This is a genomic window from Afipia dichlorophenoxyacetatis (genome assembly GCF_055386385.1).
On the sequence record NZ_AP029250.1, the window covers coordinates 1,193,049 to 1,250,719 of the forward strand.

At 58.0% G+C, this 57,671-nt stretch carries 50 protein-coding genes and 1 tRNA gene (1 of these 51 only partly in view); 34 read left to right on the forward strand and 17 right to left on the reverse strand.

Annotated features, from left to right (window positions below):
* The 5 genes from ACZ5C3_RS05555 to ACZ5C3_RS05575 all read left to right on the forward strand — a co-directional run.
* Positions 1-984, forward strand: the 3' portion of a protein-coding gene (locus ACZ5C3_RS05555; RefSeq protein WP_464038264.1) for a dihydrolipoyl dehydrogenase family protein. It extends 567 nt beyond the left edge of the window; only the last 984 of its 1,551 coding nucleotides appear in the window; its start codon lies off the left edge, out of view; the stop codon is at positions 982-984.
* A 257-nt stretch (positions 985-1,241) separates the two neighbouring features.
* Positions 1,242-2,165: a YeeE/YedE thiosulfate transporter family protein gene (locus ACZ5C3_RS05560; RefSeq protein WP_464035899.1), complete on the forward strand. Its 924-nt coding sequence runs from the start codon at positions 1,242-1,244 to the stop codon at positions 2,163-2,165.
* 230 nt (positions 2,166-2,395) lie between these two features.
* Entirely contained in the window at positions 2,396-4,006 is a 1,611-nt protein-coding gene (locus ACZ5C3_RS05565; RefSeq protein ID WP_464035901.1) for an OprO/OprP family phosphate-selective porin, read from the forward strand.
* A gap of 345 nt (positions 4,007-4,351) precedes the next feature.
* The gene (locus ACZ5C3_RS05570) at positions 4,352-4,711 is read left to right on the forward strand and encodes a hypothetical protein (RefSeq protein ID WP_464035902.1); all 360 of its coding nucleotides are present in this window, start codon (positions 4,352-4,354) and stop codon (positions 4,709-4,711) included.
* Positions 4,712-4,792: 81 nt separating this feature from the next.
* Positions 4,793-5,950, forward strand: a complete 1,158-nt coding sequence (locus tag ACZ5C3_RS05575; protein ID WP_464035904.1) for a patatin-like phospholipase family protein — start codon at positions 4,793-4,795, stop codon at positions 5,948-5,950.
* A gap of 166 nt (positions 5,951-6,116) precedes the next feature.
* Here the strand turns inward: ACZ5C3_RS05575 and ACZ5C3_RS05580 are convergent, their stop codons facing one another.
* The 3 genes from ACZ5C3_RS05580 to ACZ5C3_RS05590 all read right to left on the reverse strand — a co-directional run bounded on the left by ACZ5C3_RS05580 (position 6,117) and on the right by ACZ5C3_RS05590 (position 8,361).
* A complete protein-coding gene (locus ACZ5C3_RS05580; protein ID WP_464035906.1) occupies positions 6,117-6,704 on the reverse strand; it encodes a hypothetical protein in 588 nt (195 codons plus the stop codon).
* A 417-nt stretch (positions 6,705-7,121) separates the two neighbouring features.
* A complete protein-coding gene (locus tag ACZ5C3_RS05585; protein ID WP_464035908.1) occupies positions 7,122-7,433 on the reverse strand; it encodes a hypothetical protein in 312 nt (103 codons plus the stop codon).
* A gap of 139 nt (positions 7,434-7,572) precedes the next feature.
* Entirely contained in the window at positions 7,573-8,361 is a 789-nt protein-coding gene (locus tag ACZ5C3_RS05590) for a hypothetical protein (protein ID WP_464044592.1), read from the reverse strand.
* 600 nt (positions 8,362-8,961) lie between these two features.
* Between ACZ5C3_RS05590 and ACZ5C3_RS05595 the strand changes: the two genes are divergently transcribed.
* The 5 genes from ACZ5C3_RS05595 (at position 8,962) to ACZ5C3_RS05615 (ending at position 20,268) form a co-directional block, all read left to right on the forward strand.
* Entirely contained in the window at positions 8,962-10,695 is a 1,734-nt protein-coding gene (locus ACZ5C3_RS05595) for a trypsin-like peptidase domain-containing protein (RefSeq protein WP_464035911.1), read from the forward strand.
* A gap of 15 nt (positions 10,696-10,710) precedes the next feature.
* Complete coding sequence (locus ACZ5C3_RS05600; protein WP_464044593.1) at positions 10,711-12,144, forward strand: hypothetical protein; 1,434 nt, start codon at positions 10,711-10,713, stop codon at positions 12,142-12,144.
* On the forward strand, positions 12,134-15,223 hold the full coding sequence (locus tag ACZ5C3_RS05605; RefSeq protein WP_464044594.1) for a virulence factor SrfB: 3,090 nt from the start codon (positions 12,134-12,136) through the stop codon (positions 15,221-15,223). Before ACZ5C3_RS05600 ends, ACZ5C3_RS05605 begins: the two co-directional genes overlap by 11 nt.
* A 16-nt stretch (positions 15,224-15,239) precedes the next feature.
* On the forward strand, positions 15,240-17,858 hold the full coding sequence (locus tag ACZ5C3_RS05610) for a virulence factor SrfC family protein (protein WP_464035916.1): 2,619 nt from the start codon (positions 15,240-15,242) through the stop codon (positions 17,856-17,858).
* 697 nt (positions 17,859-18,555) lie between these two features.
* Positions 18,556-20,268: a BACON domain-containing protein gene (locus tag ACZ5C3_RS05615; protein WP_464044595.1), complete on the forward strand. Its 1,713-nt coding sequence runs from the start codon at positions 18,556-18,558 to the stop codon at positions 20,266-20,268.
* 193 nt (positions 20,269-20,461) lie between these two features.
* On the opposite strand, the gene ACZ5C3_RS05620 is transcribed toward ACZ5C3_RS05615, so the two are convergent.
* Positions 20,462-21,313 carry a hypothetical protein gene (locus tag ACZ5C3_RS05620; protein WP_464035920.1) on the reverse strand — a complete coding sequence of 284 codons (852 nt, stop codon included), beginning with the start codon at positions 21,311-21,313 and terminating at the stop codon, positions 20,462-20,464.
* A gap of 421 nt (positions 21,314-21,734) precedes the next feature.
* Here ACZ5C3_RS05620 and ACZ5C3_RS05625 point away from each other — a divergent pair.
* Positions 21,735-21,821 (forward strand) — tRNA-OTHER (locus tag ACZ5C3_RS05625).
* Between the two features lie 97 nt (positions 21,822-21,918).
* On the opposite strand, the gene ACZ5C3_RS05630 is transcribed toward ACZ5C3_RS05625, so the two are convergent.
* A complete protein-coding gene (locus ACZ5C3_RS05630) occupies positions 21,919-22,173 on the reverse strand; it encodes a hypothetical protein (RefSeq protein ID WP_464035922.1) in 255 nt (84 codons plus the stop codon).
* Between the two features lie 187 nt (positions 22,174-22,360).
* Here ACZ5C3_RS05630 and ACZ5C3_RS05635 point away from each other — a divergent pair, with 187 nt between their 5' ends.
* From ACZ5C3_RS05635 to ACZ5C3_RS05685, 11 genes are all read left to right on the forward strand, one after another.
* A complete protein-coding gene (locus tag ACZ5C3_RS05635) occupies positions 22,361-22,591 on the forward strand; it encodes a hypothetical protein (RefSeq protein ID WP_464035924.1) in 231 nt (76 codons plus the stop codon).
* A gap of 590 nt (positions 22,592-23,181) precedes the next feature.
* Positions 23,182-23,682: a hypothetical protein gene (locus ACZ5C3_RS05640; protein WP_464035925.1), complete on the forward strand. Its 501-nt coding sequence runs from the start codon at positions 23,182-23,184 to the stop codon at positions 23,680-23,682.
* Positions 23,683-23,716: 34 nt separating this feature from the next.
* Positions 23,717-24,700 carry a formylglycine-generating enzyme family protein gene (locus tag ACZ5C3_RS05645; RefSeq protein ID WP_464038265.1) on the forward strand — a complete coding sequence of 328 codons (984 nt, stop codon included), beginning with the start codon at positions 23,717-23,719 and terminating at the stop codon, positions 24,698-24,700.
* A 23-nt stretch (positions 24,701-24,723) separates the two neighbouring features.
* On the forward strand, positions 24,724-25,227 hold the full coding sequence (locus ACZ5C3_RS05650; RefSeq protein ID WP_464035927.1) for a hypothetical protein: 504 nt from the start codon (positions 24,724-24,726) through the stop codon (positions 25,225-25,227).
* On the forward strand, positions 25,224-25,688 hold the full coding sequence (locus ACZ5C3_RS05655; protein WP_464035929.1) for a YidH family protein: 465 nt from the start codon (positions 25,224-25,226) through the stop codon (positions 25,686-25,688). Before ACZ5C3_RS05650 ends, ACZ5C3_RS05655 begins: the two co-directional genes overlap by 4 nt.
* A 170-nt stretch (positions 25,689-25,858) precedes the next feature.
* Complete coding sequence (locus ACZ5C3_RS05660) at positions 25,859-27,406, forward strand: arylsulfatase (protein ID WP_464035930.1); 1,548 nt, start codon at positions 25,859-25,861, stop codon at positions 27,404-27,406.
* 64 nt (positions 27,407-27,470) lie between these two features.
* Positions 27,471-28,394: an HAD family hydrolase gene (locus tag ACZ5C3_RS05665; RefSeq protein ID WP_464035932.1), complete on the forward strand. Its 924-nt coding sequence runs from the start codon at positions 27,471-27,473 to the stop codon at positions 28,392-28,394.
* A 4-nt stretch (positions 28,395-28,398) separates the two neighbouring features.
* Entirely contained in the window at positions 28,399-28,761 is a 363-nt protein-coding gene (locus ACZ5C3_RS05670; protein ID WP_464035934.1) for a DUF1622 domain-containing protein, read from the forward strand.
* 96 nt (positions 28,762-28,857) lie between these two features.
* Positions 28,858-29,103, forward strand: coding sequence for a DUF3302 domain-containing protein (locus ACZ5C3_RS05675; RefSeq protein WP_464035936.1), 246 nt, complete (start codon positions 28,858-28,860; stop codon positions 29,101-29,103).
* Positions 29,100-30,041, forward strand: coding sequence for an HlyD family secretion protein (locus ACZ5C3_RS05680; protein WP_464035938.1), 942 nt, complete (start codon positions 29,100-29,102; stop codon positions 30,039-30,041). Before ACZ5C3_RS05675 ends, ACZ5C3_RS05680 begins: the two co-directional genes overlap by 4 nt.
* Positions 30,042-30,111: 70 nt before the next feature.
* Complete coding sequence (locus ACZ5C3_RS05685) at positions 30,112-32,226, forward strand: adenylate/guanylate cyclase domain-containing protein (protein ID WP_464035939.1); 2,115 nt, start codon at positions 30,112-30,114, stop codon at positions 32,224-32,226.
* 102 nt (positions 32,227-32,328) lie between these two features.
* On the opposite strand, the gene ACZ5C3_RS05690 is transcribed toward ACZ5C3_RS05685, so the two are convergent.
* Complete coding sequence (locus ACZ5C3_RS05690; RefSeq protein WP_464035940.1) at positions 32,329-32,772, reverse strand: DUF2147 domain-containing protein; 444 nt, start codon at positions 32,770-32,772, stop codon at positions 32,329-32,331.
* Positions 32,773-32,836: 64 nt separating this feature from the next.
* Positions 32,837-33,541, reverse strand: coding sequence for an MgtC/SapB family protein (locus ACZ5C3_RS05695; RefSeq protein ID WP_464035941.1), 705 nt, complete (start codon positions 33,539-33,541; stop codon positions 32,837-32,839).
* Between the two features lie 258 nt (positions 33,542-33,799).
* Here ACZ5C3_RS05695 and ACZ5C3_RS05700 point away from each other — a divergent pair, with 258 nt between their 5' ends.
* The 5 genes from ACZ5C3_RS05700 (at position 33,800) to ACZ5C3_RS05720 (ending at position 40,167) form a co-directional block, all read left to right on the forward strand.
* Positions 33,800-35,530, forward strand: coding sequence for a cation:proton antiporter (locus ACZ5C3_RS05700; RefSeq protein ID WP_464035942.1), 1,731 nt, complete (start codon positions 33,800-33,802; stop codon positions 35,528-35,530).
* A gap of 126 nt (positions 35,531-35,656) precedes the next feature.
* Entirely contained in the window at positions 35,657-36,532 is an 876-nt protein-coding gene (locus ACZ5C3_RS05705; protein WP_464035943.1) for an intradiol ring-cleavage dioxygenase, read from the forward strand.
* Between the two features lie 205 nt (positions 36,533-36,737).
* A complete protein-coding gene (gene ribB / locus ACZ5C3_RS05710) occupies positions 36,738-37,814 on the forward strand; it encodes a 3,4-dihydroxy-2-butanone-4-phosphate synthase (protein WP_464035944.1) in 1,077 nt (358 codons plus the stop codon).
* 108 nt (positions 37,815-37,922) lie between these two features.
* Positions 37,923-39,137: an acyl-CoA dehydrogenase gene (locus tag ACZ5C3_RS05715; protein ID WP_464035946.1), complete on the forward strand. Its 1,215-nt coding sequence runs from the start codon at positions 37,923-37,925 to the stop codon at positions 39,135-39,137.
* A 100-nt stretch (positions 39,138-39,237) separates the two neighbouring features.
* Positions 39,238-40,167: an MBL fold metallo-hydrolase gene (locus tag ACZ5C3_RS05720; RefSeq protein WP_464035947.1), complete on the forward strand. Its 930-nt coding sequence runs from the start codon at positions 39,238-39,240 to the stop codon at positions 40,165-40,167.
* Here ACZ5C3_RS05720 and ACZ5C3_RS05725 read toward each other — a convergent pair.
* Positions 40,140-40,988, reverse strand: a complete 849-nt coding sequence (locus tag ACZ5C3_RS05725) for a DUF1499 domain-containing protein (protein WP_464035948.1) — start codon at positions 40,986-40,988, stop codon at positions 40,140-40,142. The two genes, ACZ5C3_RS05720 and ACZ5C3_RS05725, sit on opposite strands and share 28 nt — an antisense overlap.
* A 304-nt stretch (positions 40,989-41,292) precedes the next feature.
* Complete coding sequence (locus ACZ5C3_RS05730; protein WP_464035950.1) at positions 41,293-42,921, reverse strand: fatty-acid--CoA ligase; 1,629 nt, start codon at positions 42,919-42,921, stop codon at positions 41,293-41,295.
* A gap of 69 nt (positions 42,922-42,990) precedes the next feature.
* Here ACZ5C3_RS05730 and ACZ5C3_RS05735 point away from each other — a divergent pair, with 69 nt between their 5' ends.
* On the forward strand, positions 42,991-43,881 hold the full coding sequence (locus ACZ5C3_RS05735; protein WP_464044596.1) for an extensin family protein: 891 nt from the start codon (positions 42,991-42,993) through the stop codon (positions 43,879-43,881).
* Positions 43,882-43,947: 66 nt separating this feature from the next.
* Here the strand turns inward: ACZ5C3_RS05735 and ACZ5C3_RS05740 are convergent, their stop codons facing one another.
* Both ACZ5C3_RS05740 and ACZ5C3_RS05745 read right to left on the reverse strand, forming a co-directional pair.
* Positions 43,948-44,631 carry a L,D-transpeptidase gene (locus ACZ5C3_RS05740; protein ID WP_464035952.1) on the reverse strand — a complete coding sequence of 228 codons (684 nt, stop codon included), beginning with the start codon at positions 44,629-44,631 and terminating at the stop codon, positions 43,948-43,950.
* Between the two features lie 274 nt (positions 44,632-44,905).
* The gene (locus tag ACZ5C3_RS05745) at positions 44,906-45,580 is read right to left on the reverse strand and encodes a L,D-transpeptidase (protein ID WP_464035953.1); all 675 of its coding nucleotides are present in this window, start codon (positions 45,578-45,580) and stop codon (positions 44,906-44,908) included.
* A 397-nt stretch (positions 45,581-45,977) separates the two neighbouring features.
* Here ACZ5C3_RS05745 and ACZ5C3_RS05750 point away from each other — a divergent pair, with 397 nt between their 5' ends.
* A complete protein-coding gene (locus ACZ5C3_RS05750; RefSeq protein ID WP_464035955.1) occupies positions 45,978-46,952 on the forward strand; it encodes a magnesium transporter CorA family protein in 975 nt (324 codons plus the stop codon).
* Here the strand turns inward: ACZ5C3_RS05750 and ligD are convergent, their stop codons facing one another.
* A complete protein-coding gene (gene ligD / locus ACZ5C3_RS05755; RefSeq protein WP_464035957.1) occupies positions 46,953-49,661 on the reverse strand; it encodes a DNA ligase D in 2,709 nt (902 codons plus the stop codon).
* Between the two features lie 105 nt (positions 49,662-49,766).
* On the opposite strand from ligD, the gene ku reads away from it, so the two are divergent.
* Positions 49,767-50,642 (forward strand): non-homologous end joining protein Ku, encoded by an 876-nt coding sequence (gene ku / locus ACZ5C3_RS05760; protein WP_464035959.1) that lies wholly within the window; start codon positions 49,767-49,769, stop codon positions 50,640-50,642.
* Between the two features lie 78 nt (positions 50,643-50,720).
* On the opposite strand, the gene ACZ5C3_RS05765 is transcribed toward ku, so the two are convergent.
* Positions 50,721-51,215, reverse strand: a complete 495-nt coding sequence (locus ACZ5C3_RS05765; protein ID WP_464035960.1) for a MarR family winged helix-turn-helix transcriptional regulator — start codon at positions 51,213-51,215, stop codon at positions 50,721-50,723.
* A 177-nt stretch (positions 51,216-51,392) separates the two neighbouring features.
* Here ACZ5C3_RS05765 and ACZ5C3_RS05770 point away from each other — a divergent pair, with 177 nt between their 5' ends.
* Complete coding sequence (locus tag ACZ5C3_RS05770) at positions 51,393-51,818, forward strand: organic hydroperoxide resistance protein (protein ID WP_464035962.1); 426 nt, start codon at positions 51,393-51,395, stop codon at positions 51,816-51,818.
* A 51-nt stretch (positions 51,819-51,869) separates the two neighbouring features.
* Here the strand turns inward: ACZ5C3_RS05770 and ACZ5C3_RS05775 are convergent, their stop codons facing one another.
* On the reverse strand, positions 51,870-52,634 hold the full coding sequence (locus ACZ5C3_RS05775; protein ID WP_464035964.1) for an SDR family NAD(P)-dependent oxidoreductase: 765 nt from the start codon (positions 52,632-52,634) through the stop codon (positions 51,870-51,872).
* 45 nt (positions 52,635-52,679) lie between these two features.
* Positions 52,680-53,321: a pyridoxamine 5'-phosphate oxidase gene (gene pdxH / locus ACZ5C3_RS05780; RefSeq protein ID WP_464035966.1), complete on the reverse strand. Its 642-nt coding sequence runs from the start codon at positions 53,319-53,321 to the stop codon at positions 52,680-52,682.
* A 180-nt stretch (positions 53,322-53,501) separates the two neighbouring features.
* Between pdxH and ACZ5C3_RS05785 the strand changes: the two genes are divergently transcribed.
* The 3 genes from ACZ5C3_RS05785 to ACZ5C3_RS05795 all read left to right on the forward strand — a co-directional run bounded on the left by ACZ5C3_RS05785 (position 53,502) and on the right by ACZ5C3_RS05795 (position 56,183).
* A complete protein-coding gene (locus ACZ5C3_RS05785) occupies positions 53,502-53,870 on the forward strand; it encodes an RT0821/Lpp0805 family surface protein (RefSeq protein ID WP_464035967.1) in 369 nt (122 codons plus the stop codon).
* A 121-nt stretch (positions 53,871-53,991) separates the two neighbouring features.
* Complete coding sequence (locus ACZ5C3_RS05790; protein ID WP_464035969.1) at positions 53,992-54,987, forward strand: DnaJ C-terminal domain-containing protein; 996 nt, start codon at positions 53,992-53,994, stop codon at positions 54,985-54,987.
* A gap of 320 nt (positions 54,988-55,307) precedes the next feature.
* Positions 55,308-56,183, forward strand: coding sequence for a DMT family transporter (locus ACZ5C3_RS05795; RefSeq protein ID WP_464035971.1), 876 nt, complete (start codon positions 55,308-55,310; stop codon positions 56,181-56,183).
* Between the two features lie 33 nt (positions 56,184-56,216).
* Here ACZ5C3_RS05795 and ACZ5C3_RS05800 read toward each other — a convergent pair whose 3' ends face one another.
* Together ACZ5C3_RS05800 and ACZ5C3_RS05805 are read right to left on the reverse strand one after the other, a co-directional pair.
* Positions 56,217-56,987: an anti-sigma factor family protein gene (locus ACZ5C3_RS05800; protein WP_464035973.1), complete on the reverse strand. Its 771-nt coding sequence runs from the start codon at positions 56,985-56,987 to the stop codon at positions 56,217-56,219.
* Positions 56,988-57,017: 30 nt separating this feature from the next.
* Positions 57,018-57,509: a sigma-70 family RNA polymerase sigma factor gene (locus ACZ5C3_RS05805; RefSeq protein WP_464035975.1), complete on the reverse strand. Its 492-nt coding sequence runs from the start codon at positions 57,507-57,509 to the stop codon at positions 57,018-57,020.
* Positions 57,510-57,671 lie beyond the last annotated feature (162 nt).

The following is a 57,671-nucleotide window of genomic DNA, read 5'->3' on the forward strand; positions in this document are numbered from 1 at the left end:
GTCGGCCGTGAGGTCGTGATCAACGTTGGCTCCCATGCCGCGATCCCGACCATTCCCGGACTCGAAAGCGTTCGTGCTCTAACGCACATCGAGGCTCTTGAGCTTGATTATCTGCCCACTCATCTCATCGTCTTGGGCGGCGGTTACATCGGAATAGAGATGGCTCAAGCTTTCCGACGTTTTGGTAGCCGCGTGACAATCGTTGAGCCTGGGCGACAGCTAATGGGCCGCGAGGATGCGGACGTGGCCGAGGAAATGCGGCTGCTGCTCGAAGCGGAGGGCATTGACGTCGTTGTCGGTGCGCGCCCCATAAATGTCAGCGGCTTATCCGGCGATGCAGTGACCGTGGCGATTGAAGATGCTGACGGTAAGCGCAAGATCGATGGCAGCGATCTGCTCGTCGCTGTCGGACGGGTGGCGAATACGTCTGATATCGGTCTTGAAAAGACAGGTATTGAGCTGGATGCTCGCGGCTTTATCCAAGTGGACGAACACCTGAAAACAACCGCTGCTGACGTATGGGCCATTGGCGAATGCGCAGGCAGCCCGCAATTTACGCACGTGTCGGTGGATGACTTCAGGATCGTTCGAGACAACATGGTCGGCGGCAAGCGACGTACCGATGAGCGCGTCATTCCATACGTGATGTTTACCGACCCACCTTTGGCTCGCGTTGGCGTCTCGGAAGATGAAGCGCGGCGGCTCGAGATTCCGGTCCGTGTGGCCAAGCTGCCTATGCACAACGTGCTTAGGACTGAGGCTACCGATGAAACTCAAGGATTTATGAAGATCCTCGTCAGGACGACGGATGATCGGATTTTGGGCTTTTCGATGATTGGCTCGGAAGCGGGTGAGGTTATGGCTGTAATACAAACCGCTATGCTCGCGGGCTTACCCTATACTCAGCTACGCGACGCGCCGTTTGCTCATCTGACGATTGCTGAAGGCCTTGGGCAACTCCTGGGCAATGTCTCCCCTCGCTGAGCGTAGGCTTTGGCAGCGCCTTCGACGCCGGCGCTGATACATTTATCGTTTTCGGGAGTAGGGCCCGCGGCGCAAAAAAAATACGCCGGCTCCTGACGTTCGCTGCATCCCGCCCTGCCACCGGCGAACGTACGGGCCCATTCCCCTTTATTGAGTCCAGGAGGGTCTGCGGAACAGATAAATCTTCAAAGCGCAATAAAGCGACCGGCAGCGCGAGAACAGACATTGGAAAACAACTTCCAGGTCGGGGCAGCTAGATGAGCATATCTTCCTTTTTCATCGCTCTTGCGGCCGCCGGAATTGTCGGTTTCGCCAACCAGCGCGGTGGCACCTGTGCCGTAGCAGCGATCGAGGAGATCGTAGAAAGGCGGCGGTTCACTCGGCTGCTGGCACTTTTGGAAGCATCCCTCTGGGTAGGGGCCGGACTTCTTCTCATGAATGCGATTAGTGTTTTGCCGTCCGTGCCACCTGGCTATGAGCCCGGCCGCTCGACAATCGCCGGTGGAATCCTCTTCGGGCTCGGCGCTTTTGTGAATCGCGCGTGCCTCTTTGGGACGATAGCGCACCTCGGTAACGGCGAGTGGGCTTACATAGCTACGCCGGTTGGTCTGTTTGTGGGAAGTCTCGTGATGTCCGGGGTGGTCTGGGTTACCCGGCTCGATGGACCGTCTATTGCTCTCGCTGCCTCTATGCTCGGCGTCCCAGCTGCCCTTTTGTTTATCTCCGCGAGACTTGCTGCGCATGGTATCGCGATCAAGAAGCTCAATCGCCCGATACTTGATTATATATGGTTGCCGCACGTGGCCACCACGATCATCGGCTTATCTTTTTTTACGGCCTTCGTTTTTATCGGCAACTGGGATTATGCGGACTTTCTATCCGATCTTGCGCGAGGAAAGAGCACTGACTGGGTACCCAAGGCTTTGCTTGCCTCTGCACTCGTGGTTGGCGCGATCATCGGTGGCTGGACCGCAGATCGGATCAAGCCAGGTGTTCCTCACCCGTCCAAGTTTGTCAGGCATTTCTCGGGCGGATTATTGATGGGAGCCGGTGCAAGCTTAATTCCCGGCGGAAATACCGGACTGATTCTTATTGGTATGCCGATGTTGTGGACGTACGCCTGGCTCGGGTTCGTGACGATCTGCATAACGATCTACGCTGCCATTCGACTGACCCGCTAACCTGCGCGGCATCTTAGCTCTTGTGCGACAGCGAGTGCTGCATAACGCCAAGTTATCCAATCGATAAGCTTTCGGCACAAACGGAGCAGGTCGTCAGATGATAAGGAGATGATCGACGGGCAAGACGCGCGATAGGAAGACTATTGGAGCACAGCTCAAATAGCTCTGCAGACGTCGTCTCAAGTATGGCCCATGAGTTCTGACATAGACGGTCTAAAACGGAGTCTCCAATGCATATCGATCGCTTCGCTCCTGCTGCGTTGCTCGCGGCAACGGTATTCGCTGCGGTCATGATTCAGCAAGCGCACGCAGAGACCGCTGGGAGCAGCGATGCCGAGATCGCACTTTTGAAGCAGCAGCTGCACCTGCTTGAAAGCAAGCTCGACAAACTCCAGAAACAGACAACCGCGAATAAAGTGGCAACCGCGAGCGCTAAGGCCGAAGCAAAAGCAGAGGCGAGAGCCGAAGCAAAGACAGCGATCGCTAACGCCAATGCCGCCATATCGACGAAAGCTCCAGCGGTATCGTCTGGCGCGGTTGTGTCGATGCCGAACAACAGACCAACCATCTGCACCGCAGACGGCGAGAACTGCATCGGGATCACGAGCCGGGTACACTGGGACGTGGGCGGGTACGACTTTCATCCCAATACGGCGGCGACTTCGCCGCAGCGGCTTAACTCTGGTGACAACCTGCGCCGCGCGCGCATCGGCGTCATCGGCAAATTCTTGAACGACTGGAATTTTGCGCTGATCTATGACTTTGGCGGCTCGTCCGACGGCTTTGGCGGTGCAGCGGCAGGGTCTCTTCCGGGGGGCGGCGTTTCGGGCGTCGAGAATGCCTATCTAAGCTACACCGGTCTCAAGCCGTTTGGTGGCAAGATGGCGATCGAGGGCGGTATAATGGACTTGCCTTGGACGATCGACGAAGCCACGAGCTCAAATGACATCACGTTCATGGAGCGCTCCTCAGCTCAGGTCATCGCAGTCAATATTGCCGCCGGCGACTTTCGCTCGACCTTCGGTACGCGTTGGTGGAATGATGCGTTCTGGGTAGGTGGTTATGTCACCGGTCCAACTGCTGGCGCCATTCATTCTGCATCTAGCGCGACGCCAAATGGCTCGACTGAACAGTATGGTGCTGTGGCTCGCGTCGCGGGCCAACTTGTCAGTGGAAAGGATTACTCGCTGCATATCGGCGCCAACGCCGAGTGGCTGGTGCAGCCATCGCGTAATTTTGTGACCAATGCGCAGACAGTGTCGCTGAGCGATCGCCCGGAGTTGCGGATTGACCCCACCACTCTGATCTCGACTAACGCAATCGCGAACACATCGGGCGCGCAGGTTTATGGCGTCGAAGCTGCGGGCACGTACGGGCCTCTGTTCTTCCAGGGCGAATACTATTGGTTTAACGTCGACCGTGATGCTTCGACGGGATTGGCCCCAATCGGTGCACCAAGCCTGCAGTTCCAGGGCGGCTATGCGCAGGCGAGCTACGTGTTGACCGGCGAAACACGCACCTACAATACATCAACTGCCGCATATAACGGCGTCAAGCCGGCGAACCCATTCTCGCTTCAAGGCGGCGGTTGGGGCGCGTGGGAAGTCGCGGGTCGTTTCTCGACGATCGACCTCAATGACAAGCTTGCGACCGCAACAGGTGTGGCGGGCGGCAGGCAGACCGTCTACACGGCGGCCCTGAATTGGTACGTCAACGGAAACCTCCGCTTCATGCTGGACTATTTGCACGGTGATATCGCCAAACAGGCATCGCCGACCTCGACGGTGAATACCGGTTCGACGTTCGACGCAGTGGCGATGCGCACTCAGTTTGCGTTCTAAACCGACAGCACAACGCGCTTCACGGCCACGAACGTTAGCGACGATCCTGGTCCTGCTGTCGCTTGTGTGTGCGTCTACGAACGAATTCAATCTCGCCGGAGTTTCGCATCCGCGATGTTGCATTCAAGGTGCACTCAAAAGCTAGCAGTTACGCCGCTGTCGATTGGCCAATCAGGCTCTTGGCGCCAAGGCGATATCAAGTGAAGGCAATAGCAACACCTAAGCTTGGCGGATGAAGTGAGACGATTGGGCATTTTATTGGGTTTTTATGGCATTAATGATGTCAAATGACGCGTTATGGTGAGACCTATCGATCGTTTCCTCTTTCAACCAAGGAATGTCACCATGTCTCGGATTTCATCTCGCTCTCACAACGCCGGCGCAGCCCTGATTGCGGTCGCTCTGATCGTTGGATCGGCGGCACAAGTACTCGCTGCGGACCGTAACAGCGCATCGACCATGGTGGTGGCTGATACTCAAGCGAACATTGCAGCGGAAGAGAATGGCGCCAGCGCGCAGCATCTTTCCCGTAACGATCTTGCAAGCCGAAATCCCACCCGGAAGCCGTGGCCGGCACCGGTTGGTCATCATCAGCCTCGGGCGAGGGATATCGGCGCCAACGCGCAATTGTCATCGTCCGAGATTGAACAACAGCGTTTGGATGAAAAGCTTAAGGCGAAGCTCATTATCTGTCGTGGTTGCTGAAATGACGGCTATCGATCAGGAGTAGCCGCCGTTAGGCGAGTGAGAGCAGCACCGGCTCTTGAACGGGCCCGGATACACTGAATGAGGTTTCAAATGCGACCGACAAATGATTCCGCCCTCGAGTCCAGTAACCGAAGAGGGCTACCAGGTCAGGTCGTTTTAGTGCTTCAGGGCGGTGGTGCACTGGGATCCTACCAGGCCGGGGTCTATCAGGCTTTGCAGGAGGCGGGGATCGAGCCTGATTGGGTAATTGGCACCTCGATTGGTGCCATCAATGCCGGCCTTATCGCCGGAAATGAGCCGAAGCGTCGCCTTGAGAAGCTGAATGAATTCTGGAGCCGCGTTCAACGCGCTCCGCATTGGAGCTTTCAAGGTGCATCTTTCGGACTTGGTGCGCGTTGGTCGCACTGGACTACAATAACTCAAGGTGTGCCCGGCTTCTTCACGCCGAACCCGATTGCGCATGTCGGGGACACAGTTCGGTTGGGCGCCGACCGCGCCGGCTACTATTCGACGGCTCCGCTTGAGCGCACTCTTTCCGAATTGGTGGACTTCGATTTAGTCAATGGCGGCGCACTGCGCCTCACAGTCGGTGCCGCGCACGTGCGGACGAGTCGGATGCGTTACTTCGATACGCGCGACAATAGGCTTGATGTCAGGCACATAATGGCATCAGGAGCTCTTCCTCCGGCCTTTCCGCCGGTGCGCATCGATGGAGAACTTTATTGGGACGGCGGCATCCTTTCAAATACGCCCACCGAAGCCGTATTTGATGACAGCCCGAGAAAAGACTCGGTGATATTTTCCGTACACCTATGGAATCCAGTAGGTACCGAGCCGAGCACGATGGCTGATGTGCTCAACCGCCAGAAAGATATTCAGTATTCTAGCCGGATCACGAGCCAGATTACTCGCCAACAGCAGACGCATCAATTGCGGCACATCATCAATGAACTCGCTTCGCGATTACCTGATGATGAACGCAATAAGGCGGAGATCGTGGATTTGCTGAGCCACGGTTGCCAGACCCGTATGCACGTCGTTCAGTTACTCGCGCCGCCGTTAGATCACGATGATCACACCAAGGACATCGATTTTAGTCCAGGGGGCATCAAGCGTCGCTGGGAAGCAGGGTACGCACACACCAAAGCGGTGCTGGCCCGTGAACCCTGGCTGGATCGGTTCGATCCGGGGCTCGCTGTGATACTCCATAAGGCCGATCCGCTTGCTGCGGAGTGAGCGATCGTGCGCCGTTTTCGCTCCCGACGTCCCAACAATACGAACCGGTATCCGCGGTAAAACGCGCAGCGATTAGGTATATGGCCGGGGCCCTGCTTAGTCGAAGCCGCTTTCGCACGATACCGAGATGCTAGGGTAATCGAGCCTTGATCCCCATGCACCCACCCTATGGACGGCTTAACTCCGGTCCGTTGCTTGCCCCTTGCGCGGCCAGGCACATAGCGCGGATATCGGTGTACCGTTTGAGCAACGCTTCGCTGCCGGACTGAATACTTGAGGATTTTGCAGCGCTGATCTTGCTCGTCAGAGCCGCAATCTGTGTGTCGAGGTTCCGAAGCGACTGTGCATATTCACGCCGCGCCTCATCGAACTTGGCGGGCATGTCCATGAGCTCTCTCACGTTCTTCTGGAAATCGTTGAGGGCGCTGGCAGCCGCAAGCACTGGGTTGGCATCATCCAATGCAAGGCCTATGTCGATCGCTGCCTGGGTGGCATCTTCATTAATGACATCAGCAGCGGTCTTGCCCCTGGAGATAGCTTTGTAGACTTGCTCTTCAGTGAACTTCCATTTGTAGAGGCGGTAGGTCGCGCCGACGAGCTGCTCTGGTGGAGCAATCGCTGCAATACCAGTGATCAAATCGGCGGTGGTTTTGGTGGCAGCTGCAATATAGGTGAAAGCCTCTCGCGCGCTTCCCGGGCTGCCGATTTCAAAACGGAAGGAGCGCTCCAACTCAGCGCGTTGCTGCCGCAGCATATCAAGACCCTCATTAAGAGCCCGAAGCTTGGCTGAATACTTGAGAGCGACGATTGTCTTGTAGGCCTCGAGATCCGTGGGAATGGCGGCGCAATCGGCCTTCCGATCATCGGAGGAGGATGGCAGAGGCCTCGGAGGAGGCCTCACTACCGCGACTGGTGGAGGGGTTCGCGAGACCTCACCCGATGAGTTGTCATCAGCCAAACATCCTTCGGATCGCGCTCGTTGCTTGAACGCTTCCAGATCTGCACAATAAGAGCCCGAGGCGCAGGCGGCTTTTAAGTTATCGATCTGCCCAAGAAAGAAATTACAGTCGGAGGCTTGCGCAACTCCGCCAGCGCCAACGATAGCGGCCAAGCTGATCACACTCGTGAGTGCTAGTTGCCGCATGTCACGGTTGTCCCGCTGGAAATGCGTTTAGTTGCAGGCCTGCGCGGCTGTCGCGCGCGCCTGCGCCGCCCCTCTCTCATATTCGTTCGCCTGTGCCTGACCTGCTGGCCCTGGAACACACCTGCGGTGGAAAGCTGCTGCACGTTCATAAAGCCCGATGATCGCACGCGACGCGCCGCAAATACCGAGACTACTGCTTTGGGCGCTGATCTGTTGCATCTCTGCCTGGATCGACTGCTCCTCAGACGAACAGTCGGCGCGCGCCGGAGAAAAAGTAAGACCTGCCACGCTCGTGGATACGATTAGAGCGCCAAGCGAATTCCGAAGCCGCCGGTTCATTGAAGAGCCCCTTTTTCGTGCGAGAGCCAGCAGTATCGCAGACGTGCAGAGCCTCGCATGACCCAAATGAGCTAAGCCGTGATTTTGCTGCGAGAGATCATTTCATACGCGACGCTCGCAGCGAGGCACGCGGCGCAAATTAATTTTTTGCACAATGATCACAAGCGATGTGCGTACTGACCTTCCGATCACAATCGGGAAGAGGGTGTTCAGGTCGGAAGCGGAGCAGCACCTCGGAGGTGTTCTTTTCTATCATCCCTGTGCAGGTTTTCTCTTCATCGTCGAGCTTCACTGTTATCAAGTATTCGACTGGAGACTCGCTCTTGATCATGAAAGCATCGGCACCGACGCTGTAGAAGCCTTGGGGAATGTCTTGAACCCAAACTGCATTTTCGACCGGGTTCGTCACGGAAGTGATCATCTTCTTGTTTGCGTCGAGATCGATTTTTCCATCACCGCATTGTCCCCAGTTCTGGCGGGATACCGGGAGACGTTGACCGAGCCATCCGTCCGGGCATGAGAGCTGGAGGTCGAGATCGTCGTTCGTATGCCAGGCCAGCGTAATCTGAAGCTTGCCTGCGTTTGCGCCGCGCTTTCGAGCCACGTCGCGAGCGATATCGCCCTCCGTTTGGGCGCGTTGCTGGGGCGCTGGTGGACAGGTTTTTTCGCACTGGGCGATCTTCGCCGCCAGAACCAGCTGCTTCTGCCAGATCGCCGCCTGCAACGCTTTTGCGCCGTCGTTGACTGCCTGCAGATCCGGAGCCTTTGTGAAGCACCTGTTTGGCATGAAACGGCGAACGACCGCCGGCCAATCTGTGGCACCGAACGCGCAGGCGTCGAGCAAGCGGACTCCGATCCAGCCCGACAGGATCGTGAAGGCTGACCACAAGGCTAGGGATATCCACCAGCGACGACTTAAGTTGCGCATGGCGCCTATGTCCCGATTGGCTGGTCAGTGCCGAGATCAGAATATGACATTGTCTTTACGTGAAAGGCGGTCGCGAGGGTTGGAGCGACGCGCAAATGAGAGACACCCAATAATTTCTGGCCTTTGATAATCAGTCATTCGTATAGTCGACGAAAGCGAATTTCCACTCCGAATCTTCATTCCTGCAGTCACCCCCATTTTCTTCGGATGATCACCGCATCGTTCTTTCGCCGAACAATTGGAGACGCGTTCAGATCATGGACGCCCGCGAAGATATCGAGGCTCGGATGAGGGACGAGTGTCTTGGCCCACTTGGGCTAAGCGCGAGAAACACTCGTGGTGCTGAGGGCCGTCTCTTGGCTATTGTGAGAGGGGATGGGCTCGCCCAAAATGTTCGAATTTCAATGGGGCAAGTTCAAATTGACAATCAAAGTTCGTAAAGTGCCAGGGCGATCGCGACGGGGGGCTGTCCAAGATTTATGAATTTGCTGGCTGCTTAACCCAAATGGGTCAAGACAGCCGCGCTCATTTGTTCGTTTCTCTCGCATTGCGAGGGTAATTCATCGTATTTTCAGGCATTAAGGGGCGGGGGAGGCAAAAGTGGAGCCGGTCGCACAGTATTTCGTGGGGACTCGAAGTCTTGTGGGTTTCCGCCTGGCGGAAACAAACGACGGGTACGTCATCGATCAATACGCCAAACTGGTCGAGGTGTTGACCAAGCGAGCTGGCGCGCAAGTTGCCGGGCTGTTTGCCGAGCCGCATATTTCCTACGGCAACGGAAAAGCACCGGCCCGGGTGGACTGGTACACGCGCTACGATGGCATCGCGCGGCCGCTCGTTGAGCTGGACCCAAGCTCAGCCCTGGCTGTTCAACGGGTGCTGACCACCCGTCTTGCCGCCTTGCGGCCGCTCTCGTTCGATCCCGAATATGGTCCGCTGGTTGCCGCAGCTCTCAATATCGCGGACCCGAATGGCATCGTCAGCGTGGGCGGCGAGCCAGTCCTGGTCGATTGGGGGATGTTGCCACAGGCGTCCCAGGGCGGGGATCGTCAGCGGGCGCAGCACTTCAGCTCGACTTTAGCACCCTATCTCCCCGATTTTGGGCTTCCGCCGGCGAGCCAGACAGAGTGGGCACGAAACTTTGCGTCTTCGGAGAGCCAAGGCCAGCACGGTCCCGGTCAGCAGACGGCTTCCTCCACCAGCGCGAATGCGCCGGGCATCATCCCCGTCCCGGCGACGGGCCGGCGTGGACCCTCACTGACAGCGCCCGTTATTGCGACATCGCTGGCGGCCCTCCTGTTGGGCATCTTGTATATCCCCGGCGTGCTTGCGTTTCCGTCGGATTCGTCGCCAGCGTCGGAAGCAGCCATCGCGACGGCCCGCCAGGTGGTTAGTAGCCTCGAGAACCAGCGCCGCAAGCTCGACGATGCCCTTCTGGCTCCGTGCCCGGCGTTGATCAATACCAACACGACGGCTCCGGTTGTCCCACCGTCGCTGGATAATGTGCGGGTGACAGTCCCTCCGGCTCCCAGTGCGCCGGGCGCGCCACCTGCACCAGCCACCCCGCCCTCGGCGTTTTCGTCCCGCGTGAACGCAGGGACCGTTTTGGTGATCACGCCAGATGCCAGCGGCAGCGGTTTCTTTGTGGCGCCGGATCTTCTGGTCACAAATCGTCACGTCGTGGAAAACAACCGAAAAGTTCGCGTCGCCAATAGCGTGATTGGCATCATTGAAGCCGATGTCGTGCGAACCGGCGACGGCGATCTGCAGGATTTCGCGGTGCTAAAGGTCGCGCCACAGGCAGCGGCAAAGCCGTTCGAGATCGCGAATATCCCGCCGGTTCTTCAGCAGGTCGTGGCGGTGGGATATCCCGGGGTTGCGATGCGGACCGATCAGACCTATCGGCGGCTGATGCAGGGGGACGCCGCCGCAGCTCGTGACTTGTCCGCAGTCATGACTGTCGGCCCCGTTAATCACGTGCAGCAGCAGAGCGCGGCGGGGGTGACGTTGGTCGTGCATGGTGCCGAAATCTCTCACGGCAATAGCGGAGGTCCGCTCGTCGATCTTTGCGGGCGAGTCGTTGGCATCAACACCTTCGGCCGCAACGATGACAGCGTGATGTGGCGTTACGCGCTCGGCAGCGATGGCATCAAAGCCTTTATCGAGCGCGCCGGGGGCAGCCCACGCGTGGTCACGAATGAATGCACGCCGCAAGTCGTTGCTGCGGCGGAGCCACCGGCCGCAACCGCGACCCCGGCAACGCCTCCGGCCCCGGCTCCACAGCCGCCGGCCGCAGCGACCCCCGCGGCCGCTGCTCCTTCGCCCTCCCGGTAATTTTGCGAGGGGGCCATGGCGGAAACGACAAAAGTCACGGAAACGAGCAGTCAAGGTTTGGAGCCGACCAACCTTAAGCTCGCCAGTCAATATGATCAGCTGCGCTCATTGCTGGAAGCGCGGTTATCGCCCGATCATGCATTCTTGTTTGCCGAGCCAGTGCCGTTCGGCGGAAACCGCGCCGGCGGCAAAGATACGGCGTGGTACGTCAAGGGCGCCGGTACCGTCCGTGCCCTGTCGTCTCTGCCGCCTGAGCTGATCCCGTTGGTCGAGCACCGTGTGGCGACGCTGGTTTATGACATCGAGGTGCTCTGCAATGAATTGATTGCGGCCGGTGGTGTCTCTCGCGAACTGGCAAAGTTGCTGCAAGATGCGCTGATCTTTCCCGATGATCGGGAGGTGTTTCTGGTCGATGATCGCCCGGTTCTGGTGAACTGGGGATATCGGAAGCAGGCAGGGGGCCTGAGCTCCGGGGTCGGGTCGGGCAGCATTGTTTCCGGAAAGGCAAGATCGGCTCCGCCGCCGCCGTCGTGGCCCACAACAGTCTCATCAACGTCGCCGTCCGCATCAGCGGCGTCCGCAGGCGCCACAAAGACACAGACTGAAAACGAACAGCCAACCAACACCATTCCGCCGGCTCCCGTAGCGAACAGCCGGCGGAGGTCTGGCTGGCGCTGGTGGGGTGCCGCGGCCCTTTGGTCGGCGTTTGTGGTTCTGTTGGGATTGAGCGGGCTGCGCTTGCTGGACGCGTGTGCGCTTGGCTTGTCCAATTGGCCGGCCTTTATGTTGCGTCTTTTGCCAAGTCAGTGCCCGGCCGCAGGCAATCCGGATCTGCAGTCGATCAACGATGCAGCCAAAGCCATTGAAGCGTCCATCCGGCAGAAACAACTGATTGTCGCGGCGAAGATCGCACAGTGCGATAAAACGTGCCCCGCGCCTGCACCCCAGCCAATTCGTCAGACGGTTGAACCGCCGAGGACCGTGCCGGATCTAGATCGGATAATTGAACAGATTCACCCGCCGCGTGGAAAAATAGAACTGACGGTTGCGTGGAAGGGGAGGCCTGATTTGGACCTGCACGTCCATTGCCCGAATGGTGAAATCATCTCCTACAAGCAAAAAGCGGCTTGTGGCGGCGTGCTGACGGAAGATTTGAATGCCGGCAAAGGCGGCACGCCGGGAAGCGACTATATCGAGCACGTGTATTGGAATGACATTCCGCAGCCGCCAGGTCGCTATACGGTCAGTGTCGTTCTGTTTCACCGACATGAGGAGACGCTTCCAGGGATACCGTTTGCGGCTGTGTTGCGCGTCAACGGAGTCACCGTCAAGGAGAAGGCTAGTACGCTCTCTGACGTGCACAATTCTGGGACCGACACCGATCAGGATACAGTCTTCACTTTTGACGTCCCTAGCGACGTTGTAGGGGTAAGTTCGAATGCTCGCTGACATCGTTGAATTTGGAAACAGCATCAAGCTCGTGCCACACAGCGGCATCCAATTCGTCGAATATGCCTTCAACATCGACAAGGTCGGGCGGCTCAACAGGCGTTTTATCGAACGTGCTGTCGAGTCCGCGCCAGGCGAAGAGAAGAGGTATCATCTGCTCCCCGCGTGGTCGGACGACGACGACCAATATGAAGAGCCGACAAAGCCCACAGACGAGGAGTACAGCATCAACGAGAAGGTCGCGCTTGCGGTCTTTCTTGAAAAGTGGGTGCCGGTGCCCATGCTGCGCGTGAAAGCCGCCGCAGACGGTTCAGAGGATTTCGATACGGGACCGACCAACTGGGCACGTGTCCGCGTCGTCGCTGATCCCGATCGAAAGCCGGACAGCACGATCACGCACCGCGTCATCTTCGCGTTCGACACCGAGCTGATGGACCGGCGCCCCAATCGTCCCTATGCCGCTTTGTCTCCGGACGATTCCGCGAATGAGCACGAATTCAAGTTCGCTTATCGCTATCGCGACATCGCCTGGTTCCTTGGCGCGGCCCCTGGACAAACTGACGATGGTGAGCAGGACTATTCTCAGGACTGGGTGCCGGCGTGGCTCGATCAGATGTTTCGCGACTACAAAGCGGCACAGCGGCCAGGCCGTCCGCTGCGAGAGGAAGATCTCAAACCGCTTGAGCACTACGGACACTATCTGGTCTTCCTGGAATATCTGGCCCAGGCAGTCAGACCCCGCGCTATTCGCCTCATCGACACAGTCTCGGCCGATCCGAACGTCAAGCCAGTTTGGGTTGACCTTGTGCTCGACGTCGGAAACAGCCGGACTTGCGGCATCCTGATCGAGTCGCATCCGAATGATGACAACTCGGATCTGAACAACTCACTCGTCCTGGCATTGCGCGATCTTTCAGAGCCCGAGAAAGTCTACAGCGAACCGTTCGAGAGCCACGTCGAGCTGTCGTTCGCCGATTTCGGATCTTACGAACTTTCGCAACGATCGACGCGAAGCCGCGCGTTCTTTTGGCCGAGTCCCGTGCGGATCGGGCCGGAAGCCGCCCGATATCGCCAGGCGGCGCAGGGCAACGAGGCAACCACCGGTCTGTCGAGCCCGAAGCGTTATCTTTGCGATACACGGCCGGTCACCCAGGATTGGAAATTTCAGGACCGCGACTACGGTCGTGGCGGCACTGCACCGATCATCGATCGAGCGCTTCGCCAATTCGTCAATCTGAAAGGCGATGTGCTGCAGCAACTCGAAGGCGACAGCAAGCGCTACAAGTTTCGTGTTGCAAATGACGATCGCGTCGGCGCCACGCGGTTGACCTACTCACGCTCCTCGTTTTTCACGTTCATGATGGCCGAAATCGTCGCCCATGCGATGTCGATGATCAACAATGCTGCTGTTCGCGAACGCAGGAAAAGCAAGGATTCGCCGCGAAAGCTTCGTCGTATCATCATGACTGTTCCACCGGCGATGTCGGTCCAGGAACAACGGCTGCTACGCTCGCGGACAGAGGGAGCGATCAAGCTCGTCTGGCAGCTGATGGGGTGGTATGAGAACCCGCCGCCGGGAATGGTTCAGCCTCAAGTCAAGGTGGAGTGGGATGAAGCGAGCTGCGTGCAGTTCGTTTACCTGTATGGCGAAATCCATAAGAAGCTTTCCGGCTCTATCGGAGCCTTCATGGGGCTGGTCGGCAAGGAACGGCCCTATGCCGATGCGGAAAGTAGACCGCTTCCGGGTGCAAAGCCCGAGCCGTCGGTTCGCATTGCGTCCCTCGATGTCGGGGGCGGCACCACGGACCTGATGATCACGACCTATTATCGGGAAGATACCGCGATCAAGCCGGTCCAGAATTTCCGCGAAGGTTTCCGCATCGCCGGCGATGACATCCTTAAAGGCGTCGTGGAGCGGATTGTGATTCCGACGATCGAGGCGAGCCTGAAGGAAGCGGGAGATCCCGATCCCCGCAATTTCCTGAATGAACGATTTGGCGGCGATCGCCCTGGAATGTCTATTCAGGAGATTCACCTGCGCCGGCAATTCGTGTTGCGGGTGTTGGAGCCGATCGCGCTGCGTATCCTCGCCGATGCGGAGACTGAAATTGGCGTAGCCAGTCTTGGTCCTACCCGCAACTTCAAGGAATTCTTCGTGCAAGGCGGCGCCGGTGCGGGTGAGGCCGCGATGCCAAGTAAGCGGCTTCTCGATTTTCTCGAGGGACCGGCAAAGCGGCGCGGCGCGGCAACGTTCGCATTGACCGAATGCAACTTTACCGCTGACTTCGACATTGTCGAGCAGGTTGTCGAAAGCGTCCTCGATGTTGCGATCGATAATCTCAGCGAAGCGATTCATGAGTTCGACTGCGATGTGGTGCTGCTTTCAGGACGCCCGTCGCGGCTGCCGGCGCTGGTGAATCTGATCACTAACAAACTTGCGGTGTCCCCGGATCGCGTCGTGCCGCTGCATCAATATCAGGCCGGTAACTGGTATCCATTTCGAAGTGCGGACAACCGTCGGATCGGAGATCCAAAAACAACGACCGTGGTTGGAGGGATGCTTTGCGTGCTGGCCGAAAGCCAGCTGCCGAACTTCACGATCTTTACGCACCGGCTTGGTTTGCGATCCACCGCGAAGTTTATCGGCAAGATCGAAAATGATGGGCGGCTGTTTGCTGAGAATGTCTATTTCAACAATGTCGATCTCGACAAAAAGGGAACAGAGGATCAGCGACCGACTTTCAAATTCTTCACACTCATGCGTCTCGGTTATCGCCAGCTGCCGCTGGAGCGATGGATCGCATCTCCGCTCTACCGGTTGCGGATGCGGCCAGGCCTGGACAACGAAAAGATTGTGATGCCTCTTTCTCTGACGCTTGAGCGGGCGAACGACAGTTTCGTCGACGAGGATGACGCTGATGCGCTGATCAAATCGGAATCAATGAAGGAAGACTTCAGGATTGCGGAGGCTATCGACGCCAATGGGAGAGACGTTTCCCGCAAGGTCGAACTGATTTTCAATACCCTGGACAATGACCAGGGCTATTGGTTGGACACTGGAATTTTATCGATTGCTTGAGTTGGGGCGGGGACACATGACACCGGAGAAGCTTGCAGATCGATGCGGGACCGTATCCGCACTCGCGGACCAGGCGATCGAGTGGTTGCGAAACGAGAAGAATACTGCGCTCGTCGGGCGTGAGCAGGACACGCTCACCAGGGCAATGCGGAAGGCGGGTGCACGTGCCCGCAAGCTGAAGAAGGCCGCCCTGCGGCCGATGAGCGTCGGCGTATTTGGGCCGAGTCAGGCGGGTAAGTCCTATCTCGTTGAGGTGTTGGCACGGCCGGAGCACGGCTCGCTGAAAGCCAAATTTGACGGGGGAGATCCCGTCGATTTTCTGACCCACATCAATCCGATCGGCGAAAAGGAATCGACTGGCCTTGTCACGCGTTTTACCGCGCAACAGCCATCTGGAAATACACCCGGTGGGTTTCCGGTCCGTCTCCGTCTCTTGAGTGAAACGGATATCGTCAAGATCCTGGGGAATACTTTTTTTCTGGATGGAGATCAGACCAAGGAGGTTGAGACTTCACCTGAAGACTTGGCGCAGGTGCTCTCCAACCTTGGTCGACGGACAAATGCCCAACCGGCAGGGTTGTCCGAGGATGATCTGCTCGACATTCAGGAGTATTTTCAAAAGCAGTTTGGACGCGAACCGTTGATTACAGCGCTCGACCGGTTATGGACCGAGGGAGTGTCGTTGCTTCCGCGTCTTGATATCGATGGCCGGGCTGAGTTCTTCTCGTTTTTGTGGGGGCGCTATCCGGCGTTTACCGAACTCTACAAGAAATTGACGCAAGCAATCGTGACCCTGGGGCGCCCGGATGAGGCGTTCGCGCCCATGAGCGCGCTCGTTCCGCGTGAGGGATCGATCCTCGATGTCGCGACGCTTGCAGGCATCGGCGATCCGTCATTGAGCGATGTCATCGAGTTGCGCGCCGCAGCCGGAGCCAACGTGAAACTGGCTCGGCCGCTGGTCGCTGCCATCACCGCCGAACTTTGTATCGAGGTCGCGGAACGTCCTCGCGAACTCTTCAGAGAGACTGATTTGCTGGATTTTCCAGGCGCACGCAGTCGCCAGAAAATCGATCTCAAGACGTTTTTTTCGGAGAAGCCAGATGCTTTGAAAGAGACGTTCCTGCGCGGCAAGGTCGCATATCTATTTGATCGCTATGTTGCCGATCAGGAATTGACGAGCATGCTGCTTTGCATTCGCCCGTCGATCATGGAGGTCGTTACTCTTCCAAACCTGATCAACGACTGGATCGAAAATACTCACGGAAAAACACCGGAGGCCCGCCAAGGGCAGCGGAATCTGCTGTTCTTGATCTTGACGTGGTTCGATACGCATTTTGTCGACAAGGCCGGCGATATCGATGTCGATAGCGGGCTGCGCTTTCGCAATCGCCTGGAAGCTTCGCTGTTGGGTTTCTTCGGCAAGGCGCATTCGTGGCCGCAGCGATGGACGCCAAATGAAGCGTTCCGAAATACCTACTGGTTTCGCAATCCGAACTATCCGGCTGATGCCATTATCCGGTATGAGGATCGCCGCGAAATCGAGTTCATTCCCAACAAGGTTGCGAGGATAAGCGAGCTTCGATCCGGGTTCATCGGATTGCCGGAGGCACAGAATCACTTTCAGGATCCCGCCCGGGCTTTCGATGAGGCGCTGAAGTTGAACGACGGAGGCGTCGGCTATATCGCGGAAAATCTGGCGAAGGTCTGTCAGCCCGAAATGAAGCTGCAGCAAATTCGTGGCCGGCTCGATGAATTGAGCGCAGACATCCGTCATTCGCTTGCGCGTTTTTATGTTTCGCTCGATTTTGAAAAGAGGTTGGAGGACAGACGAACGGCCGCCGATGCTGTCTTCTCTTCGCTCGAGAACGCGGTGCAGCAACGGCGCTTCGGGGTTCTGCTTCGGACGTTGCTGCTCGATCCGATCGATCTAACAAATGCTCTCTATGGTGTGCTGCAGGGACCAAGCCGCTCGCAGAGTGCTGCGGCGCACGCGACGCCCGCGCCGCGCGTGCAGAGGATCGTTCGCCCGCGGCGGGGTGAGACTCCATCTGAAGGAACGAATGACGTGCCGACAGATCGTGAGACGCGCTTGGCGCGTGCGTCGATCGATTACTGGATTCAGAGATCGAGGCGGATGCTCTCTGATGAAGCGCTGCTCAACCGGCTTGGCCTGACGTCGGCCGTCGGCAAGGACATTGTGGATGAATTGCTGTCGCTGGGGCGCCGATCAAATCTGGAGCAACAGATTGCGGACGATTTGCGGTTGTTTCTGGCTTTCGACCAGATCGAGCAAGCCGGGGTTAAGTCGGCACTCATCGCCACGACACGCATCAATCGCCTGATGGGTGATCTTGGATTTGGCAAGGTCGGCGACGCGAAGCGACCGACAATCGCGGACGGTAGTTCAACGCGTCTGGCTTTTGCCGGTCGGCCGATCGTCTACGATGCGTCAGGAATCGGCGAAGAGCCCAAGAAATTTGCCGAGACGTATGTGACGGACTGGTTTCATGGCTTCGATCGTGTTGTCGAAGACAACGCCAGAAGCGAGCAGGGAATAACTGTCGATCTTGCACAAAATCAACACCTCCGGTCGATCCTGGATGGTCTCGATGTCGATAGCCAGAAATTGACCTGAGAAGCGACTGTGTCTGGGTTCGTGGGGTGAAACCTTCTTTGGTGCCGGGCTTAGGCACATGGAACAAGTGATGACGGTTATTGTTCGCGAAGATTTAGCTGAAGCTGGTGGCTATGCGTTTCTCGATCTGGATCGAAAGATCTCAAGAGATGCCATTCGCGTCGCGTTCCGCCGCCTTGATATCGACCCTCGTTATCTTGGCGTGGACGGATGGCAGGCTGAGATCGTCTGGCTGAATCCGGACGGGATCGACAATAACGGGGTGAAGACTGTCCTGCGCATCGGTCCCGCAGTTGTGGACAGCATCCCTGAGTTCGTGCCCGTCGAGATTTCGATTGAAGGCGTCGGGGTTATCAGCACGGTCAATTGGCCATCGCTCGCCAAGTCCGGCAGGGGTCTTTCTGACGTCCGCATTGTCCGCCCGCGAGGGCCGGCAAATCCAGTGAACATATCCACGGCAAAACCACCGCAACCGCCTGAACCTCCACCGCCGCCGCCTCTACCTCCAACACCTCCTCCTCCGCCACTTCCTCCTGTGCGGCCTGAAGTTACCAAGCCACAGGTTGCTGCCGTGGCAAGTGATGAGAAGAAAAAGAAGGGGGCGGGGCGTTGGATCGCGCTTGCCGCATGTCTGCTCATTGCGTTGGTATCGGCCGCGCTCTTGCTTCCGAAATATCTGTCTGGATCGACCGGTTCTTTGGCGAGCTCCGATGCTCCTATCATCTTCACTCAGTCGGCAAACGGTGAGTTCACTCAGTCGGAGGCACTGGACATTACGGCGAGATCCAAGTCGGTCGCATGGCGCATCGATAATAGTTCGAAGCCGGATTGGCTCTTAGCGGCTCCAATTGAAGGTAACCTCGCAAAGGACGAAACGAGGACGATCAATCTGTCGGTCAGATTGAGCCGGGCCAATCTTCCGTCGCCGGGCGACTATCCCGGCAAGGTCACATTCTTGTACGGACCGGAGAACCGCCAACTGCAACGGAAAGTTCAGCTGACGATACCGGCACCGGTTCGTTCGAACGACGGCGAGTTAACGAGTGACCGTCGAGACATTATCGTCTTCACCGGACCTGTGGGTGGGCCGTTTACCCCGTCACCGACGTCGTTCAAACTCACTGCGCGTGGAAATTCCGGGTCTTATGTGTCGTGGTCGATCGATAATACCTATCCAGGATGGCTCAGCGTCACACCGACGTCTGGTCGTCTCGATCCAGGCGAGAGCGCAAATATATCGCTTTCTGTTGGTCGCCCCGCAAACTCTAGCGGCCCCGGTGAATATCCGGGCGAAGTGACTGTGACCTATGGTGCGACCGCAAAAAAGTTGGTGCAAAAAGTTAAATTGGTCGTCCAGGCTCCGCCAAAAGTAAGTGAACTCATCGGCTACCCAACTCCGATCGTCTTTACCGCGCTTAGAGGAGGGAACACTTCGCCAGGGAGTGCGACAACTAATCTTGGTGCGAGTGGGAATATCGTATCCTGGCGCACGCTCTCCAAGCCGTCTTGGATACAGATCACACCCGATTCAGGAACGATTGCAACGAATACGAACCTCGATGTGACGCTGAGGGTTGGTGCTGGCGAGACCAGTCGCCCGGTCGGTACCTATGAAGGATCGATTGTGTTTAACAACGCTTCAGGTCAGGGGCGGGTTGAACAGAGCGTCAAGCTCGTTGTCCTGGATCCCGGTGCTGAATGTGATCGCCTTATGGCAACGCAATTCGACAATGACTTGTCGCCGCAAATTCCGCCTGCTGACGCTGACTCATTGTCCGATGCGGATGTCGATCAAGCGATTGCCGCCTGTACTCTCGCGATGAGAGGCTCGGCGCCCAGGCGCTTCGCGTCCGAAGCAGGCCGCGCCTATGCGCAACGTGCTGCACGACGAGCACGGACAATCGATAGCCAGCCCGCGGCGAGAGAAGATATGGATCAAGCCCTTCAGGCATGGCGAACTGCGGCTGCCAATAATTCAGGCGCGGCAATGAATTTCCTGGGGGCCTATTACAAGGGCACATTCAATGCCAACTACCTGTTCACTGTCCCGGATTATCAGCAGGCGTTGAACTATTGGTTGAACGGGGCGAACGTGGGGAACGCCCGCTCGATGAGAAATGCCGGCGCCGTTTTGTTGAGAGGATCGGAGCAATATGCGCCCGTCCAGAAAGATGTCGTCAAGGCCAAGGAATTTCTGACACGGGCGGATCAACGTGGGGAAATGGGGGCCACGAACGCGCTGGGGCAGTCATATTTCTACGGCGATGGGGTAGAGAAGAACACGAGCTTAGGTCTGGATTTGATCACGAAAGCCTGTCGGGCCGGGGATCAGGATGCAAAAAAATTCTTTGACCTGGAGTATTCGCGGTCACGTCGGCGCGATGGCTTGCCACCGGAGCGCCCCTGCTAGGAGTTCGCCTGGAACGAATATGGACTTGGTCTTTCGAATGGCGTGCTCCGCACTCATGCGGGAGGATACTCCATCAGGAGATTTGTCGTTCGATCATGCCGCAATTCAGGGGGCCACGCTCGCCGACAATGTAAGGAGACGAGCCATTGCGCCGTTGGTGTGTCGTCCTGTCGATTAAAACGGGGTGAGAGGATTACTCCTCTTGCAGCGTGAAGGTCAGTTCCTCGTCACGATATTCGACGACCTGACAGTTTCTGCCTCGGCGGGGAGCTTTGCCTTGCAAGGTCACCTGCCGATCGTCGCCGGACACCACTCCAGCGACTGGATATCCAAGCGGTCCGCAGGTCTTGTTGAACACGTAGGCCGTCCCGGAATATTCATTGCCGGATCGTCTTCCGTCGAACAGGACGCTGCCGCGTGAAACGCCGTTGTCGATCATCAATGGGCTTGGTGATCGATAGAGGAATTTTCTGGATGCGCCCTGGGATGCGAGATCGAGACTCGATCCGTTATGAAGCCAATATAAATCAACCTTTGTAGGTGCCGCCCAAACAGCTGGTAGCGGCCTTGCGGGAAGGCCTTCGTTCAAACGCATGAGGGCTTCCGAGGCGTATCGCGCGTTTTCAGCAGACCTCGCATCGCACGTTTGAAAGCTGTATTGGAATGCGCCGGATGAGACGTTGGGGGGCGTCACGATGCAGGAAGGCGCGCTTTGGCGCTTGCAGGTGAAGGCAACACTGTTGTTATCGGTGCGCACCGTTCCTACGTCTGCGAAATTGAAGGCGATCTCGTAGCTGTCATCCGCATTTTCGGTCCTGGTTGCGGGTTGCTTGCGAACCGAGGCGCGGAATACGCTGGTGTCTCCTGTATAGCGGAGCGTCGAACGGTTGGCCGGCGCGTAACCGGATGAGCCAGCGGAAGCTGAATTTTGGCAAGCCAGACTTGCCTCGAGAAGTTGAACGAGTTTGCCGGTGTCCTGTTCGGCTGCTGCGGCTGAGGCAACAATGGCGATGCCTGCAATAACCCCTATGCCGTACTGATGCATTTGCGGTCTTGTCCCGATCAAAGAATTTCAAAGTATGCGGTCTTTATCCACCGGATGATCGAGATGTGTCAAACCTATGCAACGCTCGCACGATCCCATCGACCTTGATTTCAAGGAGTTTTGAACCGGCTTCATAGTTGTCATTATTCCACGGATCATGCGGACGGTTTGGTTCGTCATGCTCGCGTTCATCCAAGTGTCGCTAAGTCGGTCTCACGGGTTTACAGCGGAGGCGACCTATCGAGCCCAAGATGCTCGCGATAAAGGTTAACCATCGGGCCGCGATGTTGTTGTCCTGAAACGCCGGCGGTGACATGATCACATCATGGCCGGTGGCGGGATGCCTGCGCGCGAGCGTGGCAAACGCTTCTTATCCTGGTTCAAATCCAGGCTGAGCCTCCAAGGAAGTTTAAGTGTCGATGGAAAGGTGGCTGAGTGGCTTAAGGCACCGCTAGCGCGGAACACGGTTCATCCGTGTCGAAGGTTCGAATCCTCTCCCTTTCCTCCATGCTTTTTACCCGGCTCAACCTTGATTGGTTCGGCCGGGTTTTTAGTTTTGCGAGTTGTGATGACGGAAGGTCATTCAGCAGGATTCTGCTGTCCGGCTACTTTGATGGGTCTTCGTTATCGTCGATCAGTTTAGGAGGTTCATCGTAGCCGCGTCGGCTGCTGTAAAAGATCAGGATCATCAATCCCACGCCAATCAGCAGCGAGAAAAAAATGCCGAGGCCCATCGCGATATAGGCATGGTCCGATACTGCCGTGTCATCACCTACGGTGAGCCCGTCGTAAGCGAACCAAGCCGATGCTCCAAGCAGAACGACCAGCACGGCAACGAGCAATACAGTTCCGATACGCATGAGAACTCCTACCTGTCGTTCAACGCGCCACCTGCCAGCAACTCTATTAGGGCGTCCTGAGATGCGGATGCCAGGATCGGTCAGTTCTGCTGCCACATAATCTCTTCTCGGAAATTTCTTCCTGGAAAGCGCAGCGGCATGCAACCCGGAGAGCCTACGGCGATTATTGCGCACAAGGGAGGTAGCTATGATTGACCAAGCATTCGAGCCAAAACTGGCGGCTGCGATGAGGTTCGCCCTTGATGAAGTCTGCCGCAATCTTCCGGCGCGCTACAACGATCACGATTGCCGGAGCTTTGTCGCTGCAAAAATTATCGAACGCGTGAGATCGGGTGAGGAAAGCACCGAGAGCCTCGTCAGCGCCGGGCGGGTAGCCGTTGCTGAGATGATTACGCTGCATGGCCGCCAGGCGGCCTAAGCGGAAGGCATCGCTGCGCCTGCAAATAGATCTTGCCTACATATGCTCACGGGATGGTGATGCGTCCCGTATGCTTTAGATATATTCAAATCATCCCAAGAGTTCTTGAGATGAGTGCCGTTGTGCCGGTGCTCTGGTGAGCAACCGCAACAATCCCGTCAATTGCAAATCGCATATACAGGCTTCCTTTACTCAGAGGGCCTATCACGCGACTTGCTGCGCCGGGCACTTCTTCATAAGTCTTGCCACGCATTTCAATTTAACTTAGCCTTCGAGCATAAGCTGCTCTGCGATTTTGGAATGTCCTTCGTGTCATGCGGTTTCCGCAGAAGGAAGGTGGCAATGCGGCAAATCTCTTTAATTAAGACGCGTGGTTGCCTCCGCGATTGAGCGGAGTGAGCGTTCCATTCAGCTCGCATGGCTGACTGGGAAAAAAGTTCGCTTTTAAGAACAAGGTTTTCCAAAACATCGGCTGCGCGCTGCACGGATGGCGCGGAGCGTTTTTACGTCGGCTCTGTCAAGCGAAGGAAACTCGCAGCGGCACCAGAGTGAATTTGCAATTTGTAATGTGAAGTGAGGGAGGAGCGTCCATGACGGAGTCCAAGCTGCCGGAATTCTTGATTTGGAAATCATCAAGGCTCGCGATGGTACTTCTCGGAACCGCACTCAGCCTCCTGCTTATATTTGCCGCATCGATGGAGCCGATAGAGGCCGCGCCGCTCCTCCAGACCCATCAAATTCTCGATCAGAATATAAATGACGCACCCGTTATCGATGTCCGGGCTGTTGTCCGTAGAGGCGGCGCAGTCGTCGGGCCGCGCGGTGGCGTCGCTTACCGCGGCAGAACCGTCGTGCGAGGTGCGGGAGGTGCTGCAGTTGTTCGGCGCGGCGGTGTTGCCTATCGCGGCGCCTGGGTGCGCCCAGCGCGTTATTGGTGGCGTCCGGGCGGCGCCATTGCTGCCGGTGCAGCTCTCGGATTCGTAACTGCTGCGACTGCCGTCGCATGGGCGGGTTCGCCGCCGGCCCCCGGCTACTGCGGGTATTACACCGATGCATCGCGTCAGCAGGGATTTTGGGACGCCTGTCCTTGACGGTGGATCGTAACAATGGTGGCACACCATGACGATGCTGCGGACTGACATCGAGCGAAGCGATCAAGGGCCGGAGAGCCGGCCGCCTGACAATATGGTCTGGATCCCCGGAGGCACATTCCGTATGGGATCCGACAGTCACTATCCCGAGGAAGCGCCGGCTCATCGGGTGTCTGTTGATGGTTTCTGGATGGACCGCACGCCGGTGACGAACCGGCAGTTCAAACAATTCATCAAAGCGACGGGGCATGTCACCTTCGCGGAGATTCCACCTGATCCGAAGGACTATCCCGGCGCTTTGCCGCATATGCTCTATGCGGGTTCGCTGGTGTTCGTGCCTCCCCGGCAGCCCGTCGATCTTCGCGACTGGAGTCAGTGGTGGTCGTTCATGAGGGGGGCTGACTGGCGCCACCCCTACGGGCCGAAGAGCAACATCAACGTGCACGACAATCATCCTGTGGTGCACGTCTCATTTTCAGATGCACTTGCTTATGCAAAGTGGGCCGGCAAGGACCTGCCGACCGAAGCCGAATGGGAATTCGCCGCGCGCGGCGGTTTGGACAGTGCGGAGTTTGCCTGGGGTGATGAGTTCACGCCCGGTGGCAGTCACATGGCCAACACGTGGCAGGGTGAATTCCCGCGTCAGAATCTCAGCCAGGATGGCTTTGAACGCACCTCGCCGGTGACCGCGTTTCCGCCGAACCGTTACGGCCTGCAGGATATGATCGGCAACGTATGGGAGTGGACCAGCGACTGGTACGTTCCTCGCCACGAAGCGGATGCGGCCAAACCCTGCTGCATTCCAGAAAACCCGCGCGGTCCGCGCGAGGCTGAAAGCTACGATCCCTGTCAGTCCAATATCAAGATTCCACGCAAGGTGCTGAAAGGCGGCTCGCATCTATGCGCGCCGAATTACTGTCGCCGCTACCGCCCTGCTGCACGTCACCCTGAGCCTATCGACACATCGACGAGTCACGTCGGATTTCGTTGTGTCGTCAGACGACGTCCTCCCGAATAGGAATGCAGGAAGGAGCGGGCAACATGGCATCCGATACTCCTTCTCGCGGCGCTGTGACCTTTACCTGGCTCGTCCTGGTTCTCGCCGTCCTGCTGCTCGTATGGGGTGCGATCAAGTACGGCATTTCACTCGATATTCAACAGAGGTTCTGGAGCGACATTTTCGCCCGCTTCGGTGGGCCAATGACGTTCCGCTTCTTTTTGCAGCCGACCATGGCGGCCATCGCAGCGATCCATGATGGCGTGAAGGATGCGCGCGAGGGGCACAAATCCTTCTTCTGGAGGGCGTGGCGGCATCCAGAAAAGCAGACGGGCCGCTTGCGTGAAGGCTTCATCTCTACCGCCCGCATCATGTTGCTCGGTATCTGCATGGATGTGATCTATCAATTCAAGGAACTCGATCAGTTCTATCCGGCGGAAGCGGTCGTGATCGCAATCCTGCTCGCGGTCCTTCCGTACTTTATCTTCCGGTGGATTATCGAATGGATTGCGCGTCGCTGGATGCATCATGGAAGGCCAGCACAATGACCAATCAACCGATCACCCGGCAGTCGGACCCTGATGATATTTCCGTCGAGCTGTCGTCGCGCCGGACGGGCATGTCGTTCCAGCGCACGCGGATGAGTGCGGATCGCACGTTGATGTCGGTGATCCGGACGTCGCTCTCGCTCATTTCATTCGGGTTCACGATCTTTCAGGTGTTCCAGAAGTTGCGAGACCAGAACGTCGTTACACACGCAGCTTCTGCTCGCAATTTCGGCGTCGCGCTGGTTGCGCTCGGCATCCTGATGCTGATCGGCGGTATCATTTATCACGGCCAGTTCATGAATCATCTGCGAACTGAACGTAAAGCGATGACCGCAGCAGGGCTTATTCATGGGGAAAGCGGCTTCCCCGTATCGCTAACGTTGATCACCGCGATCGTTCTTCTGTTTGTTGGAATAGCAGCGATCGTCAGCATGCTGTTCCAAGTGGGTCCGTTTGGGTGAGGGGCGTCATGGTCAAGCGTTCAGCGAAGAAAACTCACAAGAAGACGGCAAAGAAAGCCGCGCGCAAGAACACGATCAAAAAAGCTGCAGTCAAAAAGGCCGCAGCCAGTAAGCGAAAGGCAGCCAAAAAGACAGAAGCGGATCAAGCATTGAAAAAAGGGAGTCAGCGTATGGCGAAGTCAGACAAGCCGAACATTCTGGTCATCTGGGGCGACGATATAGGCATCTCAAATCTGAGTTGTTATTCGCACGGGTTGATGGGCTACAAGACGCCCAACATCGATCGCATCGCCAAGGAAGGGATGATGTTCATCGATTCGTACGGAGAACAATCTTGCACCGCGGGGCGCTCATCCTTCATCACCGGACAGAGCGTGCTTCGTACGGGTCTTTCCAAGGTTGGCATCCCAGCTGCTCCGGTCGGTATGAACGATAAGATCATCACCATCGCCGGCGCGCTGAAGAATCAGGGTTATGCGACCGGCCAATTCGGCAAGAATCATCTCGGCGACCTCAACCATATGCTGCCGACCAATCATGGCTTCGACGAGTTCTTCGGTAATCTCTACCACCTCAATGCTGAGGAAGAGCCGGAGATGTACGACTACTATTCCGAGAAGGATTTCCCGAACCTCGTAAAAAGCATCAAGCCGCGCGGCGTCATTCATTCTTGGGCGACCGACAAGGATGACAAGACCGAGATGGAACGCTGGGGGAAGGTCGGAAAGCAGAAGATCGAAGATACCGGCCCGCTCAATACCAAGCGCATGGAAACCTGCGACGATGAATTCGTCGCGGCCGCCACCGACTTCATCAAACAGCAGAACAAGGACGGCAAGCCGTTCTTCGTGTGGCTGAACACCACGCATATGCATTTTATGACGCACACGAAGAAGGAGAGCCTTCGCCAGGCGGGTCGCTGGCAGTCTCCGTATCACGACACCATGATCGACCATGACAGGAACGTCGGTCAGATGCTCGACCTGTTGGACCAGCTCGGCATCGCGGACAACACGTTCGTGATGTATTCGACCGATAATGGCCCGCACCGGAATTCCTGGCCCGATGGCGGCATGACGCCGTTCCGCAGCGAAAAGAACACCAATTGGGAAGGCGCCTTCCGCGTCCCCATGATCGTGCGGTGGCCGGGCAAGATCGCACCGGGCTCCGTGTCCACAGAGATCGTCCAGCATCACGACTGGTTCCCGACGTTTCTTGCGATGGCCGGCGAGCCCGACATCGTCGAGAAGGTGAAGAAGGGCTATCAGGCCTGCGGCCGTACCTACAAGAACCACATCGATGGATTCAATCTCCTGCCCTATCTCACAGGCAAAGAGAAGGAGAGCCCCCGAAAGCTGTTCATGTACATCAGCGACGATGGCGATATCCTCGGCGTACGTTATGACAACTGGAAGGTCGTCTTCATGGAACAGCGCCTTGCGGGAACGATGGGGGTTTGGGCTGAGCCCTTCGTGCGTCTGCGTCTCGCGAAGTTCTTCAACCTGCGCACCGACCCATACGAGTTCGCCGATATTACGTCGAACTCTTACTACGAGTGGTTGCTCTATCACGCCTACATTCTGTATGGCGCAATGTTCATTGCTCAGAAATTCGCGGAAACTTTCAAGGAGTTTCCCATTATTCAGAAGCCCAACACGTTTACGATCGATGACGCGATCAAGACGATGGAAAACACGATGGGCGGCGCTTCTCATTAAGCGAGCGAAGTCAGGCGGCGAAATATTCGCCGCCTGACCTGTTTCCGAGCGGGAGGACGAATGCATGACCTCGTACGCGTTGCCTTCCTGGAGCGATTGCCCGGCGCGCACCGCGATTATCGATTTCGTTTCCAGGGTAGCCGATAAAGAGAACCCGGACTATGTGCGCCCCGCTGAACGCATCGCAACCTTCGACAATGATGGAACGCTATGGTGCGAGCAGCCCGTGCAGGTACAACTGTTCTTCCTGATGGATCGGGTCAAGCATCTTGCTGAGAAGCATCCGGCCATCAAGGATCGGCAGCCATTCAAGGCATTCCTGGCAAGCGACATGGCCACGCTCCAGTCGCTGGGCAGGCGAGCGCTCATGGAGCTGTTTTTTGCCACGCATGCGGGAATGACCGAAGACGAGTTTGAAGCGATCGCTCACAAGTGGTTCGCAACCGCACGTCACCCGAAGTTCGATCGGCTGTTCAAGCAATGTATCTACCGGCCGCAGATAGAGCTCCTTCATTATCTTCGGCAGCATGAATTTAAGACGTTCATTGTGTCCGGCGGCGGCATCGATCTGATCCGATCATTCGCCGAAGAAGCATATGGCATCCCAAGAGAACAGGTGATCGGCTCGAGTGCGAAACTGCATTTCGAGATGCAGAGTGACCAAGGGGTTCTGACGAAGGTTGCCGAGCTAAACAGCTTCGATGACCGTGACGTCAAGCCTCAGAATATCGGCCTGCATATCGGGCGTCGGCCCATTCTGGCGTTCGGAAATTCCGACGGCGATCTCGCGATGCTTCGATATGTGAAGACGGGGCAGGGCGCGCGGCTGGCACTGCTGCTGCATCACGACGATGCCGTGCGCGAGACGGCTTATGGACCCGAGTTCAAGCTCAGTCCCCTGATGGAGGCGCTCGACCGCGCAGGGGAGTATGGCATCACAGTGGTCAGCATGAAGAATGACTGGAGGACAGTCTTTGGAGACGCTTAGCCAGATGAAGGAATGGCTTGTTTTCTGGACTGAGGTCTCGGCGACGGTGATCGACGCCATCGCCCTGGTGATCGTTGTTGTCGGGACCATCGAGGCCGCTATCGGTGGATTTCTATTGATGTTCGGTTCGAAGGATGGGCACGAGAAACGTGCCGTCTGGTTGCGCTATGCGCGTTGGCTTGTCGCCGCACTGACCTTTCAACTGGCCGCGGACATCATCGAGACATCGATCGCACCAAGTTGGGATGACGTCGGGCGCCTTGCGGTGATCGCAGTCATCAGGACCTTGCTCAATTACTTCCTGGAGCGGGATCTTGATGAGGTTCGCGACCGGCAACACGAGGGATTGGCTCCGCAGGAGAAATAAGGGTGTCCGACCGGCCGGTGTAATCGTTCTCCGGTGTGCAAGGTCCTTGCAAGGAGCACGCTGACGCTGGCGGGATCAAGTGAAGCGGAGAAGATCATGTCGACGCTCGACGTCTTTGCGTGGATTGTTCTTATCATTCTGGTCGCCAGCGCCTTCGCAATCTTCTTCATTGCAGGCTGGCTGCCGGGTCATATTGCCGAGACTCGTAATCATCCCTACGCGCACGCAGTTAAGGTAGCAGGCTGGGTGACGTTGATCTGCGGCTTTGCGCTGTGGCCGCTCACGTTGATCTGGGCCTATGTCGACATTCCTGCTCCTCGCAAGGCGGAGCAGGCTCGATGATCGTTGCGATCCTCAACGTTTATCTCGTCCTGCTCTTCATCCTGGTGAGGATGAAGATTGTTCCCTTCAATTTGTTCTGGAAGGTCTCGCCGCTGATCGTGCTGCTCTTGCTGTTGATCGGTCTGTTCATTCCGATGAACTGGGGCGCCCCGCAGGGATCGACGCTCGTCGTGCGCAATTCTGTTGCGATTGTGCCGAATGTGGCAGGGGAGGTGATCGACGTTCCGGTGACAGCAAACACGCCGCTTAAGGCGGGAGATGTCCTGTTTCGTATCGATCCGGTGCCTTATCAGGCGCAAGTCAATGCGATTGAAGCTCAGCTGAAGCTTGCCTCGTTGCGTCTGTCCCAGATGACTCAGTTGTTGGAACGGGACTCCGGGCGCGCCTTCGATGTCCAGCCACGGCAGTCCGAGGTGGATCAGCTCAAAGGCCAGCTTGAAAACGCGCAATGGAATCTCGACAAGACGACGGTAAGAGCTCCCGCCGATGGCTATGTGACCAACCTTGCGCTTCGGAAAGGGGCGCGCGTGGCCAGCCTTCCGTTGTCACCGGTCATGGCGTTCATCGACACGGCCGATACCATCATCGGTGTGGAGATCGCGCAGATCAATGCGAGATACATAAAATCGGATCAGCCTGTTGAAGTGACTTTTAAGTTTGCCCCGGGCAGGATCTTCAGCGGCACGGTTGAAAGCATTCTGCAGGCTGTTGCCACAGGGCAGGCCCAGGCATCGGGGCTCGCCGTGCTGCCGAAGGAAATTCAGTCTATTCCGTTTGTGGTGCGCGTCAGGCTTCAGGATAAGAATTTCGTTGCCTCACTGCCGGCAGGCAGCACGGGCGAAGCCGCGATATTTACCGATCGCGTCAAGGTGGCCCATGTCATTCGCAAGGTTCTGCTGCGGCAGATCGCGATCCTCAATTACGTCAATCCGTTTTAGTTGAGACATAAGGGCGGGCCGGTCCCGGTTGAGATAGTTTCGCGCATAGTGGGAAGATCGGAGCCGGAGGATGGCCACGCTTATTCGCCCATGGAAGCCGGCGGAGGGAAAGGCGGTACGACTTGGGTTCAAGGCGTCCATCATTGCGATGTTCGTATTCCTTGTTCTCGCGATTGGTCTGACGCTCGTCTATCTCAGTTTCTCACGTATTTCCGCCATCACTGAAGCAGCCGCCAGCAAATTCATCGACAAGGTGGCTGAGCTGTCGGCCGACCGGATCGGTTCGCAGCTCAAGTTGATCAAGGACAATCTGGAGATTTTGCGGGATCTTCCTTCGATTCAGGCCGGGGCGGTCGACAAGAGCCAGCAATTGAATCCGCTGCTCGCGGCGATGCTGGAGAACAATCAGGAGCTCTTCAATCTTTACATCGGGTATGAAGATGGCTCGTTTGTCGAAATGGATGCGGTCGACCGGGCCGGAGCGGCCGCTCGGACAAAACTTGGAATGCCAGATGATGCAGTATTTCGGTTGGTCGTCATCTTAAGATCGGATAATTCCGAACAGATCGAGTCCAGAAGGATTTTCCTTTCAAGGAGTCTCGGCGTGGTGGCGGAAGCGCCGGGACCGCGCGATTACGATCCGCGCGATCGTCCCTGGTACCAGGATGCAAACCGGAACGATGGGAGTCTTTTGACTGGGCCCTACATTTTCTTTGCAACGGGAAAGCACGGCTACACGATCCGGTTGCCGTTCAAGGAGGGCAAGGGAGGCGTAGTAGCCGGAGACGTGCTGCTCGACGCCACAGAAGAGCTTTTGACCAAGGAGAAGCTGACAGAGTCGGGCATTGTATTTTTGTTTGACGGCGAAAACCGGATCCTTGCGCACCCACAAATGTCGGAGCTGTTGAAGCGCGAGGCGGCTCTCCATGGTGAGGGCACGCTCCCTCGTCTCCGCACCGGCGATATGAGTGGGGTTCTCAACGCCGTTCACGCTTGGCGAACGACTGGCATCGCGCAACAGTTCTTTCGTAGTCCTGCCGGCCGGCTCTATGCCGCAGCCTTTCGGGAAATCCCGATCGCTGGCAATGCAAATATGCGACTGGCAGTCCTTGCGCCTGTCGATGAGTTTTTTGCCAACATCCTGTCGGAGAGAAATCGTCTGTTCGCGATCACCATCGGATTTGTCCTGCTGATGCTGCCTCTGGTTTTTCTGATCGGGGCATTGTTGTCGAGATCGCTCCGGGCATTGGCGATTGAAACCGACAAAATCCAGAAGTTCGAACTGGTTTCCGCGCCGCCAGTGCGATCGCTGATCCGTGAGATCGACGATCTCGGCCGCTCGGTTTCGACCATGCGTACGGTGACGCAGACGTTTTCCAATTTTGTGCCGAAGCGCCTAGTCGAGCAGCTGATCCGAACAGGAACGCCGATGCAGCTTGGCGGAACGCGCAGGGAAGTGACCCTGTTGTTCACAGATGTCGAGAATTTCACCGCAATCACCGAGAAGGCAGATCCCAGTCAGGTGATGCAGTATACGTCCCGCTACTTCGCCGTCGTCTCAGAGGAGGCGATGACGCATTCCGGCACGGTGGATAAATTCATCGGCGATGCGGTCATGGCGATCTGGAATGCTCCAGCGGATGATCCTGATCATGTGTGTCATGCCTGCGCTGCTGCGCTCGCGATGTTGCGGGCCAACAAGCGGCTGAACGTGGAGTTCGAGCAAGAGGGATGGCCAGCCTATAATACCCGATTTGGTCTTCACGTCGGAGAAGCGGTGGTCGGAAACATCGGCTCCGTGGACCGCATGAATTATACAGCACTCGGCGCCGTGGTTAATCTCGCAGCACGTCTTGAAGGTCTCAACAAGAACTATGAAACGTCCATCCTTGTCAGTTCGGCTGTGCGGGAACGTGCCGCTTCTGAATTTATATTCAGAAGCGTCGATCAAATCAGTCCCAAGGGCTTCGCAGAATCGTTCGGTATCTTCGAGTTGATATGCGAGCGCGGCAGTAACAGCGATGAGGCTTTCTGTCAGGACTGGGAAGTCGTCTACGCGGCTCTCAAGCCCAGCCCTACGGCTGAAGCGAAGGCCTCACTCGCGTTATTTCTGAAGAAATACCCCCACGATGGTGTTGCACGCTACTACCACCAGAAACTGTTCTGTCGTGATCGGCCGAATTGATCGTCCACTCTGAGAGGCACGATCTGGGCGTGTGCCCTGCAAGAGTGAGATTGGCAAGCGCAGGCTCACTCTCGCAGGAATCAGGACGAGGATTTGAATGTCTCAGCGGTTGCTGACCTTGCTCCAGTTCTCGCCGCCGCAGAGTGCGCCGACGCACCCTTCGACACGAAGCGAGTTTGGGCCGGTCCATGCGATCTTGCTGTCATACACGCCGCCGTCATCAGCGTTGTAAATGCGGCCATTCCATGTGCCTGGACCGCTTGGACGCATTCCAATGAAGAGCTGTACGCCGATCATTGGCCGCGAGGTGAGCGAGGGGTTCGGATTTTTGGAATCCGTCTGAGGTTTTCCGGTGGCGGGGTCAATTGGCTGGCGCAGCCAGACCACCTTGCCGCAAAGGGAGCTTCCACATTGGCTGATCTGGATGCGGGCATCACCCTTTTCCGTCAACCAAACGCCTGCGGGGGTTTCTTCCTCGGCTTTCACTGTGGAAAATGCGCACATAAAAAATACGAGTGCTAAAATAAGATTCAATTTCGACGCCATGATCAGCCTTTTGTTATTCGCGTTTTCGCGGTTGCGGCGAACCTACACGGCCCCGCCGTTGGTTTCAAACGGCATTGCCGTTCTGATCCCTGCGCTTTTTTATGACCGTGACGTCGCGGACGCCTTCCAATTCCTTCAGTTTTTCGGGAAAAGACGCAATATCATGCGATGAGACCTTGCTCAGAAGAACCATCAGCTCATCACCCTCTTCGGCGCTTCTGTTTTCCACGAGAAAGCGTTTGACCTGACTGGGTCTTAATCCAAGTGCTATCCTTAAATTCTCAGGTGTCAGACCACCGTGATCGACTTCGATCTTAAGCTGGCATGTTTGATTTCGTGACCGATAGGCCTCTTCCAGGGGCTTCATGCCGGCCAGAATGAGAAGGATGATGATGGTGGATGCACCGGCGGCGAGATAAAGGCCGCCTCCGACGGCAAGCCCGATTGCCGCGACAGCCCAGATACTTGCCGCGGTGGTCAAGCCTTTGACGATTTCACCGCGGGCCAGGATGGAGCCCGCTCCAAGAAATCCGATGCCTGACACCACCTGCGCAGCGATACGCGAGGGGTCCAGCACGACATGCTCCTTGGACAGCACGTCCGCGAATCCGAACGCCGAAACAATCATGATGAGGCACGATCCGACGCAGACCAGCATGTGAGTGCGGATGCCCGCTGCCCACAACAGGCGTTCGCGCTCGAAGCCGACAAGGCTTCCGAGTGTGGCCGCGGCAAGCAGCCGGAGCAGCATCTCCGAGTTGGATAGCATCGTTCCTCCCGTCACAGAGCAAAGGGAAAAAAGGTACCATCATCCGCAGGATATGCACCCCCTACGCCACGTGTCATACGTTTGACGGTTTGCGGGGCGACAGAGACTGGCCAGAATGGAGATTGAGCCGAAATTCTGGAGGGCGCGGGATAGGCACTGGAACAGCTTTGAAGTTATTGCTTTTGCGCTGCTTTTGCCCCCCTTATAACTTAAGGTGATCGATCAACATGGTGGGATGCGGCCGGCAAGGCTGAGGGCATGCACGAACTTATTCACGACATTACCTTCTGCATCTTGTTTGCCTGGGTACTCGGTCTGGCGGCTCATTTCTTTCAGCAGCCGCTGATTCTCGCCTACCTGGTAGCGGGTTTCGCCATCGGGCCGTACGGGATGGAATGGGTCAAGTCGCAGGACTCGATCAGTATCATCTCGGAACTCGGCCTGATTTTCATGCTGTTCATGATCGGGCTCGAGATCGATCTGAAGAAGATCATCCGTGCCGGCCGCGTGATTCTATTTGCCGCCGGTGGCCAGTTGATAGGGGCCTGTATTCTCGGCGTCGTCTTTTTTGTGGCCATCGGCCTGTCGATGGGCGGCGGCAAGTTCGACGCGGTCTATCTGACGGTTGCCTGCGCGCTGTCCAGCACGGTGATCATCGTTAAGGTGCTGTACGAGAAGCGAGAGCTCGACACGCTCCCGGGCCGTATCACGCTTGGCGTGCTGGTGCTGCAGGACATCTTCGCGATCCTGTTCCTGGCGGTCCAGCCGAGCCTCGCGGATTTGCAGATCAGCATCATCCTGATGTCGATCGGCCGGGTCTGTCTGTTGGTGGCGACCGCGTTGATCCTCAGCCGCTTTGTGTTGCCAAAGTTGTTTCACCAGGTGGCGCGGCGTCCGGAACTTGTCATGCTGGGAGCCTTGGCGTGGTGCTTCCTGATTGGCGAGATCGCGGAGCGCCTGCACCTGTCCCGTGAGATGGGGTCGCTCGTTGCCGGCGTGTCGCTGTCCACATTTCCGTACGCGCTTGATGTGACTGCCAAAGTCACGACGTTACGAGATTTCTTTATCACACTGTTCTTTGTCGGCCTCGGCATGACGATTCCGGTCCCGAACGGATCGACCATTGGCCTCGCGCTTGTCATTGCGGCGTTTACGGTGGTCAGCCGAATGGTAACGACGTTCCTGCCGCTCTATTTCATGAACCAGGGCCTGCGAGCCAGCATTCTGCCGGCGATCAACCTGTCGCAGATCAGCGAGTTCTCGCTGGTCGTGATTCAGGTCGGTCTTACGGCCGGCCATATCAGTACGGAAACATCGAGTGCCGCGTCATTTGCTTTCGCAATTCTCGCAGTGCTCAGCACATTCGCGATGACGCGCAGCGACCAGATTACGCGATGGGCGATTGTCATGCTGAAGAAGCTGGGAATTCGCGATCTGGATCACAATAACAAAGTCAGCGGCGACAATCATGAAGGCGGACACGGCGAAGCACGGCGTGTCGTCATTCTCGGCTTCTTCCGGGCTGCAAGCGCTTTGGTCAGCGAGATCGAGCAGCAGAACAAATCTCTGCTGGATCAGATCACCGTTGTTGATTTCAATCCGAACGTTTTCCGCACACTCACGGCGCGCGGTATTCACGTGATCTACGGTGATATCAGCAACATCGATACGCTGATACATGCCGGTGTCAGCAAGGCCGAGATCATCATCTTGAGCGTGCCGGATTCCCTTCTCAAAGGTGCGAATAACGAAAAATTGGTTCGCCACGTTCGCTCGCTCAATCCTGACGCAAAGATCATTTCGACAGCGGACCTGCTGGGGGACGTTCCCGATCTCTACGCGGCTGGAGCGGACTATGTGACGGTCACCCGCATCACCGATGCGCAGGAGCTCTACAAAGTCATCGATGCTGCGGATCAGGGCCTGATCGAGAGCAAGCGCGCAGAGCTCGATGCTCTTTTGCACGAGCGCAGGGAAGTCCTGCCCTGACGGCAGTTTGATCGCACGCAAGTCCCAGATGTGATATCCGGCAATCGATGATTTCGGATCGGGCATGCCCCAGAAATCACACGGTGCGAAATCGATCGATGCGAAGCGATCAATTTGGAGAGGTATATGCGCGACCATAGCGAAGAAACGCTCACTCAGGCCGTTCTTGATCGCATTCAGCATGCTGCCGATCCGCGCACCCGGGAGGTATTACAGGCCCTCGTGCGTCACGTGCATGCTTTCGTACGCGAGGTCCGGCCGACCGAAGGAGAATGGAAGCTGGCCGTCGATTTCCTCACCCGGACGGGCCAGATGTGCGATGACAGGCGGCAGGAATTCATCCTGCTGTCTGATACGCTCGGCGTATCGATGTTGGTCGATACGATTAATCATGCACGTGGCGGCGGCACGACCGAGACCACGGTGTTGGGACCCTTTTACGTCGACCATGCGCCGACGGTTGAGCTTGGTGCCGATATTTCCGGAGGGTTGAAAGGCGATCCGCTCTTCGTTGAAGGCATCGTCCGTTCTGAGAATGGAACCGTCTTATCCAATGCCGTCGTCGATGTCTGGCAATCTGACGATGAAGGTCATTACGATCTCCAGTTCAATGATCCAAACCTGTTCTTCCTTCGCGGGCGGTTGCGGACGGACGGGGAGGGGCGCTTCTGGTTCTGGTCGATCATGCCGCGAAGCTATCCCATTCCGACCGACGGTCCGGTGGGCGGGCTGCTGGCGGCCGCGGGACGACATCCGTTCCGCCCGGCCCATCTTCATTTCATGATCGCGGCGCCCGGGCATAACAAACTCATCACTCATATTTTTGTAAAAGGTGACGATTACCTCGATTCCGACGTCGTGTTCGGGGTCAAGGACTCGCTGATCGCAGACTTCGAAACCCGTGCGAAAACCACGACCCTCAGTGATGTCCACATCGACCGTCCTCATCGCTACCTGCGCTACGATTTCAGCCTTCAGACCACCAGCCCTTACGTCTCCTGATCCAGTATTTCGCCCTGCGGAAGCATGGCTGCTAAAATCGGTGTCCGGCGATCCAACGGTGGCCTTGCCCCGGTTTTGGCCAGTCATATCTGCTGTTTTGGGGCGAATAAGGTCCGGCAGATGATCGCTATGTGAATGGCGCAGTTGCGCGCGTCCCCGCCCTGCGCCATACGATCACCAGCATATTAGAGGTACGAGCGCGTTTATGGCCCATCCCATTCCTGAAGTTCTGAAAGCTTTCGCCGCTGGCGAGATTGTCGTGGTCACCGACGATGACGATCGTGAAGGCGAGGGTGACTTGATTGTTGCCGCCACGCTTTGCACCGCGGAGAAGATGGCTTTCATCATCCGCCACACCTCGGGCATCGTCTGTGCGCCGATCACCTCGGACAATGCCCGCCGGTTGCGGCTCGATCCGATGGTGGCTCAAAACGATTCCAACCACACCACCGCGTTTACAGTCTCGATTGACTACAAACCCGGTATGACCACCGGTATCTCTGCCGATGAACGCACCGCCTGCTGTCGCGCGCTCGCCAACCCGAACGCCGGCCCGAGCGATTTCGCTCGCCCGGGACACGTCTTCCCGCTGATCGCACGCGACGGTGGCGTGTTGCTCCGTTCCGGCCATACCGAAGCTGCCGTGGACTTGTGCAAGCTTTGCGATCTGCCGCCTGTGGGCGTCATCAGTGAATTGATGAATGACGACGGCACCGTGATGAAGGGCGAGCAGGTCGTTAAATTCGCCGCGGCTCACAATCTCAAGCACGTCACCATCGCTGACATGATCTCGTACCGTCAGGCGCGCGAAAAGCTCATCGAGCGCGTTTCGACGTTTACTGTCGACACCCCGATTGGCACGCTTGATGGCTACGCCTATCGTTCGCCATTCGATCCGATCCATCACGTTGCCTTCGTCTATAAAGGTGTCGGCAATGGCCAGAACGTCCTGACCCGCTTTCACAAGCCGAATATTGTGAAGGATATCTTCTTCGGCTCGGGCCGCGTTCTTGCTGCGCTGGAGCATTTCAAGAAAAACGGCAGCGGTGTTCTGGTTTATCTGCGTGATGGTGCGGCTGGCGTTCCCGTGGCGCCGCTTGATGATGACCATTCAGCCGAGGCCGACCGCAATCGGCAATGGCGTGAAGTCGGCGTCGGCGCGCAAATCCTGCGCGACCTTGGCGTCACCTCGATACGCCATCTGACATCGTCCGCACACGATTATAAAGGCCTGTCAGGGTTCGGCATCGAGATTGTTGCAAACGAACCATTCGACGGATGAACGTCGTCAAACCGGTTCAAGGAGAGGGAACTGGTTTAAGGCTTGCAACCTGACACTGACGATTTATCGTAACCAATACAGCAGACATAAAGCTGAAAGGACTATTCCATGAGTGTGCGCCCGCAGAGCAAGGACAAGCCCGCAAAGGCAACGTTCCAGTGGGACGACCCATTCTTGCTCGACGATCAGTTGACTGAAGACGAGCGCATGATCCGCGATACCGCACGCGCTTATGCTCAGGACAAACTGTTGCCACGCGTCTCGCAGGCGTATCTCGAGGAAAAGACCGATCGTGCCATCTTCAACGAAATGGGCGAGCTGGGTCTGATCGGCGTGACGCTGCCGGAGGAATATGGCTGCGCCAATGCGAGCTATGTTGCTTACGGTCTGGTCGCGCGCGAGATCGAGCGCGTCGATTCCGGTTACCGTTCGATGAACAGCGTGCAGTCGTCGCTGGTGATGTATCCGATCTATGCCTACGGCGATGAAAGTCAGCGCAAGAAATATCTGCCCAAACTCGCGTCGGGCGAATGGGTCGGTTGCTTCGGCCTGACCGAGCCGGATGCCGGCTCTGATCCGGACGGCATGAAGACCCGCGCGGAGAAGGTCGCTGATGGTTATCGGTTGACCGGCAGCAAGATGTGGATCTCGAACGCACCGATCGCCGATGTGTTTGTGGTGTGGGCGAAGTCCGCTGCGCACGACAATCAGATCCGTGGCTTCATCCTCGAGAAGGGCATGAAGGGCCTCTCGGCCCCGAAGATCGGCGGCAAGCTGTCGTTGCGCGCATCGATCACCGGTGAAGTGGTAATGGACGGCGTCGTGGTTCCGGAAAGCGCACTGTTGCCGAACGTATCGGGACTGAAGGGGCCGTTTGGCTGCCTCAATCGCGCACGCTACGGAATTTCGTGGGGCGCGATGGGCGCGGCTGAAGATTGCTTCGCCCGTGCACGTCAGTATGTGCTCGACCGCAAGCAGTTCGGCCGTCCGCTCGCAGCAACCCAGTTGGTCCAGAAGAAGCTTGCTGACATGGAGACCGAGATCACGCTCGGCCTGCAGGGCTCCCTTCGCCTCGGCCGCTTGATGGACGAAGGCAAGCTGGCGCCGGAAATGATCTCCATCATGAAGCGTAACAATTGCGGCAAAGCTCTCGACATCGCCCGAATGGCCCGCGACATGCACGGCGGCAACGGCATCTCCAGCGAGTTCCACGTGATGCGTCACGCGCAGAACCTGGAGACGGTCAACACCTATGAGGGCACGCACGACATCCACGCCCTCATCCTGGGCCGTGCGATCACCGGCATTCAGGCGTTTATGTAAAGATGACGCGCGATTAGTCTGCGATTGAAACACGATGGCCGGGGCTCGTCCCGGCCATCAACATTTTTGCATCTGATCAGACCAATATGGACACAGGCACATGAGCGATAACGAAGACATTCCATTCAACCGGGATTTTCCGCTTGCCCCCGGCGTGGTGGATGAAGTCGTGCCCGGTGTGCGCCGTGTGCTGTGTAACAATCCCAGTCCGTTTACGTTCACCGGCTCGCTGACCTATATCATCGGCCGCGGCAACGTAGCGATCATAGATCCCGGCCCGGTCGATGAAGATCATGCACGCGCAGTACTTAATGCCGTGCGCGGTGAAACGGTCACGCACATCCTTCTGACGCACACCCATCGAGATCATTCTCCCGGCACAGCGCGTCTCAAGGAAGCAACCGGTGCAACCGTCTATGCCGAAGGACCGCATCGCGCATCGCGTCCGGCCTATGCCAGCGAAAAGCGGACCACAGAGTCCGGCGGCGACTGGGACTTCCGCCCGGACGTGACGCTGAAGGACGGTGACATCATCCAGGGTGATGGCTGGCGGCTGGAAGCCGTCACCACGCCAGGGCACACTGCCAATCACATGGCTTTCGCATGGCCGGAGCGTCAGCTGATGTTCATCGGCGACCACGTGATGGGTTGGTCGACCTCGATCGTGGCGCCTCCCGATGGCTCGATGGTCGACTACATGGCGTCGCTCGAAAAGCTGACGCACCGTGACGAGCAGCTCTATTTCTCCGGACATGGACCCGAGATTCCGGACGCGGTGCGTTTCGTGAAATTCCTTATTCGCCACCGCAAGGCGCGGGAAGCATCCATCCTATATCGGCTGGCCAAAGGCGAGGCAGACATCCCGACGATCGTCCGCGCGAGCTATATCGGGCTTGATCCGAAGCTCGTCGGTGCGGCCGGCTACTCAGTGTTGGCGCATCTTGAAGATCTTGTCGCACGCAATGTGGTGGCGACCGACGGCGATCCGACCATCGACGGGACCTATCGTTTGGTCGCGCCCTTGGCCTGAGGCTTGGCAGGCGTCATCAGTTTCTTGACCGGCGCGGCGGTGTCGACAGCCGTGTTGAGGTCTTCCGTGAATTTGGTGATGCGGGCGGCGTTGCTGCCGAGATCGTGTTCGAAGTAACGCGACGAGGACCGGATATCGACGCGCGAGCCATCGCCATCCGGAGCGACGCGTATCGAGACATCCTCACGGAATCCCATGATTGGTGTGCGGGCCACTGCTTCGATGCGGCCCGGACGTTGCGGCGGTTGCGGCGGGCGCTCGTCGATGATCGCCCACTTACGCCGCTCCACGATCCGTCGCACGAGCTCGTAGGCCCGTTGCGGTGGAACATCGACGCTGATCGGCTCGATGTCCGGATAGGCGGTGCGTTGCTGCTCCGCGGAGTAAAGGCCCGCGTAAACCGCCGAATTTGCTCCATCAGTGGCCCGCAATGGCGCCAGCGTGTCGAACCGTGGCGGATCGATGGCATCAGTGGTGATGTCGTGAATGGCCGGGAGTTTGCGGTACTGGTAGGCGAGATAGGCCGGGTAGGCCAGAATCGCTGCATTGATCAGGAAGGCCAGTAGAATAAGGCTCATGCCGCGCGAGCCGTTATGCCAGATCGCCGCGAATGCAGCGAGCCCAACCAAGATAGACAGGCCGGCAAGGGCGAGTGCCCCAAAAAATGTGGCCAGCGCCGGTCTCAGTTCCAAAAATCCGAAGCGGATCATGACGATCGAGGTGACCGTCGCGAGCAATGAAAACACCGCAAGGCGACGCGCCCACACCGCGAGGACGGAAAGCGGCTCTGTGTGATAGGCAGCGGAGAAGCGGCGTCGCATATGTCGATGATCCGTTCGTGCGCCTGCTGGAAGAGGTATGTTGTGATCTCGTGGAGCGGATTTGACGTTCGCCCCCCTGTTTGCCGCGAATTTGTAATGCGAACGTTAGAATCGGACCACTAGCGCATTTGCCGGGCGGCTGTGAAGCAGTATCGAGGGGAAAAATTATTGATAAGCAAAGGATTTTTGACTTTGTGAATTCTTGACCTGGCGTGATGAGTTCAAGCCGCCAGATGTCCTCCAAAGAATGATGCCCGGGATTTCCCCGGGCATCATTCTTGAGTAGCCGGTGAGGACGCCGATTTTACGCCGCTGCCGTCGGGAACTTGTAGGTCTTGAACTGGTCCCGCAGCGCTGTCTTCAGGATCTTGCCGGTGGCCGTGTGGGGGATGGCTTCAACGAACTGCACGTCATCCGGCATCCACCACTTGGCGATCTTGCCATCCATGAACTTCAGGATTTCATCCGGCGTGGCGGTTTGCTCCGGCTTGAGCTGCACGATGAGCAGCGGCCGCTCGTCCCACTTCGGATGGTGAACGCCGATGACGGCGGCCTCGAGCACCTTCGGATGACCAACGGCGAGGTTTTCCAGGTCGATCGAGGAAATCCATTCGCCGCCGGACTTAATGACGTCCTTCGAACGATCGGTGATCCGCATATACCCACCCTCGTCCATGGTCGCGACATCACCAGTGTCGAAGAAACCTTCGTCATCCAGGATATTGGTCTCGACGCGGTAATAGGCCTTCGCGACCGAAGGCCCGCTGACCTTGAGGCGGCCGAAGGTCTTGCCGTCCCATGGCAGAAGCTTGCCGGTGTCGTCGGTGATCTTCATCTGAACACCGAAGGGCGGATAGCCCTGGGTTTGCAGGACATCGAGCGCGGCTTCGCCGGTAAGGTCTACGAACGGCGGCTTGAGCGCCCCCACGGTGCCGATGGGGCTCATTTCCGTCATGCCCCAGGCGTGGCGTGCTTCCACGCCCATATCCATAAACGCTTTGATCATGGAGCGCGGCATCGCCGAGCCACCGCAAATGAGCACCTTGAGATCCGGCAGGGTTTTCTTTTCGGTGGCCATGTACTGCAGCAGCATCAGCCAGACCGTCGGCACGCCGGCCGTGTAGGTGACTTTTTCGGTCGACATCAGTTCGTACACCGAGGCGCCATCGAGCTTCGGTCCCGGCATCACAAGCTTGGTGCCCATGCTCGGCGCGGAGAACGCGATGCCCCAGCTGTTGGCGTGGAAGAGCGGCACCACCGGCAGCATCACATCTTTGGCGCGCGTGCCAAGCGCATCGGTGTTGTTGGCCATCAAGGCATGGAGCACGTTCGACCGGTGTGAATAGAGTACGCCCTTGGGGTCGCCCGTCGTGCCTGACGTGTAACACATGGCCGCGGCGGTGTTTTCGTCGAACTCTTTCCACTGGAAATTGCCGTCGACTTCCGCGATCCAGTCCTCATAGGCGATCGCGTTCTTCAGCGTGGTCTGCGGCATATGGGCCTTGTCCGTGAGCACGACATAGCGCTCGACGGTGGGCATCTTGTCCGCAATTTTTTCCAGCATGGGCACGAATGTCAGGTCTGTCATCATGATGCGGTCTTGCGCATGGTTGACGATCCAGACGATCTGATCCGGAAACAGACGGGGGTTGACGGTATGGCAGATGGCGCCGATGCCCATGATGCCGTACCAAGCTTCAAGATGGCGCCACGTATTCCAGGCGATGGTCGCGACGCGGTCGCCGAGCTTGATGCCTTCACGGTCCAGCCGTTGCCCGACCCTCAAGGCGCGGGCGCGGATTTCGGCGTAGTTGGTGCGATGAATTGGTCCTTCAACCGAGCGAGTCACGACTTCTTGTTTGCCGTGAATCGCTGCTGCGTGATCGATAATTCGATGACACAACAAAGGCCAATTTTGCATCAATCCGAGCATCCGGTGTTTCCTTCTCAGCGCAACTTTTTGTGTTTATCTGGTGATCGTTTGCTCCCCGAAGGGATTTACATGAACTTTAGCGCGGACGAAGCGGGCCGCAAATGGTCTTGTGCTTGGCATGCCAGCGGCATGATGTCTGTCGTCCGGGCGTTCATGCTGATCGCTTGCGTTGTCTTTGCCGGACAGGTGAATGCTGCTGTGCCGTTGCCGCGTCCGCGGCCGGCTGAGGCGCCGCAAATCGACGAAGCTCCGGAGCAGGGCGCTCCGGACACCCATCAGGCGCCGGAGAATGGGGCCGAACCTGCCGCGCAGGCCAAGCCAGCGGCGCCGTCCGCGTGCCGTCTTGCGCTGACTGAGAGCATTGCGATCGCGCCGACCATCCCACCCATCAAGGGCCCCGGTGGCTGCGGGGGCGAAGATCTCGTGCGGTTAGAGGCCATCGTGCTGTCGCCAAGCCAGCGCGTGGCAGTGAAGCCCGCCGCCATCCTTCGCTGCACCATGGCGACGGCTGTCGCCGACTGGATCCGTACCGACATGGTGCCGCTCGCGGCGAGCCTCGGCACGACGCTTAGCGAGCTCGATAATTTCGACTCATTCGAATGCCGTGGCCGCAATCGCGTCAGAGGCGCGAAGCTCTCCGAACACGGCCTTGCCAACGCGCTCGATGTGCGGAGCTTTAAGCTGCAAAATGGCGTCACACTTTCGTTAACGGACAGAAGCCTGTCACGTGACACCCGGGAAAAGGTTCTGGCGTCGGTCTGTGCGCGGTTCACCACCGTCCTGGGGCCGGGGTCGGACTGGTATCACGAGGATCACATCCATCTCGATCTCGCCGAGCGGAGCCACAATTACAAGCTCTGCCACTGGGGCGTCTACGATCCGCTGCCGCCTGTTGCACCGCTGCTGCCCGCGGAGCGCCCCGAAGAGGCTCCGCCGCGAGAGACCGCCGCTCATCAGTAAAGGCCGAAAACAAAAAGCGCCGGATTGCTCCAGCGCTTTTGCATGTTTTGATGAGTTTGCGAGCGGTCAGATGCCGTTGGAGCCGCCCTGTAGCGCCATTTTGGAGTTGAACGGCGAGTCGCCCTGTTTCGGATCAAGCACCACCACGACCGTGCCCTGCTTGGCGCGGCTGTATAGATCGATCACGTCCTCATTGGTGAGACGGATGCAGCCCGAGGAAATTGACGCGCCGATGTATTCTGGCTGGTTGGTGCCGTGAATACGGAACAGCGTGTCCTTGTTGCCTTGATAGAGGTACAGCGCACGCGCACCGAGCGGATTATCCGGACCGCCCGGGACTGACTGCGGCAAGCCCTCGATGCGCTTGTGGATGTCCGCCGTTGGCGTCCACTTCGGCCATTCTTGCATGTTGCCGACGCGGGCGATACCGGAGAACGCCAAAGCTTCCTCGCCGACCGTGATGCCGTAGCGGATCGCCTTGCCACTCTCCAGTACGTAGTAGAGGTAGTGGTTGTCGGAATCGACGACGATCGAACCGGGCAATTCCTTGCGGTGATAATTGACGATGGCGCGGCGGAACGGCTCTGGGACGGCGACTTTCTCGTAACGCGCTTTGGCAAGGAGCTCCTTGTCGCGCGGCTTCAGGCTCGCTTCCGGCGACTTCTCGAAAGTCGTGGATGTGGCCTGCATGCAGCCGGCGAGCATGGCGCTTGCGAACAGAACGGCGATTTTTGAAGTGAACGAAGACATTCCTGAGTTCCAATGGATACTGGGGCGTGTCGTCACCCCTTAATCTAGCCGGATGAAGCTTCCGATTCCGTTACCAATCTTTTGCGTTGAAATGGCCGCCGTTTCCAGCGTTTCGGCCCCTGTTTTGCTACGCAGCACGTTCTGTGTGGCTTTCGGGGTTCATGTGGCGAGTTGACGCACCCAGCGCCCGACGCCGGTCAACAGCGCAAAAGAAAAGCGCCGCTCGAGGCGGCGCTTCTTAAATCTTAGAGGCGGGTGGTTGGTTGGGCGGGGATTAATTAGGTCCGCTGCCGCCTTGCATCGCCATCTTGGAATTGAACGGCGAGTCGCCCTGCTTCGGATCGAGCACAACGACAACGCTGCCCATCTTGACCCGGTTATAGAGGTCGATGACGTCCTCATTGGTCAGGCGGATACAGCCCGACGAAATCGAGGCACCGATGTATTCCGGCTGGTTGGTGCCGTGAATGCGGAAGAGCGTGTCTTTGCCGCCCGAGTAAAGATAAATTGCCCGCGATCCCATGGGATTATCCGGACCGCCCTTCACGAAGGTCGGGACGCCGAGACGGGAAATCTCGCCCTTCGTGGGGTGCCAATCTGGCCACTCGGTCATAGCACCGACCTTGGCGATGCCCGACCAGGCCATGGCTTCTTCGCCGACGGTGATGCCGTAGCGGATCGCCTTGCCGCCCTCCAGCACGTAGTAGAGGTAGTGGTTGTCGGAATCGACGACGATGGAGCCCGGCAGCTCCTTGCGATGGAAATCGACGATGGCGCGTCGGAATGGCTGAGCAACGGGCACCTTGTCGTAGCTGACCTTCGACAGGTACTCCTTGTCGCGCGGCTTGAGGCTGGCGTCCGAAGTCGCCTCAAAGGTGGTCGCCTGCATACAGCCGGCCAACATGGCGCCTGCGGCGAGAAGAATAAGTTTCGAAGCAAAAGAGGGCATTGACGGACTTCCAATAAGGGGAGCGCTGCGCGTCACTCGGTCACATGGTTTTCGAGGCACGCTTCTGGTTAGCGCACCGCCATATAAACGACGTCTCTTGCCATATTTCCAGTCATTCTCTGGTGATCTTGCCACGCAGCACCTGACTGTGGCTTTGATGCCGCACTTTTCTCGATAACCGGCCATTCCGGCTAAACGTCAGCTTTGTCAGCGCTTTTAGAAGCTCCCAACGGCGCCCTTTTGGCAGCGATTCCACCCGCCGGCCGGGTTTGTGACATCCGGATGTCGCGCCGGCGTGGCAGAAGGCTTGCCAGAATCGAATCAATTTGCGCTTTGACTCGTCGTAGCGGTGTCAGCTAACCGCAGCGAACCAGCCTTCGCGTTTCCGGAGTTGCCCATGCTCACAGCCTACGTTCCCAGCGCAGCCGGTCTGAGGAAGTTCGATAGTCTTCAGCCCGATGCGCTGCCCGGTGAAGCGATCTGGATCGACATGAAGACGCCGTCGCCGGGTGAGGACAAGGCCGTCGAAAAGCTGGTCGGCATCGAAATTCCGACCCGCGAGGACATGCAGGAAATCGAGATTTCCAGCCGTCTCTACACCGAGAACGGGGCGCGCTACATGACCGCCACCCTCATGTGCGGAGCGGACTCGCTGGCGCCGCGCACCACGCCGGTCACTTTCATTCTGACAGACCATCGGCTGGTGACCGTCCGGTACGACGAGCCGAGACCCTTCGCGCTGATTGCCGCCAAGCTGGGGCGGAGCTGTTCGCCGAACATCACGGGCGACGGGCTTCTGCTGGAGCTTCTCGACGCCGTGATCGACCGCTGCGCCGACATTCTCGAACGCGCCGGGGCCGACGTCGACAGCGTCTCCTCACAGATCTTCGAGCCATCGGCAGAGAAGGGGCATGCGCGCAGCTACTCCCAGATCTTGCTGACCATCGGCAAGAAGGGCGACATCACGTCGAAGGTTCGTGAAAGCCTGGTGTCGATCGGGCGCCTGATCTCCTTTGTGACGGTGGAGACCGATGCAGGCCGCTGGAGCAAGGAGCAGAAAGCCCAGTTCAAGACCTTGCAGCGCGACGTCTCATCCTTGACGGATCACGCATCGTATCTGTCGAACAAGATCACGTTCGTGCTCGATGCCATGCTCGGCGTTGTCAATCTTGAGCAGAACAACATCATCAAGCTGTTCTCGGTGATGGCGGTGGTGCTGATGCCGCCGACGTTGATCGCTTCGATCTACGGCATGAACTTCAAGCTGATGCCCGAACTCGACTGGCCGCACGGGTATCCGATTGCCCTGGTCATGATGCTCATTGCCGCCGTGCTGCCGTACATGTTCTTCAAGTGGAAGCGGTGGCTGTAGTCATTTGGCGAGCTTTGCGATCGCGGCTTTGATCGAACGCGCGGCGTCGTCGTAGTCGGACCAAGCCTTCGTCTTCCGCAATAGTGATGGCACGGTTCGCAGCGTATATTTCTTTGGATCGAGATCGCTGCGCACTTGGGCCCATGTGACTGGCATCGAGACTGGCGCGCCTTCGCGGGCGCGGGGCGATAGCGGCGCGACTGCTGTCGCCATCCGGTCGTTGCGCAGGTAGTCGAGGAAGATCTTACCCTTGCGCTGTGCCTTCGACATGTTGAGCAGGTAAAGCTCCGGACTGTCGGCTGCCATATGCTGACATACCCGCTGGGCAAAAGCTTTCGCCGTTTTCCAGTCGATCTTGTCTTTCTTCGCGTCCTTTAGCGGGGTGACGACATGAAGGCCTTTGCCGCCGGTCGTTTTACAGAAACTCTCCAGCCCAAGCCCCGTCAATCGGTCGCGCATTTCGCGCGCGGCATCGATCACAGCGGTGAATTCAACATCGGGTGAGGGGTCGAGGTCGAACACCAGTCGCCCCGGCACATCGGGCTCATCAGGCGCGCAGTTCCATGGATGCAATTCGAGACCGCCGATTTGCGCCACCGCAACGAGGCCTTCAATACGGTCGATTTGAAGATAAGGTTTGCGGTCCCCAGACACTTTCACCAGCTCGAGCAGATTCGACATGCCCGTCATGGCGTGCCGCTGGAAGAAGGTGTCGCCGTTGATGCCGTCCGGCGCGCGAATGATGGAGCAAGGGCGGCCCTTGATATGTGGGATCAGCCAATCGCCGACGCTTTCCATGTACTGTGCAAGATCGAGCTTGGTGACCGGCTCGCCATCACCGCCGTCGGGCCACATTGCCTTGTCCGGCTTTGAGATCGTCACGCCCAGGACCACCGCAGTGCCCTTCGACGACTTGGTATTTGTTGCAGACGTCTTCGTCTTTGTTGCTCGTGTTGGTGCGGGTTTCGCAGGCTCCGCGATCGCGGTCTTGACCGGCTCATCGGCGGTGACGTCGCTGGCGGATTTATCTTTTCGCAGACCCTTAAAAGCAGCCTGCCGAACCATGCCATCGCCGGTGAACCCCGCGAACTCGATCTCTGCGACGAGGTCGGGCTTGAGCCAATGCACATCGGCAGTCTTCTTCGGGACGTTAGCGCCGCCGAACGGACTTTCCTTCGCTGCGTGGGCCTTGAGCTCGGGCATGATCTGTTTGACGACCGCTTGCCCATAACCGGTGCCGACGATGCCGACATAGGCGAGATGGTCGCCACGCGGCACGCCGACCATGAGCGAGCGGAATTTCCCAGCGGTGGTTTTCCATCCTCCGATGACGACCTCATGTCCGGCGCGGCATTTGGCCTTTGTCCAGCTGTCGTTGCGACCTGACTGGTATGGCGCAGATCCCAATTTTGAAACGATGCCCTCGAGCGACATCTTGCAGGCCGACTCCAGGATCGCATCGCCACCGGTTTCGAAATGATCGACATACTGGATGACGCCTTTATTGCGATTGCGTCGGCCATCGAGCAGCGCCCGCAGCCGCTGTTTGCGCTCGGACAACGGCAGCTTGCGCAAATCCTCGTCTTCCGCGAACAGCAGGTCGAAAGCGTAGAAGATCAGTTCGTCGGTCTTGCCGTCAGACAACGCGGCCTGCAGCGAGGCAAAATTCGGGTGGCCATCGTGATCGAGCGCAACGATTTCGCCGTCGACAATTCCGTCAGGAAGTTTTGCTGCTTCTTTGGCGATCGCGGAAAACTTCCCAGTCCAGTCCAGTCCCTTGCGTGTTTTCAGTGAGACGTCACCGTCTTCGACCCGCATCTGAACGCGGTAGCCATCGAACTTGATCTCATGCACCCAGTTGTCGCCATTGGGCGGCCGGCTGACCGAGGTGCAAAGCTGTGGGGCGACGAAGTCAGGCAGCTTGGTGATGCGCTTTGCGGCAGATGTCTTGACCGCAGCGCGTTTCGTCGGCGATTTGCTTCGCAGTCGTGCCACAGCCGCTTTCTTCACCGGCCGCTTCGTGCCGCTTTTGCTCTCGCGTTGATCTGCAGCAAGGCCTTGATTCGAATTCCAGATTTGGTTGGCTTTTGCGCTGCTGGACTTGGTCATGAAGGGCTTTGGAGCGCGGCCCTTGCCTTCCGCGATCTGTTCCATTGTGCGTCCGGAGGCGACGGACTTGTCTTCTTCCAGAATGTCATTCTTCGCACCCTCGCGGGAATAGTCGTCGCGGTGTTTGATCAGCAGCCAGTTCGTGCGCTTGCCTCCCGTGCGGTCATTCTTCATGCGCACGAGAACCCATTCGCCATGCAGCTTGTCGCCTTCGAGCGCAAATTTGAGATCGCCTTTCTTGAAACCTTTGTCGGCATCGTCGGACAGCCAATAGCCGCGATCCCACAGCATCACTGTACCGCCGCCGTATTGTCCTTTGGGAATGGTGCCTTCGAAGTCACCGTAGTTGAGCGGATGGTCTTCGACCTCAACCGCAAGGCGCTTGTCTTTCGGATCAAGCGATGGGCCGCGCGTGACAGCCCATGATTTGAACACGCCATCGAATTCTAGCCGCAGATCGTAGTGCAGGCGGGTTGCATCATGTTTCTGGATGACGAAGCGACGGACTTTTGAGGACGCCACGGCTGTCTTGCCGCTTGGCTCGGATGTTTTCGTGAAGTCGCGCTTTGTCCGGTACGTCTTAAGGCTTTTGCGGGCCACGATGTATCCCCACCCGAAATGCTGCAAATTACAGTTTGCCGGAACGAAAACCCCCGATCCCGGTTGAGGTTCCATTCCCGCCCGTGCCATCCCCGGAGGTTACCGATGCCGCGCCCGTACTGGAAAGGGACGTTAAAGCTGTCACTCGTGATGTGCCCAGTGGCGCTTTACCCCGCTTCCAGCACCGTTGAGCGGACCCGATTTCACATGATCAACACGGAGACCGGCAATCGCCTCAAACAGCAGATGGTTGATGCCGAGACTGGTGATGTGGTGGAGAGTGAGCAGAAGGGCCGCGGCTACGAAATCAGCAAAGGCTCATACGTCCCGATCGACAAGGGCGAGCTAGACGCGGTTCAACTCGAGAGCAATCACACCATCGACATCGACAATTTCGTGCCGCGCGACGAGATCGACCGCCGCTATCTCGATCACCCCTATTACATGCTGCCCGACGGCAAGGCCGGGATCGAGGCTTTCGCGGTGATCCGCGACGCCATGAAGGATCAGGATCGCGTGGCGCTGGGACGTGTTGTGCTTGCGAACCGCGAGCGCATCGTGGCCATCGAGCCGCTTGGCAAAGGTTTGCTGGCGACGACGCTTCGCTATGCCAGCGAGGTGAGGGATGAGGCGGATTTCTTCGATAAGATCAAAACGCCGAGAACGTCGAAAGACATGATCGATCTTGCCGTGCACATTCTTGACAGCAAGGCCTCTCACTTCAATCCCGAAAAATTCAAGGATAAATACGAGACAGCGCTGAAGGCGCTGGTGAAGCGCAAGGCTTCCGGGAAGACGATCAAGCAGCCTGAGCCTGAAGAGAGGCCGGCCAACGTCATCAATCTCATGGATGCGTTGAAACAAAGCCTTAAAGATAAGACCACATCTTCACGCGCGACGCGCCGATCCCGCACAACGTCTTCGCGCCGGACCGCCAAGAAAGCCGGCCGTTCGACGGCTAGGCACAGGAAGGCGAGCTAAAGCGTTTTCGAGCGAAGTGGCTGCCGGTTCGCGTGAAGAAAACGCGTCAAAGAAAAAATCTGGAGCTTCGGTTCTGATTCAATCAGAACCGAAGCTCCAGGCTAGCTTGCTGCTTGGCGCGTTTGCCTGCGCGTCGATGAGCTTGTCGCGAAGCGCTTTGACTTCGGTGGTCAGCTTGATGACGTCGGGCAGGGTGAGGCCGGTCGCACAACCGATCGCTTCTGGAATGCTTTCGGCCTTCTCCTTCAGCGCGTGTCCTTCGGCCGTGAGCTGGATGCGGACCACGCGTTCGTCCTCGCGATCGCGCGTACGGCGGATCAGTTGCGCGGCTTCCAGTCGTTTCAGCAGCGGCGTCAGCGTGCTCGATTCCAGCAGCAGCATGTCGCCGATATCGCCCACGGTCTGATCGTCCTTTTCCCATAAGGCGACCATGACCAGGAATTGCGGATAAGTCAGACCGAGCGGGTCCAGCAACGGTTTGTAGAGCCGCGTCATCGCGTGCCCCGCGGAATACAGCGCGAAACAGATGAAATTATCGATCTTTAGAAAGTCAGCTGCGCTGGGCGACGCCATAGGCTCTTTCTCCTGGTTTCTTACTTAGGGCGCGCGCGATTGAATCGCGCAATCGTTTTTCGCGAAGCAGCTATGCGAATTTATACGGCGCACGATTAGATCGTGTACGATATAAAATACCTATCCGGTCCAATCGGTGGGGCCGAGAGCCGAGCTTCGAAACCAAGGGAGACTATGATGTCCGTAAACGTTCTCTATCGCACCCAAGCCACAGCTACTGGTGGTCGTGACGGCAAAGCTGCGACCAAGGATGGTTCATTCCAGGTCAATCTCTCGACCCCGAAAGAGCTGGGCGGAGCCGGCGGCGCGGGTAACAATCCGGAGCAGTTGTTTGCGGCGGGGTACGCGGCATGCTTCATCGGCGCCATGAAGGCAGTTGCGGCTCATGGCGGCCCGAAGGTGCCTGCGGATGCGACGGTAACGGCGGATGTCGGAATCGGTCCGCGTTCGGAAGGCGGCTTTGGCCTCGATATCGCGCTTGCGGTGTCCCTGCCGGGCCTTGATCGGGCTGCTGCAGAAGACCTTGTCGCCAAGGCCCACCAAGTGTGTCCGTATTCGAACGCCACGCGCAATAACGTCGACGTCAAGCTAACGGTCGTTTGACGACGGCAAACCAGTCGATCGGTCGGCCAATGGCCGATCGATCGTCGATCGTCAGACGTGTTGTCCGCCGTTGATGTGAATCTCGGCGCCGTTCACGTAGGACGATGTCTCTGTGCACAGCACGTAGATGATCTTGGCGACCTCGTCGGGCGTGCCGAGCCGGTGCATCGGGATTTGGCTATCGACGATCTTGTCAGTGCCGGGGGACAGGATCGACGTGTCGATTTCGCCCGGGGCAATGGCGTTGACGCGAACACCGACGCGGCCGAAATCTGAAGCCATTTCACGGGTCAGTGCGGCGAGCGCAGCCTTCGACGTTGCATAAGCAGCGCCTGCAAATGGATGCACGCGTGACCCTGCGATCGACGTCACGTTCACTACCGACCCCTTCACGGCCTTCAACTCTTCGATCAATCCTCGCGCGAGCATGATCGGTGCGAAAAAGTTGACGCGAAACACATGGCTCCAGACATCGACATCTGTGTCCACGGAGCCCATGCGCGTGCCGCCGACGCCTTTGGGCGAAATCGCCGCATTGTTGACGAGGGCGTGCAGGTGGCCGCCATTGAGCCGTTCGCGGATTTCGTCGATCGCGCGTGCGGTATCCTTGTGATCGGCCAAGTCCACCTGGATGTGATCTTCAGGACCAGCATCCCACGGGCACTGCTCGGGAAACGGATGGCGCGAACAGGTGATCACGCGCCAACCGGCGCTGGAGAACCGGATCACGGTGGCATGGCCGATGCCGCGGCTCGCGCCGGTCAAAAGCAGCGTCCGCTTCGGCGCATTGGAATCGGCTGGCGTGGGGTTTGGCATGGGAAAGGGTCTCTGCTGCGGGCTGTCGCGTTTACAGGCTGTTGATCACGGATAGAGCCGCACCTTATCCCATGCAGCGCTCGGGGACGCGCGGCGAAATTCGATGCGGTCGTGCAAACGGAATGGGCGATCGTGCCAAAACTCGAATGCCTGCGGGATGATGCGCCAGCCGCTCCAGCCGGGTGGGCGAGGGACTTCGCCGATGGCATATTTCGCGGCGTTGAGCGCAATCGCCTTCTCAAACGCCATCCGGCTTTCCAGCGGCTGGCTCTGCTTGCTGGCCCAGGCGCCGATCTGCGCCTGTTTGGGGCGAGTGGCGAAATAAGCGTCTGCCTCGGCAGCGGTCACGGTTTCGACCTTGCCGCGGATGCGGACCTGACGGCGCAGGGATTTCCAGTGAAAGAGGAGCGCGGCCTTGGGGTTAGTCGCGAGTTCGCGGCCTTTGGCACTGGCGACGTGGCTGTAGAACACGAAGCCATCAGCGTCATAGCCCTTCAGCAGCACCATCCGCACGTCCGGCAGTCCGTCGGCATCGACGGTGGCAAGTGCCATCGCATTGGGATCGTTCGGCTCGGATTTGACCGCTTCGGCGAACCACTCAGCAAAAAGCCCAAAAGGTTCCTCCGCGGCGGTGAAATCACCGGAAATTAACTCACTTGGGCTTTTGATGGTGTCTGGACCGTTCATGTTTGGAGTACCGGTTTGCGTCCCGCCGCGCCACTCAGCGCCGAGCCTTTGTTGTGCGTTCGTTCCTTATATAGGGTACGCGGCGCTCGCGGCCTATCGCCGATCCGCAAGCTTTTGCTCGCCGCCGCCTTTGTGATCATTGGTGTGTCCACAGGGGGATGCAGCTTCCGGCTGGGCAACATGTTCGCCAAGAACGACAAGAAGGAAGATCTCTCCGACGTCACGGGATCGATCGGTCCGGTTGTGCGGGTGAAGGACGACACGGATCTGACCGATGCGGATCTGGCGCTCGCCCGCAACGCTGCGTCCGACATCCTGACGCGCGGCGGCAAAAACGCCAGCCAGCCGTGGGAAAATCCTGAAACCGGTGCGCGGGGTTCGGTCACCCCTCTGGCGTCGACCTATACCAACGAGGGGCGGACTTGCCGTGACTTTCTCGCCAGTTACGTGCGCGGCAGCAATGAAGGCTGGCTGCAGGGCGAAGCCTGTCAGGATAGCAAGGGACAGGCTTGGGAAATTCGCAACATGAAGCCCTGGAAGCGGAGTTAAGCGATTGGAAACCGCCGCGACAGGTAGACCCGTTGCGGAAATGTGACGAAAACCCCAAATAAACCCCAACTACTGGATAAAGGCCTACCGGCCAGATTTGAATTCCAAGGAGATTCAACGAATGCGCGACCCCTATGAGGTCCTGGGGGTGCAGCGGGGTGCCAACGCCGCGGCGATCAAGAGTGCTTATCGCAAGCTCGCCAAGAAGCACCATCCCGATGCCAACAAGGACGACCCGAAAGCGGCCGATCGCTTCTCCGAACTGAACATGGCGAATGAGATCCTCGGCGACGAGGCCAAGCGCAAGCAGTTCGATCGCGGCGAAATCGACGCCGAGGGCAAACCGAAATTTCAAGGCTTTGAAGGCGGCGGCTTTCCAGGCGGCGGCGGAGCGCGTCGTGCCGGGCCGGGCGGATTTGAGTATACGTTCCGCCAAGGCGGAGCGGGAGCGGGGCCAGGCGGCGCCGGCTTCGGTGGCGGTGGTGGTTTCGAGGATATTCTCAAGAGCATGTTTGGTGGTCAGGCTGGTGCCGCGGGTGCGCGCGGCGGACGTGGCGGTGCCGATACGTTTGAGTATGAAACGCCGTTTGCGGCCGATCTTGATCTGAACGTCACCATGAATGTCGCGCTGGAGGAGGCTATACAAGGCGCGACGCGCCGCGTGCGGCTGCCGACCGGCAAGGAATTGAACGTCAAGATTCCGGCGGGCGTCGAATCCGGCCAGCAGATCCGGCTGAAGGGGCAGGGGCAGGAAGCCCCGGGCCATCGTCCCGGCGACGTGCTGATCACGGTGAACGTCGCACCGCATCCGTATTTCAAGGTCGATGGTGCCAACCTGCGGCTTGATTTGTCGATCACGTTGTATGAAGCCGTGCTCGGCGCCAAGGTGCGTGTGCCGACGCTCGATGGCGCGGTGCAGTTGTCGATCCCGAAGAATACGTCGAGCGGCCGCACCTTCCGCCTGAAGGGCAAAGGACTTCCCAACAAGGGAGAGCCGGGCGATTTGCTCGTCACCACGCGCATCGCATTGCCCGATGGCAATGACGCGGAGCTCGAGGCGCTGATGGAAAAGTGGCGCACCGATCATCCCTATAATCCGCGCTCCGATCTCGAATAACGCTGTCATTAATTCGAATACGATGTCGCCTCCGCGAAAGTGGAGGCGACATTTTATTAAAGCTGTGCAGCTGCATATCCAGTTGTCGCCGTACTTCCGCTAAAATCAAATCGTCCCGTCGCACAACGACTGTGGATTTGGCCCGCGGCTGCATGCCCAGCATGAAGCAGTCGCGGTGGTGACCAAAAGCGGCCGAAGTTATAAGCGGCGCATCGCGACTAATCTCCCGAATCCAAAGTTCGCCTGATCGTGTAGCGCGCTCCGTAATGGAGCGAACTTCTGACCCACCACACCAGCAGGATTCAAGGCCGCAACATTCGATGGATAAGAGATCTAGATGGATCGGCTTTACCTGCTTGGGTGTCACTGCGCTGGGATGGGGGCTTAACTGGCCCGGCATCAAGCTGTTGCTGCGCGAGTGGCCGCCATTGTTCGCGCGGGGGCTCGCCGGTGTGACCGCTGCACTTATTCTTGCCGGCATTGTGCTCGCGCGCGGCGAACGACTAAGCGTGCCGCGCGAAGCGGTGCCCCGGCTGTTGTTTGCAACGTTCACTAATGTGTTCGCGTGGATGGGCTTCACCACCATCGCGATGAAGTGGGTCAGCGTTAGCGAAGGCGCGCTGCTGGTCTACACCATGCCGATCTGGGCGACGTTGTTCGCGTGGCCGATCCGCGGAATGCGTCCAATGCCGCGCGACCTGATTGCCCTGTTCCTTGGGCTCGCAGGACTTGTGGTCCTGTTCGGCGGTCAGGGCTTTGCGTTTAGCCACGACAAGCTGGTGGGGATTTTTCTCGCGCTGACGGCGGCCATTCTGTTTGCACTCGGAAATGTGTTGAACCGATCGCAGATCCCGCTGTCACCGACCGCGCTTGTCGCCTGGCAGGTCGGCCTGGGATGTTTCGTGATGCTTGTGCTCGGGCTGGTGTTTGAGAGGCCTGATTTTCACAGGCTGTCCCCAACCGGCTGGACGGTCATGATCTACATGACGCTGATCCCGATGGGCGTGTGCTACCTGACTTGGTTCGAAACCTTGCGGCGTCTTCCGCCGGCATCCGCATCGACGGGAATGCTGCTGGCGCCAGTGATCGGCGTGGTGTCGGCGGCAGTTGTGCTCGGTGAACCGCTGGGTGCGCGGGAGATGATTGCTATGGTGCTGACATTGAGCGGCGTCACGATCGCGTTGCAGAAATCGTGACGCCTGCTTTCGTTCGGTAGGACGCGAGGAAACTTACAATCCTGCCTTTTCGTACTGGTCGTAGACCAATCGCGCCACGTGCTGCAGCCGGTCACGATCGGTTGGTCCCGATACCACGTAGCCGACGCCACGGTCGGCCCAGAACATGGCGCCGTTAGCGTCATTCGCCGCGTAACGCATCTGTGTCGCTTCAGTGGACGCACGCGAGGCGAAAATCGTAAAGCGCTCGCCCGATGCGTTCTCATACATCAGGAACGCTGCAGGCCCGGTGGGGCCGGGCAACAGCCGTCCGCCGACCAGCTTCAATCCGCTCGCGTCGAGTTCAGGCGCACGAACTTCATATCCGCAGCGCTTGGACAACCATTGCTGCAGATGTGCCCGTTCATTGCCCGCCACTTCCACAGGATGCCGAACCTCGACCACATAGAGTTTGTGGGCATCGAGCGCATCGCCGGTGAAATTCGCGAACATGGATTGCTTTGCCTTGGCGCCGTGCGCGATCCAGCCGACGCTGCCGCCGGCAACAAACGCCACAAGCGTTGCGGCGATGGCGCCCATCATCCAGCGCCGAGGTGGCCGTGCCAGTGCGTCGAGGGACAAGCGAGGCGGCACGGGCTCATCGGCAACCGCGCCATATTTGATCTGCAGCGCATCTCTCATCGAACGCCATGATGCGACCCGCGCTGCATCGTCAGGATGGGTCGCCAGCCACGCTTCGACGGCGCCGAGGCGCTCCCCCGGCAATTCATTATCCACATAAGCGTGGAGTTCGTCTTCGGTGACGGGAATGTTGCTCTCAATCATCAGAATATCTTTTCCGTCTTCAATCCGATTTCATTTAACACGCCGCAACGCCGGACGCTCGCCTTCCAGACTTGCCTTGACGTGTGCTCTTGCTCGGGCGAGACGCGACATCACGGTGCCGATCGGCACGCCCTGGATGTCCGCGACATCGCGGTAGCTCAAACCTTCCAGCACCACGAGCAGCAGCACGGCGCGCTGATCCTCTGGAAGCGTTGCCAGCGCTCGGGAAATATCCCGACCTTCGGCTTCCGTGCCGCTGGCGTCCGCCGTGGTGTCGTACAGTTCCGTCATCGTCGGTTGCCGGGCCAGCGAACGGCGGCGGTTCCGATTGAGATTGGTCAAAATCGTATACAACCAGGCCCGCAGGTCTCCGCCGATGAACAGTTTCTCCGAGCGCAATGCGCGAACCAACGTATCCTGCACCAGATCGTCAGCAAGATCGGTGTCGCGCGTTAGCGCTCGCGCATAGCGCCGCAAGGCCGGAATCAGGGTTTCGACGTTGTGGCGGAAATCGTGGTTCATCAGGGGCTCTGTGCGGGCCGGCACTTCCGCCCCGTTCTACAGTTAAAACACCGAAAAGACGGCACTATTCCGCGATTTCGCGTGGATAAGGTTAGCGATCACCAACCCTTGTCTAGTGTCCCGGTTCTAACGTTCGCATTACTTTGCAGCGCTCTCGTTTGC

Coding starts and splice junctions, on each gene's coding strand:
- pdxH (WP_464035966.1), bottom strand. CDS start 53,321: ATGAACGGTCCAGACACCATCAAAAGCCCAAGTGAGTTAATTTCCGGT.
- ku (WP_464035959.1), top strand. CDS start 49,767: ATGCCGCGCCCGTACTGGAAAGGGACGTTAAAGCTGTCACTCGTGATG.
- ACZ5C3_RS05575 (WP_464035904.1), top strand. CDS start 4,793: ATGAGGTTTCAAATGCGACCGACAAATGATTCCGCCCTCGAGTCCAGT.
- ACZ5C3_RS05620 (WP_464035920.1), bottom strand. CDS start 21,313: ATGCATCAGTACGGCATAGGGGTTATTGCAGGCATCGCCATTGTTGCC.
- ACZ5C3_RS05770 (WP_464035962.1), top strand. CDS start 51,393: ATGTCCGTAAACGTTCTCTATCGCACCCAAGCCACAGCTACTGGTGGT.
- ACZ5C3_RS05585 (WP_464035908.1), bottom strand. CDS start 7,433: ATGAACCGGCGGCTTCGGAATTCGCTTGGCGCTCTAATCGTATCCACG.
- ACZ5C3_RS05690 (WP_464035940.1), bottom strand. CDS start 32,772: ATGGCGTCGAAATTGAATCTTATTTTAGCACTCGTATTTTTTATGTGC.
- ACZ5C3_RS05730 (WP_464035950.1), bottom strand. CDS start 42,921: ATGCTCGGATTGATGCAAAATTGGCCTTTGTTGTGTCATCGAATTATC.
- ACZ5C3_RS05675 (WP_464035936.1), top strand. CDS start 28,858: ATGTCGACGCTCGACGTCTTTGCGTGGATTGTTCTTATCATTCTGGTC.
- ACZ5C3_RS05790 (WP_464035969.1), top strand. CDS start 53,992: ATGCGCGACCCCTATGAGGTCCTGGGGGTGCAGCGGGGTGCCAACGCC.
- ACZ5C3_RS05795 (WP_464035971.1), top strand. CDS start 55,308: ATGGATAAGAGATCTAGATGGATCGGCTTTACCTGCTTGGGTGTCACT.
- ACZ5C3_RS05700 (WP_464035942.1), top strand. CDS start 33,800: ATGCACGAACTTATTCACGACATTACCTTCTGCATCTTGTTTGCCTGG.
- ACZ5C3_RS05750 (WP_464035955.1), top strand. CDS start 45,978: ATGCTCACAGCCTACGTTCCCAGCGCAGCCGGTCTGAGGAAGTTCGAT.
- ACZ5C3_RS05735 (WP_464044596.1), top strand. CDS start 42,991: ATGAACTTTAGCGCGGACGAAGCGGGCCGCAAATGGTCTTGTGCTTGG.
- ACZ5C3_RS05685 (WP_464035939.1), top strand. CDS start 30,112: ATGGCCACGCTTATTCGCCCATGGAAGCCGGCGGAGGGAAAGGCGGTA.
- ACZ5C3_RS05600 (WP_464044593.1), top strand. CDS start 10,711: ATGGCGGAAACGACAAAAGTCACGGAAACGAGCAGTCAAGGTTTGGAG.
- ACZ5C3_RS05775 (WP_464035964.1), bottom strand. CDS start 52,634: ATGCCAAACCCCACGCCAGCCGATTCCAATGCGCCGAAGCGGACGCTG.
- ACZ5C3_RS05785 (WP_464035967.1), top strand. CDS start 53,502: ATGTTCGCCAAGAACGACAAGAAGGAAGATCTCTCCGACGTCACGGGA.
- ACZ5C3_RS05805 (WP_464035975.1), bottom strand. CDS start 57,509: ATGAACCACGATTTCCGCCACAACGTCGAAACCCTGATTCCGGCCTTG.
- ACZ5C3_RS05665 (WP_464035932.1), top strand. CDS start 27,471: ATGACCTCGTACGCGTTGCCTTCCTGGAGCGATTGCCCGGCGCGCACC.
- ACZ5C3_RS05610 (WP_464035916.1), top strand. CDS start 15,240: ATGACACCGGAGAAGCTTGCAGATCGATGCGGGACCGTATCCGCACTC.
- ACZ5C3_RS05740 (WP_464035952.1), bottom strand. CDS start 44,631: ATGTCTTCGTTCACTTCAAAAATCGCCGTTCTGTTCGCAAGCGCCATG.
- ACZ5C3_RS05655 (WP_464035929.1), top strand. CDS start 25,224: ATGACCAATCAACCGATCACCCGGCAGTCGGACCCTGATGATATTTCC.
- ACZ5C3_RS05565 (WP_464035901.1), top strand. CDS start 2,396: ATGCATATCGATCGCTTCGCTCCTGCTGCGTTGCTCGCGGCAACGGTA.
- ACZ5C3_RS05725 (WP_464035948.1), bottom strand. CDS start 40,988: ATGCGACGCCGCTTCTCCGCTGCCTATCACACAGAGCCGCTTTCCGTC.
- ACZ5C3_RS05560 (WP_464035899.1), top strand. CDS start 1,242: ATGAGCATATCTTCCTTTTTCATCGCTCTTGCGGCCGCCGGAATTGTC.
- ACZ5C3_RS05590 (WP_464044592.1), bottom strand. CDS start 8,361: ATGCGCAACTTAAGTCGTCGCTGGTGGATATCCCTAGCCTTGTGGTCA.
- ACZ5C3_RS05800 (WP_464035973.1), bottom strand. CDS start 56,987: ATGATTGAGAGCAACATTCCCGTCACCGAAGACGAACTCCACGCTTAT.
- ACZ5C3_RS05650 (WP_464035927.1), top strand. CDS start 24,724: ATGGCATCCGATACTCCTTCTCGCGGCGCTGTGACCTTTACCTGGCTC.
- ACZ5C3_RS05715 (WP_464035946.1), top strand. CDS start 37,923: ATGAGTGTGCGCCCGCAGAGCAAGGACAAGCCCGCAAAGGCAACGTTC.
- ACZ5C3_RS05580 (WP_464035906.1), bottom strand. CDS start 6,704: ATGCTGCGGCAGCAACGCGCTGAGTTGGAGCGCTCCTTCCGTTTTGAA.
- ACZ5C3_RS05705 (WP_464035943.1), top strand. CDS start 35,657: ATGCGCGACCATAGCGAAGAAACGCTCACTCAGGCCGTTCTTGATCGC.
- ACZ5C3_RS05695 (WP_464035941.1), bottom strand. CDS start 33,541: ATGCTATCCAACTCGGAGATGCTGCTCCGGCTGCTTGCCGCGGCCACA.
- ACZ5C3_RS05605 (WP_464044594.1), top strand. CDS start 12,134: ATGCTCGCTGACATCGTTGAATTTGGAAACAGCATCAAGCTCGTGCCA.
- ACZ5C3_RS05640 (WP_464035925.1), top strand. CDS start 23,182: ATGACGGAGTCCAAGCTGCCGGAATTCTTGATTTGGAAATCATCAAGG.
- ACZ5C3_RS05680 (WP_464035938.1), top strand. CDS start 29,100: ATGATCGTTGCGATCCTCAACGTTTATCTCGTCCTGCTCTTCATCCTG.
- ACZ5C3_RS05765 (WP_464035960.1), bottom strand. CDS start 51,215: ATGGCGTCGCCCAGCGCAGCTGACTTTCTAAAGATCGATAATTTCATC.
- ACZ5C3_RS05720 (WP_464035947.1), top strand. CDS start 39,238: ATGAGCGATAACGAAGACATTCCATTCAACCGGGATTTTCCGCTTGCC.
- ACZ5C3_RS05660 (WP_464035930.1), top strand. CDS start 25,859: ATGGCGAAGTCAGACAAGCCGAACATTCTGGTCATCTGGGGCGACGAT.
- ACZ5C3_RS05635 (WP_464035924.1), top strand. CDS start 22,361: ATGATTGACCAAGCATTCGAGCCAAAACTGGCGGCTGCGATGAGGTTC.
- ACZ5C3_RS05630 (WP_464035922.1), bottom strand. CDS start 22,173: ATGCGTATCGGAACTGTATTGCTCGTTGCCGTGCTGGTCGTTCTGCTT.
- ribB (WP_464035944.1), top strand. CDS start 36,738: ATGGCCCATCCCATTCCTGAAGTTCTGAAAGCTTTCGCCGCTGGCGAG.
- ACZ5C3_RS05745 (WP_464035953.1), bottom strand. CDS start 45,580: ATGCCCTCTTTTGCTTCGAAACTTATTCTTCTCGCCGCAGGCGCCATG.
- ACZ5C3_RS05670 (WP_464035934.1), top strand. CDS start 28,399: ATGAAGGAATGGCTTGTTTTCTGGACTGAGGTCTCGGCGACGGTGATC.
- ACZ5C3_RS05570 (WP_464035902.1), top strand. CDS start 4,352: ATGTCTCGGATTTCATCTCGCTCTCACAACGCCGGCGCAGCCCTGATT.
- ACZ5C3_RS05645 (WP_464038265.1), top strand. CDS start 23,717: ATGCTGCGGACTGACATCGAGCGAAGCGATCAAGGGCCGGAGAGCCGG.